This window comes from Mesorhizobium tamadayense (assembly GCF_003863365.1).
Taxonomy (GTDB): domain Bacteria; phylum Pseudomonadota; class Alphaproteobacteria; order Rhizobiales; family Rhizobiaceae; genus Mesorhizobium; species Mesorhizobium tamadayense.
In genome coordinates this window covers 1-57,184 of record NZ_RQXT01000016.1, presented here as the reverse complement: position 1 = coordinate 57,184, position 57,184 = coordinate 1, and the positions used below count along the sequence as shown (strand labels likewise).

The 57,184-nt window shown below is 64.6% G+C and carries 51 protein-coding genes (1 of these 51 cut by a window edge); 27 read left to right on the top strand and 24 right to left on the bottom strand.

The window, feature by feature from the left end; translation table 11 throughout:
• Positions 1–594, bottom strand: partial view of a DNA mismatch repair endonuclease MutL gene (mutL, locus tag EH240_RS15115; RefSeq protein ID WP_124999479.1) — the start only. Its footprint begins 1,293 nt before the window's first position; only the first 594 of its 1,887 coding nucleotides appear in the window; its start codon is at positions 592–594; its stop codon lies beyond the left edge, outside the window.
• Between the two features lie 45 nt (positions 595–639).
• Positions 640–1,542 (bottom strand): LysR substrate-binding domain-containing protein, encoded by a 903-nt coding sequence (locus EH240_RS15110; protein WP_124999477.1) that lies wholly within the window; start codon positions 1,540–1,542, stop codon positions 640–642.
• Between the two features lie 90 nt (positions 1,543–1,632).
• On the opposite strand from EH240_RS15110, the gene EH240_RS15105 reads away from it, so the two are divergent.
• From EH240_RS15105 to EH240_RS15090, 4 genes are all read left to right on the top strand, one after another.
• A complete protein-coding gene (locus tag EH240_RS15105) occupies positions 1,633–3,183 on the top strand; it encodes a trimethylamine methyltransferase family protein (RefSeq protein ID WP_124999475.1) in 1,551 nt (516 codons plus the stop codon).
• A 42-nt stretch (positions 3,184–3,225) separates the two neighbouring features.
• Positions 3,226–4,875: an ABC transporter substrate-binding protein gene (locus EH240_RS15100; RefSeq protein ID WP_124999472.1), complete on the top strand. Its 1,650-nt coding sequence runs from the start codon at positions 3,226–3,228 to the stop codon at positions 4,873–4,875.
• A 244-nt stretch (positions 4,876–5,119) separates the two neighbouring features.
• On the top strand, positions 5,120–5,566 hold the full coding sequence (locus EH240_RS15095; protein ID WP_124999470.1) for a DUF3828 domain-containing protein: 447 nt from the start codon (positions 5,120–5,122) through the stop codon (positions 5,564–5,566).
• Between the two features lie 4 nt (positions 5,567–5,570).
• Positions 5,571–6,182 carry a YqhG/Tai3 family protein gene (locus EH240_RS15090; RefSeq protein WP_124999468.1) on the top strand — a complete coding sequence of 204 codons (612 nt, stop codon included), beginning with the start codon at positions 5,571–5,573 and terminating at the stop codon, positions 6,180–6,182.
• Between the two features lie 11 nt (positions 6,183–6,193).
• On the opposite strand, the gene queF is transcribed toward EH240_RS15090, so the two are convergent.
• Together queF and EH240_RS15080 are read right to left on the bottom strand one after the other, a co-directional pair.
• Complete coding sequence (gene queF / locus EH240_RS15085) at positions 6,194–6,655, bottom strand: preQ(1) synthase (RefSeq protein WP_124999466.1); 462 nt, start codon at positions 6,653–6,655, stop codon at positions 6,194–6,196.
• Between the two features lie 463 nt (positions 6,656–7,118).
• Positions 7,119–7,526: a hypothetical protein gene (locus EH240_RS15080; RefSeq protein WP_124999464.1), complete on the bottom strand. Its 408-nt coding sequence runs from the start codon at positions 7,524–7,526 to the stop codon at positions 7,119–7,121.
• Between the two features lie 148 nt (positions 7,527–7,674).
• Between EH240_RS15080 and EH240_RS15075 the strand changes: the two genes are divergently transcribed.
• The 3 genes from EH240_RS15075 to EH240_RS15065 all read left to right on the top strand — a co-directional run bounded on the left by EH240_RS15075 (position 7,675) and on the right by EH240_RS15065 (position 8,895).
• Positions 7,675–8,106, top strand: coding sequence for a MarR family winged helix-turn-helix transcriptional regulator (locus tag EH240_RS15075; RefSeq protein ID WP_124999462.1), 432 nt, complete (start codon positions 7,675–7,677; stop codon positions 8,104–8,106).
• 69 nt (positions 8,107–8,175) lie between these two features.
• Positions 8,176–8,418, top strand: a complete 243-nt coding sequence (locus EH240_RS15070) for a type II toxin-antitoxin system Phd/YefM family antitoxin (RefSeq protein ID WP_124999460.1) — start codon at positions 8,176–8,178, stop codon at positions 8,416–8,418.
• 12 nt (positions 8,419–8,430) lie between these two features.
• Complete coding sequence (locus EH240_RS15065; RefSeq protein WP_124999458.1) at positions 8,431–8,895, top strand: type II toxin-antitoxin system VapC family toxin; 465 nt, start codon at positions 8,431–8,433, stop codon at positions 8,893–8,895.
• Between the two features lie 111 nt (positions 8,896–9,006).
• On the opposite strand, the gene EH240_RS15060 is transcribed toward EH240_RS15065, so the two are convergent.
• Positions 9,007–11,076, bottom strand: a complete 2,070-nt coding sequence (locus EH240_RS15060; RefSeq protein ID WP_124999456.1) for a putative bifunctional diguanylate cyclase/phosphodiesterase — start codon at positions 11,074–11,076, stop codon at positions 9,007–9,009.
• A gap of 128 nt (positions 11,077–11,204) precedes the next feature.
• Here EH240_RS15060 and EH240_RS37945 point away from each other — a divergent pair, with 128 nt between their 5' ends.
• The 3 genes from EH240_RS37945 to tdh are packed head-to-tail and all read left to right on the top strand — an operon-like array spanning position 11,205 to position 13,642.
• A complete protein-coding gene (locus EH240_RS37945) occupies positions 11,205–11,345 on the top strand; it encodes a hypothetical protein (protein ID WP_167484028.1) in 141 nt (46 codons plus the stop codon).
• An 18-nt stretch (positions 11,346–11,363) separates the two neighbouring features.
• Positions 11,364–12,551, top strand: a complete 1,188-nt coding sequence (locus EH240_RS15055; RefSeq protein WP_124999454.1) for a glycine C-acetyltransferase — start codon at positions 11,364–11,366, stop codon at positions 12,549–12,551.
• 56 nt (positions 12,552–12,607) lie between these two features.
• A complete protein-coding gene (gene tdh, locus EH240_RS15050; protein WP_124999452.1) occupies positions 12,608–13,642 on the top strand; it encodes an L-threonine 3-dehydrogenase in 1,035 nt (344 codons plus the stop codon).
• On the opposite strand, the gene EH240_RS15045 is transcribed toward tdh, so the two are convergent.
• Positions 13,643–14,149, bottom strand: a complete 507-nt coding sequence (locus EH240_RS15045) for a DUF2380 domain-containing protein (protein WP_124999450.1) — start codon at positions 14,147–14,149, stop codon at positions 13,643–13,645.
• Positions 14,150–14,261: 112 nt separating this feature from the next.
• Entirely contained in the window at positions 14,262–14,744 is a 483-nt protein-coding gene (locus tag EH240_RS15040; protein WP_167484027.1) for a MarR family winged helix-turn-helix transcriptional regulator, read from the bottom strand.
• Between the two features lie 159 nt (positions 14,745–14,903).
• Between EH240_RS15040 and hmgA the strand changes: the two genes are divergently transcribed.
• The 5 genes from hmgA to EH240_RS15015 all read left to right on the top strand — a co-directional run bounded on the left by hmgA (position 14,904) and on the right by EH240_RS15015 (position 18,529).
• A complete protein-coding gene (gene hmgA / locus EH240_RS15035; RefSeq protein ID WP_124999446.1) occupies positions 14,904–16,217 on the top strand; it encodes a homogentisate 1,2-dioxygenase in 1,314 nt (437 codons plus the stop codon).
• A 104-nt stretch (positions 16,218–16,321) separates the two neighbouring features.
• Positions 16,322–17,335 (top strand): fumarylacetoacetate hydrolase family protein, encoded by a 1,014-nt coding sequence (locus EH240_RS15030; protein ID WP_124999444.1) that lies wholly within the window; start codon positions 16,322–16,324, stop codon positions 17,333–17,335.
• Between the two features lie 16 nt (positions 17,336–17,351).
• On the top strand, positions 17,352–17,888 hold the full coding sequence (locus EH240_RS15025; protein WP_124999442.1) for a DinB family protein: 537 nt from the start codon (positions 17,352–17,354) through the stop codon (positions 17,886–17,888).
• Between the two features lie 75 nt (positions 17,889–17,963).
• Positions 17,964–18,209, top strand: coding sequence for a BrnT family toxin (locus EH240_RS15020; RefSeq protein WP_124999440.1), 246 nt, complete (start codon positions 17,964–17,966; stop codon positions 18,207–18,209).
• The gene (locus EH240_RS15015) at positions 18,206–18,529 is read left to right on the top strand and encodes a BrnA antitoxin family protein (RefSeq protein WP_124999438.1); all 324 of its coding nucleotides are present in this window, start codon (positions 18,206–18,208) and stop codon (positions 18,527–18,529) included. Before EH240_RS15020 ends, EH240_RS15015 begins: the two co-directional genes overlap by 4 nt.
• A gap of 151 nt (positions 18,530–18,680) precedes the next feature.
• On the opposite strand, the gene hppD is transcribed toward EH240_RS15015, so the two are convergent.
• Positions 18,681–19,796: a 4-hydroxyphenylpyruvate dioxygenase gene (gene hppD, locus EH240_RS15005; protein WP_124999436.1), complete on the bottom strand. Its 1,116-nt coding sequence runs from the start codon at positions 19,794–19,796 to the stop codon at positions 18,681–18,683.
• A 138-nt stretch (positions 19,797–19,934) separates the two neighbouring features.
• Here hppD and EH240_RS15000 point away from each other — a divergent pair, with 138 nt between their 5' ends.
• Positions 19,935–20,402: an Lrp/AsnC family transcriptional regulator gene (locus EH240_RS15000; protein ID WP_124999435.1), complete on the top strand. Its 468-nt coding sequence runs from the start codon at positions 19,935–19,937 to the stop codon at positions 20,400–20,402.
• A gap of 224 nt (positions 20,403–20,626) precedes the next feature.
• Here EH240_RS15000 and EH240_RS14995 read toward each other — a convergent pair whose 3' ends face one another.
• From EH240_RS14995 to aztA, 4 genes are all read right to left on the bottom strand, one after another.
• The gene (locus EH240_RS14995) at positions 20,627–20,965 is read right to left on the bottom strand and encodes a protein tyrosine phosphatase family protein (protein ID WP_124999433.1); all 339 of its coding nucleotides are present in this window, start codon (positions 20,963–20,965) and stop codon (positions 20,627–20,629) included.
• A 148-nt stretch (positions 20,966–21,113) separates the two neighbouring features.
• Positions 21,114–22,052 carry a zinc ABC transporter substrate-binding protein AztC gene (aztC, locus tag EH240_RS14990; protein WP_124999431.1) on the bottom strand — a complete coding sequence of 313 codons (939 nt, stop codon included), beginning with the start codon at positions 22,050–22,052 and terminating at the stop codon, positions 21,114–21,116.
• Positions 22,053–22,082: 30 nt separating this feature from the next.
• Positions 22,083–22,958 (bottom strand): zinc ABC transporter permease AztB, encoded by an 876-nt coding sequence (gene aztB / locus EH240_RS14985; protein WP_124999429.1) that lies wholly within the window; start codon positions 22,956–22,958, stop codon positions 22,083–22,085.
• Positions 22,958–23,788: a zinc ABC transporter ATP-binding protein AztA gene (gene aztA, locus EH240_RS14980; protein ID WP_124999427.1), complete on the bottom strand. Its 831-nt coding sequence runs from the start codon at positions 23,786–23,788 to the stop codon at positions 22,958–22,960. The genes aztB and aztA overlap by 1 nt, the downstream gene beginning before the upstream one ends.
• Before the next feature lie 228 nt (positions 23,789–24,016).
• On the opposite strand from aztA, the gene EH240_RS14975 reads away from it, so the two are divergent.
• Entirely contained in the window at positions 24,017–24,361 is a 345-nt protein-coding gene (locus tag EH240_RS14975) for a RidA family protein (protein ID WP_124999425.1), read from the top strand.
• Between the two features lie 147 nt (positions 24,362–24,508).
• Here the strand turns inward: EH240_RS14975 and hutC are convergent, their stop codons facing one another.
• Both hutC and EH240_RS14965 read right to left on the bottom strand, forming a co-directional pair.
• Complete coding sequence (gene hutC / locus EH240_RS14970; protein WP_124999423.1) at positions 24,509–25,255, bottom strand: histidine utilization transcriptional repressor HutC; 747 nt, start codon at positions 25,253–25,255, stop codon at positions 24,509–24,511.
• A gap of 15 nt (positions 25,256–25,270) precedes the next feature.
• Complete coding sequence (locus tag EH240_RS14965; protein WP_124999421.1) at positions 25,271–26,626, bottom strand: formimidoylglutamate deiminase; 1,356 nt, start codon at positions 26,624–26,626, stop codon at positions 25,271–25,273.
• A 99-nt stretch (positions 26,627–26,725) separates the two neighbouring features.
• On the opposite strand from EH240_RS14965, the gene hutI reads away from it, so the two are divergent.
• The 8 genes from hutI (at position 26,726) to EH240_RS14925 (ending at position 44,581) form a co-directional block, all read left to right on the top strand.
• The gene (hutI, locus tag EH240_RS14960) at positions 26,726–27,955 is read left to right on the top strand and encodes an imidazolonepropionase (RefSeq protein WP_124999419.1); all 1,230 of its coding nucleotides are present in this window, start codon (positions 26,726–26,728) and stop codon (positions 27,953–27,955) included.
• Entirely contained in the window at positions 27,952–29,493 is a 1,542-nt protein-coding gene (gene hutH, locus EH240_RS14955; protein WP_124999417.1) for a histidine ammonia-lyase, read from the top strand. The genes hutI and hutH overlap by 4 nt, the downstream gene beginning before the upstream one ends.
• Positions 29,493–30,311, top strand: coding sequence for an N-formylglutamate deformylase (gene hutG, locus EH240_RS14950; protein WP_124999415.1), 819 nt, complete (start codon positions 29,493–29,495; stop codon positions 30,309–30,311). The genes hutH and hutG overlap by 1 nt, the downstream gene beginning before the upstream one ends.
• Before the next feature lie 37 nt (positions 30,312–30,348).
• The gene (gene hutU, locus EH240_RS14945) at positions 30,349–32,019 is read left to right on the top strand and encodes a urocanate hydratase (RefSeq protein ID WP_124999413.1); all 1,671 of its coding nucleotides are present in this window, start codon (positions 30,349–30,351) and stop codon (positions 32,017–32,019) included.
• Between the two features lie 4 nt (positions 32,020–32,023).
• Positions 32,024–32,611: a HutD/Ves family protein gene (locus tag EH240_RS14940; RefSeq protein ID WP_124999411.1), complete on the top strand. Its 588-nt coding sequence runs from the start codon at positions 32,024–32,026 to the stop codon at positions 32,609–32,611.
• Between the two features lie 267 nt (positions 32,612–32,878).
• Positions 32,879–41,458: a glycoside hydrolase family 94 protein gene (locus tag EH240_RS14935; protein ID WP_124999409.1), complete on the top strand. Its 8,580-nt coding sequence runs from the start codon at positions 32,879–32,881 to the stop codon at positions 41,456–41,458.
• A 372-nt stretch (positions 41,459–41,830) separates the two neighbouring features.
• Positions 41,831–43,600, top strand: coding sequence for a glucan ABC transporter ATP-binding protein/ permease (locus tag EH240_RS14930; RefSeq protein ID WP_124999407.1), 1,770 nt, complete (start codon positions 41,831–41,833; stop codon positions 43,598–43,600).
• A gap of 222 nt (positions 43,601–43,822) precedes the next feature.
• Positions 43,823–44,581 (top strand): heme ABC transporter permease, encoded by a 759-nt coding sequence (locus EH240_RS14925; protein WP_124999405.1) that lies wholly within the window; start codon positions 43,823–43,825, stop codon positions 44,579–44,581.
• A gap of 3 nt (positions 44,582–44,584) precedes the next feature.
• Here EH240_RS14925 and EH240_RS14920 read toward each other — a convergent pair whose 3' ends face one another.
• On the bottom strand, positions 44,585–45,643 hold the full coding sequence (locus EH240_RS14920) for a D-TA family PLP-dependent enzyme (RefSeq protein ID WP_124999403.1): 1,059 nt from the start codon (positions 45,641–45,643) through the stop codon (positions 44,585–44,587).
• 207 nt (positions 45,644–45,850) lie between these two features.
• Here EH240_RS14920 and EH240_RS14915 point away from each other — a divergent pair, with 207 nt between their 5' ends.
• Positions 45,851–46,537 carry a D-lyxose/D-mannose family sugar isomerase gene (locus EH240_RS14915; RefSeq protein WP_124999401.1) on the top strand — a complete coding sequence of 229 codons (687 nt, stop codon included), beginning with the start codon at positions 45,851–45,853 and terminating at the stop codon, positions 46,535–46,537.
• 254 nt (positions 46,538–46,791) lie between these two features.
• Here EH240_RS14915 and EH240_RS14905 read toward each other — a convergent pair whose 3' ends face one another.
• From EH240_RS14905 to EH240_RS14880, 6 genes are read right to left on the bottom strand one after another with little or no spacing between them, the layout of a single operon-like run.
• Positions 46,792–47,649 (bottom strand): RDD family protein, encoded by an 858-nt coding sequence (locus EH240_RS14905; RefSeq protein WP_124999399.1) that lies wholly within the window; start codon positions 47,647–47,649, stop codon positions 46,792–46,794.
• Entirely contained in the window at positions 47,636–48,655 is a 1,020-nt protein-coding gene (locus EH240_RS14900; protein WP_124999397.1) for a stage II sporulation protein M, read from the bottom strand. Before EH240_RS14900 ends, EH240_RS14905 begins: the two co-directional genes overlap by 14 nt.
• On the bottom strand, positions 48,652–49,956 hold the full coding sequence (locus tag EH240_RS14895; RefSeq protein ID WP_124999395.1) for a DUF58 domain-containing protein: 1,305 nt from the start codon (positions 49,954–49,956) through the stop codon (positions 48,652–48,654). Before EH240_RS14895 ends, EH240_RS14900 begins: the two co-directional genes overlap by 4 nt.
• Positions 49,953–50,909 (bottom strand): AAA family ATPase, encoded by a 957-nt coding sequence (locus EH240_RS14890; protein ID WP_124999393.1) that lies wholly within the window; start codon positions 50,907–50,909, stop codon positions 49,953–49,955. Before EH240_RS14890 ends, EH240_RS14895 begins: the two co-directional genes overlap by 4 nt.
• Positions 50,896–52,110 carry a DUF4350 domain-containing protein gene (locus tag EH240_RS14885; RefSeq protein WP_124999392.1) on the bottom strand — a complete coding sequence of 405 codons (1,215 nt, stop codon included), beginning with the start codon at positions 52,108–52,110 and terminating at the stop codon, positions 50,896–50,898. The genes EH240_RS14890 and EH240_RS14885 overlap by 14 nt, the downstream gene beginning before the upstream one ends.
• Positions 52,107–52,733, bottom strand: coding sequence for a DUF4129 domain-containing protein (locus EH240_RS14880; protein ID WP_245436066.1), 627 nt, complete (start codon positions 52,731–52,733; stop codon positions 52,107–52,109). The genes EH240_RS14885 and EH240_RS14880 overlap by 4 nt, the downstream gene beginning before the upstream one ends.
• Positions 52,734–52,880: 147 nt before the next feature.
• Between EH240_RS14880 and EH240_RS14875 the strand changes: the two genes are divergently transcribed.
• Positions 52,881–53,672 carry a DUF7847 domain-containing protein gene (locus tag EH240_RS14875; protein ID WP_124999390.1) on the top strand — a complete coding sequence of 264 codons (792 nt, stop codon included), beginning with the start codon at positions 52,881–52,883 and terminating at the stop codon, positions 53,670–53,672.
• Between the two features lie 341 nt (positions 53,673–54,013).
• On the opposite strand, the gene EH240_RS14865 is transcribed toward EH240_RS14875, so the two are convergent.
• From EH240_RS14865 to EH240_RS14855, 3 genes are all read right to left on the bottom strand, one after another.
• The gene (locus EH240_RS14865) at positions 54,014–55,138 is read right to left on the bottom strand and encodes an NAD(P)/FAD-dependent oxidoreductase (protein WP_124999388.1); all 1,125 of its coding nucleotides are present in this window, start codon (positions 55,136–55,138) and stop codon (positions 54,014–54,016) included.
• Positions 55,139–55,207: 69 nt separating this feature from the next.
• Positions 55,208–56,719, bottom strand: coding sequence for an amino acid ABC transporter permease/ATP-binding protein (locus EH240_RS39650; RefSeq protein ID WP_124999386.1), 1,512 nt, complete (start codon positions 56,717–56,719; stop codon positions 55,208–55,210).
• Between the two features lie 97 nt (positions 56,720–56,816).
• Positions 56,817–57,184 (bottom strand): transporter substrate-binding domain-containing protein (locus EH240_RS14855; RefSeq protein WP_124999385.1); only part of this gene is annotated, 368 nt, incomplete at its 5' end.

The following is a 57,184-nucleotide window of genomic DNA, read 5'->3' as shown; positions in this document are numbered from 1 at the left end:
CGCCGGCAGTTCGAGAGTCGAGCGGTCGGAGCCGGCAAGCGTGAAGCGCACGGATGGGAAGGCGATGGCGATGCGCTTAACCACATCGCCGGTCGCCGAGCTTTCGGCCCGCTCGCCCTTCATGAATTTGAGCCTTGCCGGCGTGGCGAAGAAGAGGTCGCGCACCTCGACCGTCGTGCCGCGATTGGCCGCAGCCGGCTTGACGGGCAAGACGCGGCCGCCCTCGATGCCGATCTCGGCCGCGCTGTCGCCGGCGGCCGTGCGCGAACGGATCGTAAGCCTGGCCACCGAGCCGATCGAAGGCAGCGCCTCGCCGCGGAAGCCCAGCGAGCGGATGTCGTGGATGTCGTCGGAGAGCTTCGAGGTGCAGTGGCGGGCGACAGCCAGCGCCAGTTCCCGCTCGGGAATGCCGGAACCGTCGTCGGTGACGCGGATAAGCGAAAGCCCGCCGCCCGCGGTGACGATCTCCACTCTGCTTGCGCCGGCGTCGAGCGCGTTCTCGACCAGTTCCTTCACCACGCTCGCCGGACGCTCGATCACCTCGCCGGCGGCGATCTGGTTGATCATCGTTTCTGAAAGCTGGCGAATGGGCATGCGGCGATTATAGGCGGATTCGAGTGCCGCGGGGGAGAGGCTACTTCACGCCTGCGCCACCAGCCAGTCCCTGACCTTGCGCGCGTTGTCGCTGAGATCGCGGTTCTTCGGCCAAATCACATAGAACACAATGCCGGTTCTCATCACATGGTCGGTCACCGGCACCAGCAGGCCCGATGCCACGAGCCGCTCGACCAGATGGCGCCAGCCGAGCGCGATGCCTTGGCCCTCCATCACCGCCTGGATGACCAGGGCATAATCGTTGATGCGCAGCCCGCGCTCGGCGTTGCGCAGACTGGTTCCGGCGGACGCGAACCACTCGTCCCAGTTGGCGGCCTCGCGATAGGGCTCCTCGAGATGGATGAGCCGGTGCGTGGCCAGTTCCGCGACGGTTTGCGGCCGGCCGAATTTGGCGAGATAGCTGGGACCCGCGACCGGAAAGATCTCCTCGTCGGAGAGCGGCAGCGAATGATAGTCCGGCCATTGTCCGGGAACGCCGCCGCGCACGCCGAGCGGGATGCCTTCGGCGATGATGTCGAGGTCGCGGTCGGCGGTCTGGATGCGCAGGTCGATGCCCGGCAGCGCGTCGCGGAACTGCTGCAGGCGCGGCATCATCCAGAAAGAGCCGAAGGCGGTCGAGGCGGCAAGCGTCACATGGCCGCCTGTCGCCTGCAGGCGAAGGTCCTCGGCCGACTTGCGGATATGCGACAAGCCCAGCGAGACATCGGCATGAAAGCGCTCGCCGGCCTCCGTCAGGAGCACCTGGCGGTGGCGGCGCTGGAAGAGCTTGGCGCCCAGCTGTTCCTCCAGCCCGCGCACGGCGTAGGAGACGGCCGCCTGCGTCATGCCGAGCTCGCGCCCGGCGGCGGTGAAGCTCGACAGCCGGCCTGCCGCCTCGAAGACGATCAGGCTGCCGGCCGAGGGCAGGAGGTGGCGCAGGCTTCGCATAAGGACAACTTATACAAGAGATCAGGATTTTCCAGCGTCACAGTCATATTTTGTCTCGCTAACTTGCCCTGGCGGGAAGAAGGAGGCTCCATGAACGCAACGGCCGCTGAATTGACTGAACCGACCCACCGTCGCGGCGGCGGCCGCCTTGGGCGCAAGGCGCTGAGAAGCGCGCCGGTTGCGTCGTTTCCGACGCTCGTTCGCCAGATTCCGGTCTACGAGATCGTTCCCGACGAGGCGGTGGAACTGATCCACCAGGAGTCGCTCAAGATCCTGGAGGAGGTGGGCTGCGAATTCCGCGACGACGAGGCGATCGAGCTCTGGAAGGCGGCCGGCGCCGATGTGACCGAGACGCGCGTCCGTATCGACCGCGCATTGCTGATGGAGCTCGTCTCGAAGGTCCCGCCGGAATTTACCCTCAACGCGCGCAATCCCGAGCGCACCGTCCGCGTCGGCGGCAAGAACTCGATCTTCGTGCCGATGTATGGCGCCCCCTATGTGCGCGACCTCGACAACAAGCGGCGCTACGGCTCGCTGGCCGACCTCAACAATTTCCATAAGCTCGCCTATATGGCGCCGGCGCTGCACTCCTCGAGTTCGATCATCTGCGAGCCGATGGAAATCCCGGTACCGAAGCGGCACCTCCACATCATCCATTCGGCGCTCAAGCACTCCGACAAACCGTTCATGGGCATCGTGACGTCGAAGGAACGCGCCGAGGACACGATGGCGATGGCGGGCATCGTCTTCGGCGAGGAGTTCGTGCGCGACAATCCGGTGCTGGTGGCGATCACCAATTGCAATTCGCCGCTGGTGTGGGACGCCACCATGCTCGACGCGATGAGGGTCTATGCGCGCCACAACCAGCCGCTGATCCTGGCGCCCTTCGCGCTGTGCGGCGCTTCGACCTCGGCGTCGGCCGTCGGCGCGGTCGCGCAGGTCAATGCCGAGGCGCTCGCGGGCGTCGCCTTCACCCAGCTCATCCGTCCCGGCTCGCCGCAGATCTACGGCCAGTTCATGGTCACGGTCGACATGAAGACCGGTGCCCCGATGGGTGGCACGCCGGAGGCCGCGCAGATGATGTATCTGATGGGCGCGCTGGCCAGGAAGTACAAGCTGCCGTGGCGCACCTCCGGCTTCCATGTCGGCTCCAAGCTCAACGACGCCCAGGCCGGCTACGAGGCGAACATGCTGATGCATGCCGCGATCCTCGCCGGCGCCAACTACATCTGGCACTCCGCCGGCTGGCTCGAGGCCGGGCTTACCTGCGGCTACTCGAAATTCGCCACCGACTGCGAGCAACTCGTCGGCTGGTACAAATATGCCGGCGGCGTTTCCTTCCACGATTTCAAGGAGGCGATGGCGGCGATCCGCGAGGTTGGGCCGCAGGGCCATTTCCTCGGCACCCAGCACACACTCGAACATTTCGAGCGCGCTTTCTTCATGCCCAGCATCATGGACTTCAATTCATATGAGCAGTGGAATGCCGAAGGCGCGAAAGACCACGACACGCGCGGCCGCGAGAAGGCGCGCAACATGCTGGCCGACTATGAGGAGCCGAAGCTCGACGAGGGCGTCGCCGAAGGTCTCAAGGATTTGATCGCGCGGCGTGAGGAAAAACTGCCGGACAGCGTTAGTTGATGGAACAGGCAAAGACCTGACAAGGCCAATGGGAGAAGAAAAATGACAATCTTCAAAAGCAACGGTGATCGAGTTCCCACCGCCATCGAGGCGATGGCGGAAGAAGCGCGCGCGGGCCGCATGGACCGGCGCGAATTCCTGGCGCTGGCAAGCGCTTTCGGCGCATCGACGGCTTTCGCCTATGGCATGATCGGCCTCGCCGCGCCGACCAAAGCCCTGGCCGACGAGCCGAAGAAGGGCGGAACGCTGCATGTCTCGATGTCGGTGAAGGCGCAGAAGGACCCGCGCACCTATGACTGGGTGGAGATGGCAAACATCACCCGCACCTGGCTGGAGCCGCTTGTCCGCTACACCAAGCAGTTCACCTTCGAGCCGGTGCTGCTCGAAAGCTGGGATGTCAACGACGACGCCACCGAATACACGCTGCATCTGCGCAAGGGCGTGACCTGGAACAATGGCGATGCCTTCAACGCCGACGACGTCGTCTTCAATCTGACGCGCTGGTGCGAGAAGGGCGCCTCGGGCAATTCGATGGCCGCGCGCGTCGGCGCGCTGATCGACGCCAAGACAGGCAAGGCCAGGGACGGCGCCATCACCAAGGTCGACGACAACACCGTCAAGCTGAAGCTCAACGAACCCGACATCTCGCTCATCCCGAACTTCACCGACTATCCGGCGCTCGTCGTCCACCGCAATTTCGACGCCGATGGCGCCGATCCCATCAAGAAGCCGATCGGGACCGGACCGTTCGAGCTGGTGTCTTATGCAGTCGGCCAGAAAGCGGTGGTCAAGCGCCGCGAGAACGGCAAGTGGTGGGGCGGCGAAGCGCCGCTCGACGGCGTCGAATTCATCGACTACGGCACCGATTTCAACGCCACGGTGAACGCCTTCGATTCCGGCGAGATCGACATCAATTTCGAGACGCCGTCCGACTTCATCGACATCCTCGACAAGATGGACCTGGTGAAATCGGAGGTCGCGACCGCCACCACGCTTGTTGCCCGCACCAACATCACCCACAAGCCCTATGACGACCAGCGCGTGCGCAACGCGCTGCAGATGGCGGTCGACAACAACCAGGTGCTGCAGCTCGGCTATAGCGGCCTCGGCACGGTTGGCGAGAACCACCATGTCAGCCCGATCCATCCCGAATATTATCCGCTGCCCAAGAAGACGCGGGACGCGGCCGGCGCCAAGAAACTGATGGCCGATGCCGGACAGGCCGACTTCGAGCACGAGCTGATCACCGTCGAGGACGAATGGCAGAAGAACACCGGCGACGCGATCGCCGGCCAGTTGCGCGACGCCGGCATCAAGGTGAAGCGCACAGTGCTGCCCGGCTCTACCTTCTGGAACGACTGGACGAAATATCCCTATTCCATGACCATCTGGTACATGCGCCCGCTCGGCGTGCAGGTGCTGGCGCTGGGCTATCGCACCGGCGAGGCCTGGAATGAGACGGCCTACTCCAACCCGGATTTCGACGCCAAGCTCAAGCAGGCGCTGTCGCTGGTCGACGTCGACAAGCGCAAGCAGGTGATGAAGGACGTCGAGCAGATCCTGCAGGACTCCGGCGTCATCATCCAGCCGTTCTGGCAGAAGCTCTACAGCCACACCAGCAAGAAGGTGAAGAACTACGGCGTTCACCAGACCTTCGAGATGGACCTCTACAACGTCTGGCTGGAAACTTAAGACGCGCAGCGCCAGGACTTCATGCGCCTCGAAAAAGCCGATATGCATGCAGGACGCGTGGTGGTGATCCGCCACCACGCCGCCGAACATCCGGAGATCCTGCATGACACCGACAGAGCATTTTGCAGCTAAGTGGGAAGCCAAGTGGGATCAGTTGGCGTCGCAGAAATGCGATCAAAACAATGAACCAGAGCGGGATGCCCGCTTAACCAAACTGCATCCCGCTCTGGTGCTGGCCGCTGCCATGTCGATTGCCTTGCCCGCCGCGGCACTTGCCGGGCCGGCTTCCAACGCCGTGAAGTTCTTCTATGTCCCTGAAGTGAAGTTCGAGGCGGACGCGAAATACCGCGACCGCTTCACCGAGCCGGTCACCAAGCTCTTCGAGGCCAACGACAAGGCGCGGAAGGAAAAGCCCGACGAGGTATCCTGCATCGACTTCGACCCTGGCCTCGACGCCCAGGATTTCGACCAGAAGACCGTGTCCAAGACGCTGAAGCTCACTGAGGCCGTCAACGGCGACACCGCCGAGGTGACGGCGAGCTTCAATCTTTTCCCGGAAGGCGATGATTCCAAGCGCGAAATGGTGTGGTCGCTGAAGAAATTGGACGGCAAGTGGAAGATCGCGGATATCACCTCCAAGACTAGCGACTGGACGCTGAGCTCGCTGGAATGCGGCTCCTCGGCGGAGTGATCTCGTGCATCGCCGTCTCGTCGTTGCGCTGTCGATACTGTCGATGCTAGCCGCGGGGCTGAACGACGGCGCCTCGGCGCAAGGCCTGTTCGGCTCGCCGCCAAAAGCCTCTTCCGGCGACAACGCGCCGGCGGACGACAAGTCGCCGCCTGCGGTCGACACCTCGCCGCCAGCCACAATGCCGGCGCCGGAAAGCAAGCCGGCCGAACCGGCGCCTGCCGCACCCGTCCTGCCTGGTTCGCCGACGGCGGTGGTGAAGCCCTTCTACGAGCATCTCGGGCTGGAATTGGACCCGGCCCAGCGCAAGAATTTCATCGACCCGGCGAAGAGCGTGCTCGACAAGAGCGACGCGCTGAGGGCCTCGGGGCAGGGCGAATGCCTCGACCCCAACATGGCGCTCGACAATGCCGACTACGACAAGCTCGCCATCGACAAGAGCCTGCGCATCATCGAGGCGGTCCATGGCGACGAGGCCAAGGTAGTCGTTGCCTTTGTCGTCGAAGGCCACCAGCACCGGCTCGAATGGAAGCTGAAGAAGGTCGGCGGCGACTGGAAGGTCTCCGACCTTCTGTCGGTGACCGGCGAATGGGCGCTCAGCCAATACCAGTGCGAATGATGCTGGTCCGCTCAGCCTCTTCCGCGATAGGGCGCTACGCCGGTGTCGGGCAGCCAGGCGTCCTTCGGCGGCGCGCCGGTCTGCCAAAAGACGTCGATCGGGATGCCGCCGCGCGGGAACCAGTAGCCGCCGACGCGCAGCCAGAGCGGCTTGGTCGCCTCCACGATGCGGCGGCCGATCATGACCGTGCATTCTTCATGGAAGGCGCCGTGATTGCGGAACGAGGTCATGAACAGCTTCAGCGACTTCGATTCCACCAGCCTCTTGTCGGGCGCGTAGTCGATGACGATGTGGGCGAAGTCGGGCTGGCCGGTGACCGGGCAGAGCGAGGTGAATTCCGGGCAGGTGAAGCGCACGATCGCCGGCGGGCCGTCGCCGCGCTGGAAAGGTACGGTCTCCAGGACTGCCTGTTCGGGGCTCTGTGGCGTCTCGACGTGCTTGCCGAGCTGGGTGAGGTTCTTTGCATCAGTCATGGCAGGCTCCTTGCTCCCAGCCGCTGCAAGTGCAAGTTCCATGGCGGCGGGCGCGAAACGAAGGTTGAAAGAAGTGCGTTGCATTCCTTCAGGTGCAGCGTGTTTGGCCGCTCATTAGCATTGGACGAGAGAGTCCGCAGCGGTTTTTGGGTGTATCCGATGCGTGAAATGGAAGCGGGAGCAGCTCCCGCACAATTTGAAATGGCAGGAAGACGACCGGCAACGAGCCGCTTCTCCAACCCTACCAGCTCAAGCACCTGACGCTGAAGAACCGGGTGATGTCGACCAGCCATGAGCCGGGCCTATTCGGAGGACGGCATGCCGAAGAAGCGCTACCGGCTCTACCATGCCGAGGAGGCCAAGGGGTGGCGCGCAACCGGCCTCCGCAAGGAGAGCCACCTGCCGCTTCGGTCGGTTGCGCGCCGCGCATGGCGCCGGTCTGGTGCCGGCGCCGTGCGATATCTCAAAACATCCTGGCGGTGGCCATGCAGAGCACGGTGATGACCAGCAGCCCGCCGGCGATGCGTTCGCCTCTGGTCATTTTCGCGCGCAATACGGTTTGCGTCGCCGCGTCGGCGCCGGCCAGTTGCCTGCTGGAAGAGGCCACAAGGGCGCCCTGCACGCCGGCAGCGATCAATGCCGTCGCAATGCCCAGCGCGAGCACCATCTCCATCGAGCCGAAAGCACCCTCATGGAAGAAATACCAGAGCAGTAGACCGGTCAGAAACACCACGCCGGAGGCGCCGAGTTGCGGCCGGATGAAGCGCTCCGCCTTGATTTCCGGATCGCGGGCAACCGCGATGGTCGTGCCGGCCCAGAAGACGCCGGCCATGACGTGCAGGCCGATCACGACGATGTAGACATACTGCATGACCACACTCCTCTCTGCTCGCCCGCCGCGCCGCGCGTCGCAACCATAACGCGACGCCATCAATAAGACAAAGTTAGATATCTAACGGTTAGATGTCAATGCATGAAGCCGAGTTTCACCATCGCATTGCTTGTTCTACTGTCGACCCATGACACCGTTTGACCGCCCGCCCATCGGCATGAATCTCGCCCGCACCGCCAAGGTGGTGGCGCAAGCCTTCGACGCTGCCCTGGTGGAGGCCGGTGGCACGCTGCCTGTCTGGGTGACCTTGCTGTCCGTTAAGTCGAAGGAGCTGGCCAACCAGCGCGAGCTTGCCGGCATGATCGGCATTCAGGGCGCGACGCTGACGCATCACCTCAACGCCATGGAGAGGCAAGGGTTGCTGACGCGCCGCCGCGATCCGGAAAACCGCAGGGTCCATCAGGTGGCGCTGACGGAGGCCGGCGAAGCGCTGTTCGAAAGGTTGCGCAAGGCCGCGATCGCCTTCGACAAGCGGCTTCGGACCGGAATTACCGACGAGAGGCTGGCGGAATTCGCGCAGATGCTAGCCGCGCTGCGAGCGAATGTGGGTAGCATCTAACTGGTCGTATTGTTCCCGCAGCGTTGCAATGCTATATATGACCATAATGGTCATATTCGGAGGTCGGTTATGCGAGAGATTCAGTTGAAGGATGCCAAGGCAACGCTCTCGGCAGTGGTCGATCAGGCTGTTGCGGGAGAACCTGCTGTCATCACACGGCACGGTCGCAAGCAAGCTGTTATCCTGTCTTTCAAGGACTATGAGCGGCTGTCGCGGGTGCCTAGTTTCGGGCGATTGCTGGCAGCGTTTCCCGGCACCAAATCTGACATTCTGCCTCGTTCCCGCAAGCCCGCCCGCGAGGTTGATCTATAACGCAGGCGTCTGATGTTCCTGCTGGACACCAACATCATTTCGGCGATGGCACCCTCCAAAACGGTTGGGCGGGCAGCGTTGGCGGATTGGCTCGATCAAGCCAGCGACCATTTGTTCCTCTCCGTGATTACGGCGTCCGAAATCACCTCGGGAATAGCGAAGGCCGAGCGCGAAGGGGCTACGAAAAAAACGGCTCTACTTCGCGAATGGTGGCAGGCAGTCGAATATCTTTATAACGAAAGGATACTTCCTTTCGATCTGCGCACGGCGCATGCAGCCGGAACTATCTTGGATCGGGCCAGGGCGCACCAGCCAGGGTTCGAAGACATAGCGATCGCCGCGATGGCGGAAGTTCATGGTTTAACGATATTGACGGATAACGAGCGTCATTTCGCCCCTCTCGGGGTGCCAATGCTCAATCCTCTAAAGACCTTGCCATCTTTGCCGGCAGTGGAAGGAGCGCCTCACCTGGCATAACCCGGGATCGCGCCAAAAGCGTAGAGACCCAGGCCGTGTCGAGTACGGGGCGCACTAAAAGTATACGAGCATCGGAAGCGCAGGCCGGCATCACCTGAATATCAATGCGCCCTACGCCAGGCTGCCCTGCAGCACCTTCAGCTTCGCCTTTTTCGGGCTGCGCGCGATCAGCCATTCCCGCGCCTTGTCCTGCGGCATCGGGAAGGCGATCGAATAGCCCTGCACCTGGTCGCAGCCGATCGCCATCAGCGAGTCGAGCTCGGCCTCGGTCTCCGCGCCCTCGGCGACGATCGAGATGCCGAGACCGCGGGCAAGCTCGGTGATGGCGCGCACGATCTTGGAGTTGTCGCCGTTCTCGTTGATGTTCTGGACGAAGCGGCGGTCGATCTTCAGCCGGTCGATCTCGTTCGGGTTGACGTGGCGCAGCGAAGCATAGCCGGTGCCGAAATCGTCAAGCTCGAGATGCACGCCCGCGGCGCGGATGTGCCTGAGCTTGGCGGCGATGCCGGTCTTCTCGTCGTCGAGGATGACGGATTCGACGATTTCCAGCGACAGCTTCTGCGGCGCGAGCCCGGCCCGCTCCAGTGCTCCGAACAGGAACTTGTCGAAATCCGGCTCGCGCAGCTCGGTGCCCGAGACATTGACGGCGAGGCGCCCAAAATCGATGCCGGCGCGGTCCCATTCGGCGGCTTCGTTGATAGCCTTGGTGATGACGATGCGGCCGATCTCCGGCATGAAGCCGCATTTCTCCGCCACTGGGATGAACTCGCCGGGCGAGATCATGCCGCGGGCGGCATGCTTCCAGCGCACCAGCGCCTCGATGCCGCTGATCTTGCCGCTGGTGAGCGACACCTGCGGCTGGAAATAGACGTCGAAGGTCTTTTCGGCGATCGCGGTGCGGATGTCCTGCTCGAGCTGCTTGCGGTAGTCGAGCTCGCGCCGAAGCTCCTCGGAGAAGAAGGAGAAGCTGCCGCCGCCGAGCTTCTTGGCCGAATAGAGCGCGAGATCGGCATGGACGAGCAGGTCCTGCGCACTGTCGGCGTCGACCGGATAGACGGCGATGCCGGCGCTGGCGCCAGGCATGATGGTCGCGCCCTGGAAGGTGATAGGCTCGTTGATCTCGTCCAGGATGCGCTTGGCCAGCGCATGGATGTCCTCGGTGGTGCCTGCGCCGTTGAGGATCATGACGAACTCGTCGCCGCCGAGCCGGGCGCAAAGATCCGATGCGCGGCAGGAATCGCGCATGCGCTGTGCAGTGACGACAAGCACATAGTCGCCCGCGGCGTGGCCCAGCGTGTCGTTGATCTGCTTGAAGCGGTCGAGGTCGAGCTGGATCGCCGCCAGCCGCTCGCGGCGGCGATGCGCCGCCTTGATCAGCGTCTCGAAATGATCGGTGAGGAAGGTGCGGTTGTGCAGGCCGGTCAAGCCGTCATGCACGGCGATGAAGGCCATCGAGTTGCGTGCGTCGACCAGCTCATGCGTCTTGCGCAGGATGGCGTTGGACATCGGCCGGAAGATGAACAGCGCCACCAGCACGATGATGCCGATGGTGGCGAAGAACAGCGTGCGGTGCATATCGAGCAACTCGCCCGACCGTTCATCGGCGAAGGCGCTGATGCGCTGGCCGAGCGCGGCATAGCCGGACAAAGTCGCATTGGCGACGGAGGCGTCGAGACCGGCGCGCTCGGTGCCACCCTTGTAGCCGTCGCTTTGCATGCCGAGCTGGGATCCGAAGGAGGAGGCCAGCCGCTCGCCGTTGGCCACAAGGCCGACCGAGAAATAGTCGAGATGGAACGGCTTGCTGAACAGCACGTATTCGATCGACTTCGGATCGTTGCGCGCCGGCGACAACGGGTCTGCGCCCGTCTGCTTGAGCAGCCGGTCGTAGTTGGTCTCGAACTCGGCCGTCGCCTGCTTGAGCGCCGTGACCAGCGCGGGCTGCTTGTCGCGCGAGGCCGCACCGGTGGCGCCCGCCAGGAAGACGATGCGCTGCGACAGCGCCTTCTGCATGGAGACGATGTCGAGCAGCGCATCATTGTGCTGCTGCTGCGCCATCAACTGCTGCAGCAGGATGAAGGATGCCATCACCATGGCGGCGATGATCAGCAAGGCCAGCCAGTAGCCACTCTTGATCAGCAGGATCAGCTTGCGCGAAACGCTATGCACTGGCTGCTGCGACATAACTGGGTGACCCCTCCGGTCGACGGATTCCTGCCGTGGATTCGGCGAGAAAACCCTTGGCGTGAAAGGGTTAACAGGTCGGCAAGCAGGCCTGGCGCTCATCCCGGCGGCGTGACAAAGCTGACAAGATGGTTATCGCGTCCTTTCAGGCGTTGTCGGCATTTGAGCTCATCGTCGTCCCGCTGTGGCCGGAAAGCTTTCACAGCGCCACCGAAGCGGTCGTTTTTGCGATGGATTTTTCGCATCAGCGGCGCGACAGTCCGCCTTGAACCGAACAGGGCCAGACCATGATCGCAGCGTTTCTCTCGCACATCGACAACGAGCTTCAGGGGCTGAAATCGGCCGGGCTCTACAAGTCCGAGCGGGTGATTACCTCGATGCAGTCTGCCGAGATCGAGGTGGGCGGCGACAAGGTGCTGAATTTCTGCGCCAACAACTATCTCGGCCTCGCCGACAGCCCCGAGTTGTGTGAGGCCGCCAAGCAGGCGCTCGACCGCTACGGCTACGGCATGGCGTCCGTGCGCTTCATCTGCGGCACGCAGGAGGAGCACAAGGCGCTGGAAGCCACCATCTCGTCCTTCCTGGGCATGGACGACACCATCCTCTACGGCTCCTGCTTCGACGCCAATGGCGGCCTGTTCGAGACGCTGCTCGGCGAGGAGGACGCGGTCATCTCGGACGCGCTGAACCACGCCTCGATCATCGACGGGGTCAGGCTCTCCAAGGCAAAGCGCTTCCGCTACGCCAACAACGACATGGCCGATCTGGAAGCCCGGCTGAAGGAAGCGAAGGACTGTCGCTTCCGGCTGATCGCCACCGATGGCGTGTTCTCGATGGACGGCATCATCGCCAACCTGCGAGGGGTGTGCGATCTCGCCGAGAAATACGACGCGATGGTGATGGTCGACGACAGCCATGCGGTCGGCATCGTAGGTGCGAACGGCCGTGGTTCGGCCGAGCATTGTGGCGTCGAGGGCAGGGTGGACATCATCACCGGCACGCTCGGCAAGGCGCTGGGCGGCGCGTCCGGCGGCTACACCTCGGGCAAGAAACAAGTGGTCGACTGGCTGCGCCAGCGCTCGCGCCCCTATCTCTTCTCCAACACGTTGATGCCGGCGATCGCCGGCGCCTCGCTGAAAGTGTTCGAGCTGATCTGCAATGGTGGCGCCTTGCGCGAGCGCCTGTATGCCAATGCGGAACGCTTCCGGTCTCAAATGGGCAAGCTCGGCTTCACGCTTGCCGGTGCCGACCACCCGATCATCCCGGTGATGCTGGGCGACGCCACCCTTGCGCAGGAAATGGCACGGCGCATGCTGAAGCGCGGCATCTATGTCATCGGCTTTTCCTTCCCGGTGGTGCCGAAGGGCCAGGCGCGCATCCGCACGCAGATGTCGGCCGCGCACTCCAGCGCCGACATCGACCGCGCGGTGGAGGCGTTTGGCGAAGTTGGGCGCGAACTCGGCGTTATTCGATAATTGCAGATGCCTCTACTCTACAAGAACGCAAGCCTCCACAGCGCTAGGAGATCCTGATGTCCAACATGATGAAGGCGCTGGTTAAGGCCAAGGCCGAGCCGGGCATCTGGATGGAGGAGGTGCCGGTGCCGGAGATCGGCCCCAACGACGTGTTGATCAAGGTCAGGAAGACCGCCATCTGCGGCACGGACGTCCACATCTACAATTGGGACCAGTGGGCGCAGAAGACGGTGCCGGTGCCGATGGTGACGGGCCACGAATTCGTCGGCACCGTCGCCGATTTCGGCGCCGCGGTCACCGAATACAAAGTCGGCCAGCGGGTCTCCGGCGAGGGCCACATCGTCTGCGGACACTGCCGCAACTGCCGCGCCGGGCGAGGCCATCTTTGCCGCAACACGCTCGGCGTCGGCGTCAACCGTCCAGGCGCCTTCGGCGAATACCTGGCGATCCCGCAGCATAATGTCGTGCCGATCCCCGACGACGTGCCGGACGAGATCGCCGCCATTTTCGATCCATTAGGCAATGCCGTTCACACCGCCTTGTCCTTCGATCTCGTCGGCGAGGACGTGCTGGTCACCGGCGCCGGGCCGATCGGCATCATGGGCGCGCTGGTGGCGCAATGCGTCGGCGCGCGGAAAGTCGTCATCACCGATATCAATCCAGTCCGGCTGGAGCTGGCGCGCAAGCTCGGCGTCCAGCATGTCGTCGACGCCTCGAAGGAGAAGCTGTGCGACGTGATGCCTTCGATCGGCATGACCGAGGGTTTTGACGTCGGGCTAGAGATGTCGGGCGCAGCACCCGCCTTCCGCGACATGATCGACACCATGAACAATGGCGGCAAGATCGCCATTCTGGGCATCGCGCCGACCGGCTTCGAGATCGACTGGAACAAGGTCATCTTCAAGATGCTGCACCTGAAGGGCATCTACGGCCGCGAGATGTTCGAGACCTGGTACAAGATGATCGCGCTCGTGCAGGGCCCGCTCGATGTTTCGGGCCTGATCACCCACCGCATCGGCATCGACGATTTCCAGATTGGTTTCGATGCGATGCGGAGCGGCAGTTCCGGCAAGGTGATGATGGATTGGTAGTCAGCGCAGAATTCTGTTTGTCATCAGCCATTTCGCCGAGCGGGGCCAAGCGTAGTTCGCACCCATGCGAAGATCGGAAAAGCCTTGCGAAACAGGTTTTCCGGTCTCGGCGTCGAGGATGCGAATGAACATGGTATGCTCTGTTCGGTTGACGCGCGTTACGACGCCAAGCAGGGCAAGAGACGCGCCGTGTTGCCTCGCAATCTTACCTTCGCAGCCCCCGCAGTTGCGCAGTCCATGCGGCGCAGCCGACTGCACATTCCCGGCTGGCTCATCAATTACCGCAAAACGACCGGATTGGGAGAGCATGTCCTTCGCGACTTGTGCCGACTCGGACAGATAGCGCCTGTCGTGCTCATCCGGAGGAATTATCCCCGCCCCGGCGCTCTTGTCTTCCAATTCGAAAGGGAACACCTCGATTGACGTCGGCTTTACCTGCTGGGCGTTTGCGGACACGCAGGTGACTGCAAGCAGCGTCGTCAGGAGAGTCAATGTGCGAATGCGCATGATAGTCCTCCCGTCGATGTAGTCCTCCCGCCGACGCGGCAATAACTATAGACCGGTCGACCACCAAAATCACGACCGAGGAAATTCCGAGCTTAGACTGGGCACGGAGCCATCACACAACCCCAATCGTTCGGAGCGACTGGCCTTGACCCTTGCTTGAAGCCAGACTGGCCTCGAGTGCGGCCAATACTTCCGCGATCGCCGCCCGCTCCGCCGCGCCAAGCTTCGCCAGCAACCCGCTCTCGAAAGCCTTCGCCAACGGCACCATCTCGCGATAGGCGGCTAGCCCTGCCTTGGTCAGCGTCAGATGCTCGACCCGGCGGTCGTTTTCGTCGGGCGTGCGAGTCAGCCAGCGCCGGCGCTCCAGCTCGGCCACAGCGCGCGACACCTTGGTCTTGTGCATGGCCGACTGCTCGCCGAGCTCGGTGGCGGTCATCGTGCCGCGCTGGCCCAATCCGGAAAGCGTGCGCCATTCCGGTCGCGTCAGGCCGTGACGCTCCTTGTAGATTTTCGAGAACTCGCGGCTGACGGCATCGGCGAGACGGTAGAGCCGGTACGGCAAGAAGTTTTCGAGCTCCAGGACTTCCGGTTCCATGGTTTTCGCCCCGGCCATCAGCGGTTGATAGTTACATTTTCAATGGTTACAAATGAAACCAGTTTGGTCAATTCCCAAAGCGCCGCGTGTTCTCGTGGGCGCGCAGTGGACGCTTCGGGACGAAAAGAGCGCCGCTCGTCTTGGCGCCAGGAGGAAACGATGGCCTTTTCCTACATGCCGGGTTTCGGCAACGACTTCGAGACCGAGACGCTGCCCGGCTCGCTGCCGCAGGGGCGCAACTCGCCGCAGCGGCCGGCCTACGGCCTCTATGCCGAGCAGCTTTCGGGCTCGCCCTTCACCGCGCCGCGCGGCACCAATGAGCGCTCCTGGCTCTACCGCATCCGCCCGAGCGTCAGGCATACCGGGCGCTTCAAGGCGGTGAGCTATCCCACGTGGAAGACGGCGCCGAACCTCGGCGACCATGAGCTGGCGCTCGGTCAGTATCGCTGGAGCCCGGTGCCGATGCCCAGCGAGCCGACCGATTTCATCTCCGGCATGCGCACCATGACCACGGCCGGCGACGCGCTCGGCCAGTCCGGCATGGCGGCGCATGTCTATGTCGCCAACCGCTCGATGGTGGACGACCACTTCTTCAATGCCGACGGCGAGCTGATGATCGTGCCGCAGGTCGGCGCGTTGCGCTTCGTCACCGAGATGGGCGTGATCGAGCTGAGGCCCGGCGAGATCGCCGTGCTGCCGCGCGGCCTTGTGTTCAAGGTCGAGCTCGCCGACAAGGAAGCGCGCGGCTATGTCTGCGAGAACTATGGCGCCAAGTTCACCATGCCGGATCGCGGCCCGATCGGCGCCAACTGCCTGGCCAACCCGCGCGACTTCAAGACGCCCTGTGCCTGGTTCGAGGACAAGGAAACGCCGTGCCGGCTGATCGTCAAATGGTGCGGCACTTTCCATGCCACCGAACTCGGCCATTCGCCGCTCGACGTGGTCGCCTGGCACGGCAATTACGCGCCCTACAAGTATGATCTGGCTACGTTTTCGCCGGTCGGCGCAATCCTGTTCGACCATCCCGATCCGTCGATCTTCACGGTGCTGACGGCGCCGAGCGGCGAGGAGGGCACGGCCAATGTCGACTTCGTCATCTTCCCGCCGCGCTGGCTGGTGGCGGAGAACACGTTCCGTCCGCCCTGGTACCACCGCAACATCATGAGTGAGTTCATGGGCCTGATCCACGGCCAGTACGACGCCAAGGAGGAAGGCTTTGTTCCGGGCGGCATCAGCCTGCACAACCAGATGCTGGCGCATGGACCGGACGCTTCCGGCTTCGAGAAGGCGACGCGCGCCGATCTGAAGCCGGTCAAGCTCGACAACACCATGGCCTTCATGTTCGAGACGCGCTTTCCGCAGATGCTGACGCGCTACGCCGCCGAACTCGACACTTTGCAGGAGAACTACATCGACTGCTGGGCCGACCTGAAGAAGCGTTTTAACGGCACGCCGGAAGGCGACTGGTCCTGATTGCCCGTTTACGGTCAGGAAAACCGAGCGGGTGACTTGACGTTCGCCTGCCGGGGCCTTGTTGTGGACCAGCGGCACAAGACCGCGTGAGGAGAGGAAACCGCATGAAGCTTGCCACATTGAAGAACGGGACGCGCGACGGAAAGCTGGTCGTGGTTTCGCGCGATCTGACGCGGTTCACCGACGCCTCCTTCCTGGTGCCGACGCTGCAGGCGGCGCTCGACGACTGGCGGCGGATCGCGCCGCATCTCGCAACAATAGCGGAATCGCTGGAGACCAACGCCGTGCCTTCGGCGCGCTTTCATGAACACGACGCCCATTCGCCTTTGCCGCGCGCCTATCAATGGGCGGACGGCTCGGCCTATGTGAACCATGTCGAGCTGGTGCGGAAGGCGCGCGGCGCCGAGATGCCGGCAAGCTTCTGGACCGATCCGCTGATCTACCAGGGCGGCTCGGATTCCTTCATTCCGCCGCGCGAACCGATCCGTATGGCGGACGAAGCCTTCGGCATCGACATGGAGGCCGAGGTTGCCGTCATCGTCGACGACGTGCCGATGGGCGCCGGGCTGGACAAGGCGAGAGAGGCGATCCGCCTCGTCATGCTAGTCAACGACGTGACGTTGCGCGCCATCACCGGGCCGGAACTAGCGAAAGGCTTCGGCTTCTTCCAGTCGAAGCCGTCTTCCGCCTTCTCGCCGGTCGCGGTGACGCCCGACGAGTTGGGTGAGGCCTGGGACGGCGGCAAGGTCAACCTCGCGCTGCTGGTCGACCTCAACGGCAAGCCGTTCGGCCGCGCCGATGCCGGCATCGACATGACCTTCGATTTCCCGGCGTTGATCGTGCATGCCGCCAAGACCAGGCCGCTTGCAGCCGGCACCATCATCGGCTCGGGCACCGTCTCCAACAAGCTGGGCGGCGGACCAGGCAAGCCGGTGGCGGCCGGCGGCGCCGGCTATTCCTGCATCGCCGAGCTGCGCATGATCGAGACCATCGAGGCCGGCGAGCCGAAGACGCCCTTCCTGCATTTCGGCGATACGGTGCGCATTGAGATGAAGGACAAGACCGGCCATTCGATCTTCGGCGCCATCGAGCAGAAGGTCGAGAAATACGAGGGGTGAGGGAAGAGCCCGAACGGTGACCCTGCTCGAGCATCTGCGCCGCATGGCGCGCAACAGTCTTTGGTCGAACGATCGGCTCTATCGTGCTGTGCTGGCACTTCAGCCCGGCGAGTTCGAGGCCGAGCGAACCAGCTTCTTTCCCTCGATCAGGGAAACGCTCAACCACATTCTCGCGGTCGACCATCTCTATCTCGATTTCCTGACGGAGGGGGGCGTCGGCGCCGCCGCCTACGACGACTTCGTGCCGTTCGACGATGCGGCAAGCCTGGCAGCGGCGCAGGCCGACTTTGACCGCAAGCTGATCGCCTTCTGCGATAGCCTGACAGACGCCGATCTCAACCGCCGCGTCATCACCGACCGGCGCGGGGACGGCCTAATCCCGGAAAGGATCGGCGATCTCCTCGCCCACGTCTTCCTGCACGACATCCATCACCGAGGCCAGGTGCACGCGATGCTCTCCGGCACTTCCGCTCCGCCGCCGCAGTTGGATGAGTTTTTGCTCGACTACGACAGCAAGCTGAGGAAGGACGAGGTCGAGCGGCTGGGGCTGTGAATGAGCGAGAATGCCTCAGGAATTATCGTAGTTACGAAAATTATTGACTTAATTATTGTAGGTACATAAATTCCGATGAAGATCGTTTGGGAAGAGATCAAGCGGCAGGCGAACGTCTCGAAACACGGAACGGACTTTGTAGATCTCGAAATGGATTTCTTCTATGTCGCCACCATCTTGCCGGCGCGTGGCAAGCGCTTCATGGCGATCGGCAACATTGGCGGCGTTGCGGTTAGGGTGGTCTTCTCCCGCCTCGGAAACGAGGCCATTTCCATTATTTCCATGCGGCGTGCTAGCGGGAAAGAAAGGAATATCCGATGACAGCGAAGAAACTCAACATCACCAAGCCCGATAAGGAGTTCACGCCAGGCAAGGGCTTCACCAGAGCGGACTGGGATGCTGTCGACAGCCCGGAGGCCACCGATGAGCAGATTGCCCAAGCCCGACCCTTCACCGAGGTCTTCCCTGACCTTGCCGAGAGCATCCGCCGCTCGCGCGGCCGCCCGGCGCTCGAAAATCCGAAGCAGCAGGTGACGCTGCGTCTCGATAGTGACGTGATCGCTCGCTTCCGCGCCGGCGGACCCGGCTGGCAGAGCCGCATCAACGACGTTCTGCGCAAGGCCGCCGGCCTCCAAAAATAGCTCGATCGCATGGCTGTCAGGCCAACGCGACCTCGTATCGGGCAAAATGCGGATCTGATGTCAGGATAGTCAGGCCGACCGTCATTTCACGTACTCGTCCCATTCAGGGCCGAGTTCATCAAAGTCGTCCGCAATCCACTTGCCCTTGGCGCTACGCCGCCTTGCCGCCAACCTTCAGCACGCCGCGCTTGATCTGGTCCTGCTCGATCGACTCGAACAGGGCGCGGAAATTGCCCTCGCCAAAGCCTTCGTCGCCCTTCCTCTGGATGAACTCGAAGAAGATCGGCCCGATCACGGTTTTGGAGAAGATCTGCAGCAGGATCTTGGTCGTTCCGCCGTCGACGACGCCTTCGCCGTCGATCAGGATGCCGTGCTTCTTCATCCGCTCGATCGGCTCGTCATGGCCGTGTACGCGCTCGCGCGACATCTCGTAGTAGGTGTCGGGCGGGCCGGGCATGAATTTCAGCCCGTTGGCTGCGAGCTTGTCGGTGGCGTCGTAGATCGCGTCGGTGCCGACTGCGATGTGCTGGATGCCTTCGCCATTGTATTTCTTCAGATACTCGGCGATCTGGCTGGTCTCGTCCTTGGACTCGTTGAGCGGAATGCGGATCTTGCCGCAGGGCGAGGTAATCGCCCGGCTGACCAGCCCGGTGATCCTGCCGTCGATGTCGAAGAAATGGATCTGCTTGAAGCCGAACAGGTCGCGATAGAAATCCCACCATTTGTCCATATTGCCGCGATAGACATTGTGCGTGAGGTGGTCGAGGTAATAGAAGCCGACGCCTTCAGGCTTGGGATCGCGCTCGCCCAGCCATTCGAACTCGGCGTCATAGGCCGAGCCGTTCTCGCCATAGGCCTCGATGAAATAGAGCAGCGAGCCGCCGATGCCGACGATGGCCGACACGTCGAGCGCCTTGTCCTTGCCTTCATAAGGCGTGGCGCCTTTCGACACGGCATGGTCGAAAGCGTGCTTGGCATCGACCACGCGCCAGGCCATTGAGGCGGCGCAAGGGCCGTGCTTTTCGACGAACTTCATCGCATGCGAACCGGGCTCGGCATTGACGACATAGTTGATATCGCCTTGGCGCCAGACGGTGATGTCCTTTGTGCGGTGCTTGGCCACCGCCACATAGCCCATGCGGGTGAAGAGCTCGGCGAGCTTTGCCGGCTCCGAATGCGCGAACTCGACGAACTCGAAACCATCGGTGCCGGCGGGGTTCGCCTTGCTGATCTTGGCGGGCGGGGCGTCGTGCGGGAAGGGGCCCATGGCAATCCTCCGAAAGCTGTTGCGGCCGGACTTGGCCAACTTCACAGATGATAGCGCGAAGCGGCCGCACGGTGCTTGCATTTAAACGCTTGAAATGCTCTTCATATGCGTGGATTGTGCATGATTGGAGGAAAATCCATGGATGATGCGCGCCTCGATCAATTTGACCGCAAGATACTGGCTCTGTTGCAGGGCGATGCGCGGCTCACCAACAACGATCTTTCGGAGCGGGTGAACCTGTCGGGCTCGCAATGCTCGCGCCGCCGCCAGCGGCTGGAGGAAGACGGCTACATCAAGGGCTATCGCGCTGTGCTCGACCGCGATCGGCTGGGCTTCTCGCTGGTCAACGTCATCTCGGTGACTTTAGCCACGCATAACCGCGACAACGCCCGCCGCTTCGGCGAGCTGGTGGCCCGCCTGCCCGAGGTGCAGGAGGCGCATGCGCTGACCGGCGAGATGGATTACATCCTGAAGGTGGTGACGCCCGATCTCAAATCATTGTCGGAATTCGTCAACGGCGTGCTCCTGCCGCATGAATCCGTGCAGCATGTGAAGACCGCGATTGTGCTGGAGACGCTGAAGGAAACCGGGGCGCTGCCGATTTAGCTCATTCAACTGAGTGGATTTTACTGGATATGTCGGAGGGACAGCACCCCCTCTGGCCTACCGGCCATCTCCCCCGCAAGGGGGAGATTTGCAGCTTCACCGACGGCGGCGAAAGCGGCCGCGACATCCGATCTCCCCCCTTGCGGGGGAGATGGCCGGTAGGCCAGAGGGGGTGTGAAGGATCGCCAGCATTCGCGATTGACGGCCTTCAACCCAAAAAACTGTTAGCCCCTCTGCTGCTGGATCAACCCATAAAGATTGGTGCAGCGCGCGCCGGAGCGGCAATAGGCGAAAACCGGCCCCTGGAGCTCGTCCAGCGCCTCGGCCTGATCCTCGACATTGTCCATGGTGATCTGGCCACTGATCACCGGGATGTAGCGGAACGCGAGCCCAGCGGCTTCGGCCGCCGCCTTGACGCTGTCGGCCGAGGGCTGGCCCGGCTGCTCGTTGTCCGGCCTGTTGCAGATCACGCTTGTGAAGCCGGCGTCCCTGATGGCGGCGATGTCCTCGGGCTGGATCTGGCCGGAGACCGAATAGTCCTCGCTGATCTGGCGGTATTCCATGGCGGTGTCCTCGCAATCTGGTTTGGCGGCAGTCTTGCCACTCCAAGGCAGGGGCGGCAATGCGTGCTGGAAGATTTCTCTGCCAAATAGCGATGCCCGACCGGAAAATCCAACCGGGCCGAATTGACCCGGTTGGGGAGGACCCTGCTCAACTGCCGAGGATCGCGCCTTTGATCTGCGTGATGTTGTTGTGCATCATGTCGATATAGGTCGCGGCCGGGCCGTCGGGCTGCGACAGCGCATCCGAATAGAGCGTGCCGCCGACCTTGATGCCGGTCTCACCGGCGATCTGCTCGATCAGCCGCGGATTGGTGATGTTCTCGACGAAGATCGCCGCCGCCTTGTCCTGCTTGACCTGCTCGACCAGCTTGGCGACGTCGGCGGCCGAAGGCTCGGATTCCGTCGAGATGCCCTGCGGCGCCAGGAAGGTGAGGCCGTATGCGTGCTCGAAATAGCCGAAGGCGTCATGCGAGGTGATGACGACGCGCTTCTCCGGAGGAATCGACTCGATCGCCGCCTTCACTTCGCCTTCCAGCGCATCGAGCTTCGTGGTGTAGGCGGCGGCGTTGGCCTTGTAGCTGTCGCAGCCCTCGCTGTCCGCCGTGCAGAAGGCATCGGCAATGTTCTTCACATAGATCTTGGCATTGGCGATCGATTGGAAGGCGTGCGGATCGGTGACGGTCTTGCCGCCGGTGTCGGCGCCTTCGGCCGCATCGGCATCGGCGAATTCCGGCTTGAAGTCGATCGGGGTGACGCCCTTGGTCAGCGTGACGATCGAGGCCTTGGTGGCGCTGGCGTCGACCAGGCGCTGGAGAAAACCTTCGAAATGCAGGCCGTTGACCAGCACCACGTCGGCGCCCGCCATCGCCACCGCGTCTGCCGGACTCGGCTCATAGACATGCGCGTCGCCGTCCGGGCCGACGATGGTGGTGATGTCGACGCGGTCGCCGCCGACATTTTTTGCGAAATCGGCAACGATCGTGAAGCTCGCCACCACCTTGATCGGCGCAGCAAAGGCCGACGAGGTCGCAAAAGCGCTTAATGTTATAACGCTCATCGCGAGGGCGGCACGGAAGGATTTCAGCATTGGGGAGGTCTCCTTGCTTGGGGATTGAGGTCAGGCGGTCCGGTGGCGGTGATGCACGATGCGGGCGCGCAACGCGCCGCGCGAGCCGAACAGGATCGAGCAGAAATAGACGACGCCGGCCGACAGGATGATTGCCGGGCCGGATGGCAGCGAGGCGTGATAGGACAGAAGCAGCCCGGCGATGCAGGAGGCAAAGCCGATCAGCACCGCCAGCACGCACATCGGCTCGACGCGCACCGTCCAGAAGCGGGCGGCGGCCGCCGGCAGCATCATCAGTCCGACCGACAGCAAGGTGCCCAGCGCCTGGAAGCCGCCGACTAGGTTGAGCACGACGAGGCCGAGGAAGATGAAATGCACCGGGCTGCCCATGCAGCTCACCGAGCGCAGGAACAGCGGGTCGAGGCATTCGGCGACCAGCGCGCGCCAGAAGATGGCAAGGCTTACAAGCGTGACCACCACGATGCCGCCGATCAATATCAGCGCCTCGTTGTTGAGCGCCAGCACGGTACCGAACAGAACATGCATGAGATCGACGCTGGAACCGCGGATCGACACCATCAGCACGCCGACGGCGAGCGAGATGAGATAGAAGGCCGCCATGGAGGCGTCCTCGCGCTGGATGGTGAAGCGCGAGACCGCACCGGCGCCGAGCGCGACGATGATGCCGGCGATCAGCCCGCCGACCGTCATCGGCAGGATTTCCAGGCCATAGAGCAGAAAGCCGGCGGCGGCGCCCGGCAGGATCGCATGCGCCATCGCGTCGCCCGACAGGCTCATGCGCCGCAGCATCAGGAAGACGCCGACCGGGCAGGCGCCGAGCGACAGCATCAGCGAGCCGAACAGTGCTCGCTGCATGAAGGCGAAATCGGCGAAGGGTGCGATGAACAGGCCGTAGAGGAATTCCATCACGCAACCCTCGGTCCGGAGCCGTGGTCGTGATGAAGATCATGCGTGTGCGCGTGATGGTCGTGATCATGCCCACGGTCATGGCTGTGATCGTGCTCGCTCGGCTCGCACCAGGGCGCGTTCTCTTCCCAGGCCTCGTGGAAGCGGCGCGCCTTGAGCAGGTTTTCCGGCTGCAGCGTCTCCCTCGTATCGCCCCAGGCAACTGGCTGGCGGGCGAGCAACAGCGTTTCCGGGAAATTCTGCCGCACAAGGTCGAGGTCGTGGACGACGACCATGATCGTGCGCTCCTCGCCTTGCCAGCGTTTTATGAGCTGGATGAGGTCGCCGACCGTCTTGGCGTCGACCGCGTTGAACGGCTCGTCGAGCAGGATGAGGTCGGCGTCCTGCAAAAGCACGCGGGCAAACAGCGTGCGCTGCAACTGGCCGCCGGAGAGCGTGTCGAGAGGGCGCGCTTCGAAGCCGCCGAGCCCGACCGCCATCAGTGCCTTGCTGACCGACTCGCGATCCTCCTTGGTGTAGCGGCCGAGCATGCCGCGCTTCGGCCACAGGCCGAGCGATACCAGGTCGACGACGCGCGCCGGGAAGCTGCGGTCGAGCTCCGACTGCTGCGGCAGATAGGCGGTGCGCACGCCGGGCGCGCGAACAACCGTGCCCTCCATCGGCTTCAGCACGCCGACGATGCCCTTCATCAGCGTCGACTTGCCCGAGCCGTTGGCGCCGACCACGGCGGTCAGCGAGCCCTTCCTGACGATGCCGTTGAGGTGATGGATGGCCGGATGGCTATTGTAGCCGAGAGTCAGGTCGCGGAAGGTCAGGCAGGCATTTGTCATCAGACGTTCCGGGCGGTCCGCTAGATCGAGTGCATCGTCGATATGTGATGTTATTACATTAGTCAACACGACAGACCGGCGGAATTGTGTCTCGGCCGGTCAACTCGGCGTGTATGTGACGATGCTGGGCCAGACAATTGGCTCAATTGGTTTCGCCTCCGGCGGCCTTGCCCGGGGCCGGTACGGACTCTAAAGAGGCACGACTCCCAAAACGAAGGAACCCTCGCAATGAGCATTCGTCGCATCGATGTCGGCCCGCGCATGAGCCAGATCGTCATCCACGGCAACACCGTCTATCTGGCCGGCCAAGTCGGCGAGCCGGGCGGCAACGTCGCCTCGCAGACCCGCGACATCCTCAAGACCATCGACGAATTGCTGGCCAAGGCCGGCACCGACAAGACCAAGATCGTCCAGGCGATCATCTGGTTGGCCGACATGGGCACCTTCGCCGAGATGAATTCCGAATGGGACAAGTGGGTGCCGAAAGGCCACACGCCGGCCCGCGCCACCGGCGAAGCCAAGCTCGCCGGCCCGGAATATCTGGTCGAGATCATTATCACGGCGGCGCTGTAAGCTGTCACTCTCCCCCTCATCCGGCCGCTGCGCGGCCACCTTCTCCCCGCTGGGGAGAAGAGGTTTGCGCTGGCGCTGACAGGCTCCTCTCCCCTCGGGGAGAGAAGCCGAGCGAAGCGGAGGCTGGGTGAGGGGGACTCTGTCCCGCTACCCCTGCGAGGGCGTGAACCGCGCCACCAGCGTATGGCTTTCCGCCGGATAGACGAACCGCACATGGGTGACCGGGTGCTCCGCGCTCCAGGTGCGGCGCTCGACCACCAGGCAGGGCGCGCCCGGGTCGATGTCGAGCGCGTCGGCGATGCTCTCGTCAGCCGCCACGGCACGGATACGATGCTCGGCCTCGCTCCACGGCACGCGGCCGATCAGCCAGGGGCCGGGAGCGATTTCGAAGAACTCTTCCTCGGCGGCCCCGGCCACGGCTGAAAGATTGATCAGCCGCTGCTCCAGCGCGAACGGCCGCTCACCGGCAAAATGCAGGCCCTCAAGCCAGAGCACCGGCCCTGGCGCGGGCAGTCCGAGCCGCGACCGGTCCTCGGCGCTGCTGCGCCGCTTCATGCGCTTCAGTCGCTCATAGCGATAGGGCAGGCCGAGCGCCTCGACCTCGATCCTGATGTCGTGGAGCTCCAGCACCGCCGCCTGCGACTGCGGCTGGCGCACGAAACTGCCCGAGCGGCGGCGGCGCTCGATCAGCCCCGCCTTGGCCAGCTGCGACAGCGCCTTGTTCACCGTCATGCGCGAGCATTTATATTCGGCCGTCAGCTCGTGCTCGAACGGGATGCGATGGCCGGGCGCCCAGGCGCCTGAGAGGATTTTCTCCCGAATGTCCGACAAGATGCGCTGATGCAGCGAAATGCTCTCGCCACTCTCCACGTCATCCGTTTCAACCAGGCTCATCGGGGTTTTTCCTGCTCAGCCTTGTGAAAGCGCCGTCATTACTTCGCGAAACCGCTTGGCAACCGCCTCGCGCTTGGCATGCCTGCCGCCGCTGACCTGCTTCTTGCCGTGCACCCAGACGCAGTCGACCCTGCTGCCATTGGCGAAGATCCAGGCGTCGAGGGTCGCATCGCCCGCCTTGCCGGCGAGCGAGGGATGGCCGCCGTCGAGCGAAACCAGATCAGCGCGGCTCCCGATAGCAATAGCTGATGGCCCGGCACCGAGCGCGACACTGCCGCCGTCGAGCGCGGCGTCGAACAGCGCGCGCCCGGTCGAGCCGCCGGAACGCGCCAGCACGTTGCGGGCGCGATGGGCAAGGCGCTGCGAATATTCCAGCTGCCGAAGCTCGTCCGGCAGGCCGATCAGCACATTGGAGTCGGAGCCGACGCCGAAGCGGCCGCCCTGTTCGATGAACAACGGTGCGGCAAACGTGCCGTCGCCGAGATTGGCCTCGGTGACCGGGCAGAGTCCGGCGATCGCGCCGCTCTGCGCCATGGCGATCGTCTCGGCCTCGGTCATATGCGTGGCGTGGATCAGGCACCAGCGCTTATCCACTGATGCCTGGCCAAGCAGGAACTCGACCGGCCGCGCTCCAGACCAGGCGATGCAGTCCTCCACTTCCTTCACCTGCTCGGCGACATGGATGTGGATCGGGCCGTCCGGTGCCATTGCCGCGACCGTGTTGAGCTCGTCCGGCGTCGCCGCACGCAGGCTGTGCGGCGCGACGCCGATAACCGCCTGCTCCAGCCGCGACACGCCTTCGCGGCTTTTCTCAAGCAAGCGCCCGAACCGCTCGACATCATTGATGAATCGCCGCTGGCCTTCGTTGGGCGTCGCGCCGCCGAAGGCGGAATGAGCATAAAAGACTGGCAGGAGCGTCAGCCCGATGCCGGTCTCTGACGCCGCCGCCGCGATGCGCTCCGCCATCTCGGCAATGTTGGCATAGGGGTTTCCGTCGCTGTCGTGATGCAGATAGTGGAACTCGCCGACGCGCGAGAAACCGGCCTCAAGCATCTCGACATAAAGCTGCGCCGCCACCGCCTCGACCTGGTCCGGCGTCATCGACAGCGCAAAGCGGTACATCACCTCGCGCCAGCTCCAGAAACTGTCGGCCGAGGGGCCGCGCAATTCGGCCAACCCCGCCATGCCGCGCTGGAAGGCGTGGCTGTGCAGATTGGGCATGCCGGCCAACAGAATGGCATGGCGCTCGTCACCGGCCTGCGGGGCGGCGCCGGCTTCGACCGTCGCGATGCGGCCGCCGTCGAAGGCGATCCTCACATTGCCTTGCCAGCCCTCGGGCAGCAGCGCCTGTTCCGCAAAGATCGCCGTCACGTCCAAACTCCCGAATCTGAATGCCAGAGCGACATTACCACTTGCGTCGCGTCCCGATATGTATATACATAATCGTCATCCTTTCAAATGGAAAAGATGATGGGTGGAGAGAATAGACAGGGCGGCCTTCGTCTCTGGCGCAATGCGCGTCTGGTGACCATGGTTGAGGGCGCGGCGGGGCTCGGCATCGTCGAAAAGGGCGCTGTCGCAGCGCGTGACGGGCTTATCGTCTATGCCGGCGCGGAAGCCGACATGCCGGCCCCATTCGGGCAGGGCGCCGAAACAATCGATTGCGAGGGCCGCTGGATCACGCCCGGCCTGATCGACTGCCACACGCACCTTGTCTATGCCGGCAACCGCGCCAACGAATTCGAGATGCGGCTGGCCGGCGCCACCTATGAAGAAGTGGCGCGGGCAGGGGGTGGCATCGTCTCTTCGGTCAAGTCGCTGCGCGCCGCCAGCGAGGACGAGCTCGTCGCCCAGACGCTGCCGCGCCTCGACGCGCTGATCGCCGAGGGCGTCACGACTGTCGAAGTGAAGTCCGGCTATGGTCTCGACCTCGACAATGAGAAGAAATCGCTGCGCGCCGCCCGTCGGCTTGACGGCGAACGACAGGTGATGATCCGCACGACCTGTCTCGCAGCCCACGCGCTGCCGCCGGAAGCCAAGGGCGACAAGGACGCTTTCGTCGACCTCGTCAATGAAACGATCCTGCCGGCGGTTGCCGCCGAAAAGCTCGCCGACGCCGTCGACGGTTTCTGTGAGGGCATCGCCTTCTCGCCGGAACAGGTCGCGCGCGTTTTCGACAAGGCCAAGGCGCTCGGCCTGCCGGTGAAGCTTCATGCCGACCAGCTCTCCAACCTGCATGGCGCAGCCCTTGCCGCCCGCTACGGCGCGCTGTCTGCCGACCACCTCGAATACACGGATGAGGAGGGCGCCGCGGCGATGGCCAAGGCCGGCACCGTCGCGACCATCCTGCCCGGCGCCTATTACTTCATCCGCGAGACGAAGAAGCCGCCGGTCGATCTCTTCCGCCGGCACGGCGTGAAGATGGCGGTTGCCACCGACAGCAATCCAGGCACTTCGCCGCTCACTTCGCTGCTGCTCACCATGAACATGGGCGCGACGCTCTTTGGCCTGACCGTCGACGAATGCCTTGCCGGCATCACCCGCGAGGCCGCGCGTGCGCTTGGGATGCTCGACAGAACCGGCACGCTGGAGGCCGGCAAATCGGCGGATCTTGCCATCTGGGACATCGAGCGCCCGGCCGAACTCGTCTACCGCATGGGCTTCAACCCGCTCCATGCCCGTATCTGGAGAGGACAATGACCGAACTGATCCTGAAGCCCGGCAGCGCGACGCTTGCCGACTGGCGCGCCATCTATCGCGGCGCGATGCCGAAGCTCGACGACGCCTGCCGGCCGAAGATCAAGGCCAGCGCCGAGGCGGTTGCCCGCATCGTCGCCAAGGGCGAGCCGGTCTATGGCATCAACACCGGTTTCGGCAAGCTGGCCAGCGTCCGCATCCCGGCCGACGATCTCGAAACGCTCCAGCGCAACATCGTGCTGTCGCATGCCGCCGGCGTCGGCGAGCCGATGCCGGTCGCTGTGGTTCGGCTGATGATGGCGCTGAAGCTCGCCAGCCTCGCCCAGGGCGCCTCCGGCGTGCGCGCCGAGACCATCGACCTGCTTCAGGGGATGCTCGCCAACGACGTCATTCCGGTGGTGCCGGCGCAAGGCTCGGTCGGCGCCTCGGGCGACCTCGCGCCGCTCTCGCATTTGACGGCCGTCATGATCGGCGTCGGCGAATGTTTCACACCGCACGGTCGCTTCCCGGCAAAGGTCGCCTTCGTCTCGCATGGGCTGGAGCCGGTGACGCTCGGCGCCAAGGAGGGCCTGGCGCTGCTCAACGGCACGCAGTTCTCGACGGCTTATGCGCTCGCCGGCCTGTTCGAGGCCGAGACGCTCTACCAGTCGGCGCTGGTCGCCGGAGCGCTGTCGACCGATGCCGCGCGCGGCTCCGATGCGCCCTTCGACCCGCGCATCCATCTGTTGAGAAAGCACCGCGCCCAGATCGAGACGGCGGATGCGCTGCGCAATCTGATGGCCGGCAGCGCCATCCGTGAATCGCACCGCGTCGGCGACGAGCGTGTGCAGGATCCCTACTGCCTGCGCTGCCAGCCGCAGGTTATGGGTGCGGCCCTCGACGTGCTGCGCAAGGCCGCCGACACGCTCGAGACCGAGGCCAACGGCGTCACCGACAATCCGCTGATCTTCGCCGAGGACGACACCGCGCTTTCGGGCGGCAATTTCCATGCCGAGCCGGTCGCCTTCGCCGCCGACATGATCGCGCTTGCCGTCTGCGAGATCGGCTCGCTGTCGGAGCGGCGCATCGCCATGCTGGTCGATCCGGCGCTCTCCGGCATGCCCGCTTTCCTTACGCCGAAGCCGGGGCTGAATTCCGGCTTCATGATCCCGCAGGTGACGGCTGCAGCGCTCGTTTCGGAAAACAAGCAGAAGGCCTATCCGGCGAGCGTCGATTCCATCCCGACCTCGGCCAACCAGGAAGACCATGTCTCGATGGCCGCGCATGGCGCGCGCCGGCTGCTCGGTATGATCGAGAATGCGACCGCCGTCATCGGCATCGAGCTCCTAGCCGCCGCGCAAGGCTGCGATTTCCACGCGCCGCTGGCATCGAGTGAAGCGCTGGAAGCCGTGCGCAAGCTGGTTCGCTCGGAAGTGCCGCATCTCGACAACGACCGGCATTTCCATCCCGACATGGAAAAGGCGATCGCCCTGGTGCGCAGCGGCGCCGCGGTGAAGGCGGCGAGCGCCGTGACGCTGCCGTCGATTGCTGGAGCGGCATGATGACCACGCCTCCCTGGCTCACAGTCACGCGCGGCACCGCGCCACTCCTGGTCTCCATCCCCCACACCGGCATCGATCTCGCCGGCCTCGACAGGCGGCTGGTCTCGACCTGGCTTGGCCGCCGCGACTGCGACTGGTGGATCGACAAGCTCTATGACTTCGCCGCCGATCTCGGCGCGACGGTCGTGCACACGGCGATCTCGCGCACCGTCGTCGACGTCAACCGCGATCCCTCCGGCGTCTCGCTCTATCCTGGACAGGCGACCACCGGGCTCTGCCCGACGGACACATTCGACGGCGATCCGCTCTATCGTCCGGGCGAGGAGCCGACGCCGGCGGAGATCGACGAGCGCCGCGAGACCTACTTCGTGCCATACCATGCCACCCTGCAGGCCGAGATCGACCGGCTGCGCGGCATGCACGAAAAGATCGTGCTCTATGACTGCCATTCGATCCGCTCGGTGCTGCCGCGCCTGTTCGAAGGTACGCTGCCGGTCTTCAACCTCGGCACCAATGACGGCAAGAGCACCGATCCGGCATTGCAGGCCAAGGTCGCCGACATCGTCGCCGCGACCGGTGAGACCTGGGTGGTCAACGGCCGCTTCAAGGGCGGCTGGATCACGCGCCATTTCGGCCAGCCGCAGAACGGCGTGCACGCGCTGCAGATGGAGCTCTCCAACCGCGGCTATATGCGCGAGCCTGCGGAGAAGGGCGCGCCGGACAACTGGCCGGTGCCTTATGATGCGGCTTATGCCGCGCCGATCCGCGCCACGCTGAAAACCATTCTCGAAACCGCGATCGCCTGGGCTGCGCGCTGACGCGCCCGCTGCAGCTCATCAAAAGGGAACTGACGACATGACCGATCCCCGCCACAACATCCGCGAAGTGCGCAGCCCCCGCGGCGACAAGTTGAACGCCCGCTATTGGACGACCGAGGCGCCGCTGCGCATGCTGATGAACAACCTCGACCCGGAGGTCGCCGAGAACCCGAACGAGCTGGTCGTCTATGGCGGCATCGGCCGTGCGGCGCGCACCTGGAATGATTTCGACCGCATCGTCGCTGCGTTGAAGACGCTGGGCGAGGATGAGACGTTGCTGGTGCAGTCCGGCAAGCCGGTCGGCGTCTTCCGCACGCATAAGGATGCGCCGCGCGTGCTGATCGCCAACTCCAACATCGTGCCGCATTGGGCGAACTGGGAGAAGTTCAACGAGCTCGATAGGAAAGGCCTGATGATGTACGGCCAGATGACGGCCGGCTCCTGGATCTATATCGGCACCCAAGGCATCGTTCAGGGCACCTACGAGACCTTCGTCGAGGCCGGCCGCCAGCATTATGACGGCAATCTGAAGGGCAAGTGGATCCTGACCGCCGGCCTCGGCGGCATGGGCGGGGCCCAGCCTCTGGCCGCCGTCATGGCCGGCGCCTCTTGCCTCGCCATCGAATGCAATCCGGACTCGATCGATTTCCGCCTGCGCACCCGGTACCTCGACGAGAAAGCGGAGACGCTCGACGAGGCGATGGAAATGATCTCGCGCTGGACCAAGGCCGGCGAGGCGAAATCGGTCGGCCTGCTCGGCAACGCCGCCGAGATCGTGCCGGAGATGTTCAGGCGCGGCATCCGCCCCGATATCCTCACCGACCAGACATCGGCGCACGATCCGATCAACGGCTACCTGCCCAAGGGCTGGACCATGGCCGAATGGCGCGAGAAGCGCACCTCCGATCCGAAGGCGGTGGAGAAGGCGGCCCGCGCGTCGATGCGCGAGCATGTCGAGGCGATGGTGGCGTTCTGGAATGCCGGCGTGCCGACGCTCGACTATGGCAACAACATCCGCCAGGTCGCCAAGGACGAAGGTTTCGAGAACGCCTTCGCCTTCCCGGGCTTCGTGCCGGCCTATATCCGTCCGCTGTTTTGCCGCGGCATCGGTCCGTTCCGCTGGGCGGCGCTGTCGGGCGATCCGGAGGACATCTACAGGACCGACGCCAAAGTGCGCGAGCTCACTCCCGGCAACACCCATCTGCACAACTGGCTCGACATGGCGCGCAAGCGCATCTCCTTTCAAGGGTTGCCGGCGCGCATCTGCTGGGTCGGCCTCGGCGACCGCCATCGTCTCGGCCTTGCCTTCAACGAGATGGTGGCCAGGGGCGAGCTCAAGGCGCCCGTCGTCATCGGCCGCGATCATCTCGATTCGGGCTCGGTCGCTTCGCCGAACCGCGAGACCGAAGCCATGAAGGACGGCTCCGACGCCGTCTCCGATTGGCCGCTGCTCAACGCGCTGCTCAACACCGCGTCCGGCGCCACCTGGGTGTCGCTGCACCATGGCGGCGGCGTCGGCATGGGGTTTTCGCAGCACGCCGGCATGGTCATCGTCGCCGACGGCACGCCGGATGCGGCCAAGCGGCTCGAACGGGTGTTGTGGAACGACCCGGCGACCGGCGTCATGCGCCATGCCGATGCCGGCTACGAGATCGCTATCGAATGCGCCAGGGAACACCAGCTGAACCTGCCGGGCATACTGGGCTGAAGCGATGCGCATCCTTCGGGCCGCCGGCTACCGCGTCATGCCTTGGAAGAATGGCGGCGGCACGACGACAGAGATCGCCGTTTCGCCTCACGGCGCCGGTCTCGACGATTTCGACTGGCGCATCTCGATGGCCCGCGTCGAAACGAGCGGGCCTTTCTCCGGCTTTGCCGGCATCGACCGCACGCTGTCGGTGCTGGAAGGCGAGGGCATCGTGCTCGACATCGCCGGCCGGCCTCCGACGCGGCTGACGGCGGCCTCGGCGCCGTTGTCCTTTCCGGGTGACGTGCCGACCGGCGCCACCCTGATCGGCGGCCCGATCACCGATCTCAACGTCATGACCCGCCGGGGTCGCATGACCCACACGGTCGAGCGTCTGTCGCTCTGGGGCGAAGTGCGGATTGAGCGGAGTGCCGGCACCACGCTCATTCTCCCGGTCGGTGGCGGTGTGAAAGTCTTCGCCGACAATGTCTCGCGCCTCGGCCCGTTCGACACGCTTCTGTGCGACCGGACCGGCCCGAAATTGCGACTGCAGGCTGAAGGGCAGGGGCTGCTTTTTGTGATCCGTCTGCACGCAGTCGCCGCCAACGATTAACGGCTGTTGCCAAACATGATCGCGGCGCGGGCGAAATATCGCCCGGCCCCTTGCATGTATCACGAAAAAGCCTGAATCCTTTCCCTGATCGAACCCGGGGCGGGAAGCAGGGGCGTTCGCCCTTGAGTTGTCGAAAGGGTACGCCCCTGTCATGGAGCGAATAAACTTTCGGCCAAACCCGCAATGCAACCAATTGCATTTGAACCGGTTTTAGGGCCATTGCCGTGGCGGTGACGCCGCATTGCGCCCCGCTTTACGGAATTCTCAATGAACATTCAGACGAACCTCACTAAGATCGAACAGACGAGCGCCAGCTTCCCGAATGTCACGGAAGCTCCGATACGTTCCAATTTTCTGCCCGAAGAGCGGCTGCGCACGCTGGGTGCCGCGCTTGCCGAGGGCGACGTCAGGGAACTGTTCGGCCTGGCGCCGTTCGAGTTCCAGGCCCGCATCCGCGACAGCGCCAAGAAGATTCTCGAAGTCTACCGTTCGACCAATGCCGCGCAGGCCAGGGGCGAGACGATCACGCCCGCCGCGCAATGGCTGCTCGACAACAACTATCTGGTCGAGGAGACCATCTTCCAGGTCAAGCGCGACCTGCCGCGCCGTTTCTACCGCCAGTTGCCGACGCTCAAGCTTGCAGACGGCAACGTGTTGCCGCGCGCCTTCGTCGTTGCCTGGAGCTATGTCGAGCATTCCGACAGTGCGGTCTCGGCGACCATGTTCAAGGCGATCGTCGAGGGCTTCCAGTCGGTCGAGCCGCTGAAGATCGGCGAGCTTTGGGCGCTGCCGTCGCTGCTGCGCTTTGTGCTGATCGAAAACCTTCGCCGCATCGCGGTGCGCGTCAACCGCACCAGGCAGATGCGCCAGATCGCCAACGAGGTCGCCGATCGCGTGCTCGCGACCGATGACAACGCCGATCGAACCAGGATCCTGTCGACCTACGCCGCGCATGCGCAGGACACGACTTTCGCCACCCAGCTCCTCTATCGCCTGCGCGACGGCTCGCAGAACGCAGGCCGGGCGCTGGAATGGCTGGAGGGCGAGCTCGAGAAGACCGGCTCCGACGCCGAGGAGATCATCATCTCCGAGCATCAGACGCTGTCCAGCGGCAATGTCACTACCGGCAACATCATCCGCGGCCTGCGCCTCATCAACGACGTCGACTGGACGGTCTGGTTCGAGGGCGTCAGCCGTATCGACACGCTGCTGCGCGAGAAGACCGATTTCGCCGCGCTCGATTTCTTCTCGCGCGACCAGTACCGCACCGCGATCGAGCAGCTCGCGCGCCGCTCCGAGCTTTCCGAATTCCGCGTCGCCGAAAAAGCGATCGAGCTTGCCGGCCATGTTCCGGGCGTCACCGACGCATCTGGCGTGCCGGAAACGGCCGACCCTGACGTGCATACCGATGTCGGCTTCTTCCTGGTCGGGCCACGCCGGCCGGAGCTGGAACAGGCGATCGGCTACCGGGCTCCCTTCTATGTGACATCCAAGCGCGCCTTTGCCGCTACCGGCTGGCTGGGTATCGTCGTGCCGGTCTTCCTGCTGACGGTGCTCCTGCTTGTGCTGTCCGGCAATGCGCTTGCCAATCTCGGCCTTTCGACGGAGTCGATCACGCTGATGCTGGCTCTGTTCGCGGTGCCGGCGAGCGAAGGCGCATTGGCGTTCTTCAACACCGTCATGGCGCTCTTCCTCAAGCCGACACGCCTCGTCGGCTACGACTACAAGCACGGCATCCCCGCCGAAGCGCGCACGCTGGTCGTGGTGCCCTCGCTGATCGGGTCGCGCGACGATGTCGAGGAAAATATCCGCAACATCGAGGTGCATCATCTCGCCAACACCGCAGAAGAGATCCATTTCGGGCTGCTGTCGGACTGGCCGGATTCCACGACCGAGATCGATGCTGCCGACATCGAGATCCTGCAATATGCCCGCGACGAGATCGCCAGATTGAACGTCCGCTATCCGTCAGAAGGCGCACCGCGCTTCTATCTCCTGCACCGGCGACGGCTCTACAATCAGGCGCAGGGCTGCTGGATGGGATGGGAGCGCAAGCGCGGCAAGCTGCACGAGCTCAATCTCCTGCTACGCGGCGACAGCGACACCACCTTCCTGCCGCTCGATGTGCCGCTGCCGGAAAAAGTCACCTATGTGATGACGCTCGACGCCGACACGCGCACCACGCGCGACGCCGTATCGAGCCTGGTCGGCAAGCTCGCGCATCCGCTGAACCGCCCGCATTTCGATCAGCCGAAGCGCGTCGTGACCGCCGGCTACACCATCCTGCAGCCGCGCATCACCGCATCGCTCACCAGCGGCGACGATGCCTCGTTCTTCCAGCGCGTCTTCTCGGCCAATCGCGGCCTCGACCCGTACGTCTTCGCCGTCTCCGACGTCTATCAGGATGTCTTCGGCGATGGCTCATTCACCGGCAAGGGCCTCTATCATGTCGATGCCTTCGAGGCGGCGCTGAAGAACCGCATCGAGGAAAACACCATCCTCAGCCACGATTTGCTCGAAGGCGCCTTGGCGCGCGCAGCACTTGTCACCGATGTCGAGCTGGTCGAGGACTATCCGACCCGCTACTCGGTCGATGCCTCGCGCCATCACCGCTGGGCGCGCGGCGACTGGCAATTGCTTGGCTTTATGTTCGATCCGCGCTCGGGCGTTCCGGCGTTGTCGCGCTGGAAGATGGTCGACAACCTGCGACGCTCGCTGACTCCGATCTTCTGGGTGATGGCCTGTATCGCCGGCTGGACGCTGCTGCCCTTCACGCAGGCCGCGCAGTGGCAGGCACTGTTGATCCTCAGCCTGTTCATGGCGCCGACCTTCGACATCGTCAACGGCATCCTGCCGAAGAGCGGCGACCAGACGCCGCGCGGCCATTTCTCGGCGCTTGCGCGCGACACCGTGTTTGGCACCGCGCTGGTGGCGCTGAAGGTGCTGCTGATGGCGCATCTCGCCTGGATGATGGGCGATGCCATCATCCGCACGCTTTACCGGCTTTTTGTCAGCCGCCAGAACCTTCTCGAGTGGCGCACCGCCTCGCAGGCGCACAAGAGCGGCGGCAGCGATCTCGGCGCCTATTACAGCATGATGTATGGCGCCGTGATCATCGGCGTCGTCGGCCTCGCCGTTCCGGTGCTCGCCGATTCCACCGGCGCCTTCGTCGCCTTCTTCTTCGCGATTTTCTGGATCGGCTCGCCGGCGGTCGCCTGCTGGATCAGCCGTTCGGCCGAGACCGAGGACAGGCTGCGCATCTCCGCCGCCGACATCCATGCGCTGCGTACCGTGGCGCGGCGCACCTGGCACTATTTCGAAACCTTCGTGACGGCCGAGCATCACCATCTGCCGCCCGACAATTTCCAGGAAAGCCCGGCGCCGGTGGTGGCGCCGCGCACCTCGCCGACCAACATCGGCGTCTATCTGCTCTCGGTGGTGTCGGCGCGCGACTTCGGCTGGATCAGCCTGTCGGACGCCATCACCCGCCTCGACGCCACGATGACGACCATCGAGAACATGCCGCGCGACCGCGGTCATCTCTACAACTGGTACGACACGACGACGCTGAAGCCGCTCTACCCGCTCTATATCTCGGCGGTCGACAGCGGCAATCTCGCCGGCCATCTGGTCGCGGTGGCCGCGGCCTGCTCCGAGTGGGCCGAGGCGCCTTCCGTCCACCTGCAGGGTGATTTCGAAGGCATCCTCGACACCGTCACCATCCTCGACGAGAGCCTGGAGGAACTGCCAGACGACCGCCGGCAATTGCGGCCGCTGCGCCAGCGTCTCGCCGACCGCCTTGACGGCATGCGCCGCGCGGTGATGACCATTAAGGCACAGCCCGAGATGGCCTCGATCCGTACCATCAACCTCGCGGTGCTCGCCGGTGAGATCCGCAAGCTCGCCACTGCCATTCACGTCGAGGCGGCGTCGCCGAAGAGCGACGTCATCGCCGACTGGGCGGCTAGGCTGGAGGCGACCTGCGAGGCGCATGTGCACGATTCGCACAATGACGAAAGCGCCGTCACTGCGCTCCGCACCAAGCTGCTCGCGCTGCGCGGGCGCTGCCGCCGCTATGCCTTCGAGATGGATTTCTCCTTCCTGATGCGGCAGGAGCGCAAACTTCTGTCGATCGGCTACCGTGTCGAGGAGCACCAGCTCGACGAGAGCTGCTACGACCTGCTCGCTTCCGAGGCGCGGCTGACCAGCCTGTTCGCCATCGCCAAGGGCGACCTGCCGACGGAGCACTGGTTCCGGCTTGGTCGGCCGATCGTCGAGATCGGCTTCAAGGGCTCGCTGATGTCCTGGTCGGGCTCGATGTTCGAGTACCTGATGCCGCCGCTGGTGATGAAGGAGCCGCAGGGCTCCATCCTCAACCAGACCAGCAAGCTTATCATCAAGCGCCAGATCCAGTACGCGCGCTCCAAGAACGTGCCCTGGGGCATCTCGGAAGCGGCCTATAATGCCCGCGACCGCGAGCTCACCTACCAATACACCAATTTCGGCGTGCCCGGTCTCGGCCTGAAGCGCGGCCTTGGCCAGAACACCGTGATCGCGCCTTACGCGACGATCCTTGCGGCACAGTTCAACCCGCGCGAAGCGGTGCAGAACCTGATGCGGCTGCGCTCGATCGGCGCGCTCGGCCGCCACGGCTTCTACGACGCCGTCGATTTCACGCCGCAGCGCGTGCCGGAGGGCACAGATCACGCCGTCGTCCAGAACTACATGGCGCACCATTCCGGCATGTCGATCGCCGCCGTGGCGGACGCCATCTTCGAGGGCCGGCTGCGCGAGCGCTTCCACAGCGATCCGGTGATCGAGTCGGCGGAACTCCTGCTGCAAGAGAAGGCGCCGCGCGACATTCCGACCGCTACCGTCAGGACCGAGGCCGACGAGCGCTCCAAGGACGAGACCGAGACCGAGAGCCCTGACACCCGCATCATACTCGATCCGATCAGGGGGCTGCGCGCGACCAATGTCATGTCGAATGGCCGTTACTCGGTCATGGTCACCGCTACCGGCTCCGGCTACAGCCGCTTCGGCGAGCTCGCCGTCACCCGTTGGCAGCCGGACCCGAGCGAGGACCGCCTGGGCTCCTACATCTTCCTGCGCGACACCGCGACCGGCGACTGGTGGTCGGCGACCGGCGAGCCGAAGCGGGCCGAGAACGAGCGCGTGCAGACGCTGTTTTCCGACGACAAGGCGAGCTTCACCAAGTCGGTCGGCTCGCTGCGTTCGGAAGTCGAGTGCATCGTGATTTCGGAAGGCAATGGCGAGGGCCGCCGCATCACGCTCTACAATGACGGCGCCACCGACCGGCATATCGAGGTGACCTCCTTCGCCGAGCTGGTGCTGGGCAACGAGGCCTCGGACAATGCGCACCCGGCCTTCTCGAAGATGTTCGTCGAGACCGAGATCGCTGCCAACAACGGCGCCATCTTCGCCACCAGACGCAAGCGCGACAAGAACGAGCCCGACCTCACCATGGTGCATTTCGTCACCGATCCGTCGGGTCCGTCGCGTGACGCGGAGGCCGAGACCGACCGGCGCGCCTTCATCGGTCGCGGCCGCACCATTGCGGATGCCGTAGCCTTCGATCCCGGTGTCAGGCTCGGCGGCGGCCACGGCTTCACGCTCGACCCTGTGGCGGCGCTCCGCCGCCAGGTGCGCGTGCCGGCGAACAAGAAGATCTCGCTGACCTTCTGGACCGTCGTCGGCGCCAATCGCGGCGAGCTCGACGACGCGATGGCCCGCCTCGACCATCAGGAGAGCTTCGCCCGTCAGGCGATGCTCGCCTGGACGCGCAGCCAGGTTCAGACCCGCCATCTCGGCCTCAGCCTGACCGATGCCGCCAACGTGCAGAAGCTGGCGCGCTACCTGATCTATCCCGATCCGTTCCTGCGCCTGCCGGCCGAATCAATCGCCTCCGGCCTCGGCCGCCAGTCCAGCCTGTGGCCGACCAGCATCTCCGGCGATTTCCCGATCTTCCTGGTGCGCATCGGCGACGTCGCCGACCTCGAGATAGTCGCCCAGGCGCTGCGCTTCCAGGAATACATGCGCGCCCGCGGTATGATGATCGACTTCGTCGTCGTCAACGAGCAGGCGTCCTCCTACGTGCAGGACCTGCAACGCGCGGTGGAGACGTTGTGCGAGAACAGCCGCCTGCGCGGGCGCGAGCTAGGACCCCGCCAGCACATCTTCGCCGTGCGCCGCGACCTGATGGACGAGCCGACCTACAAGACCTTGCTGTCGGTCGCGCGCGTTGCGCTCCACACCCGCAATGGCACCATCTTCGATCAGCTCGAGCGGGCCGAGACGGCGGCATTGCAGGCCCGTGACGCCTTGCAGCAGGCGGAGGGCATTCCGACCCGCCAGCCATTGCCGCCATTGCCTGAGCCGACGCCGGCAAGCCGGGGAGGAGCCGATATCGCCGCCGACGGCACCGGCCTCAACCTCTGGAACGGCTTTGGCGGCTTCGACGGCGACGGCCGCCACTATGTGACGCGGCTGACCGGGCGTCGCACGACGCCGCAGCCCTGGATCAACGTGATCTCCAACGCCTCCTTCGGCTTCCACGTCTCGTCGGAGGGCGCGGGCTTCACCTGGAGCCGCAACAGCCGCGACTACCAGTTGACGCCGTGGTCGAACGACCCGGTGTCGAACCGGCCTGGCGAGGGCTTCTATATCTACGATCAGTTGAGCGGCAAGGCGTTCTCGCCGATGGCGGCGGTGGTGCGCGACCCCTCGATGATTTACGAGACCTGGCACGGGCAGGGTTTTTCCACCTTCCGCTCGAAGCGCGGGCCGCTGTCGATGGACCTGACGCAGGTGGTCGACCCGGTGGATCCGGTCAAGATCACCCGGCTGCGCATCCAGAACACCGGCTCGGCGCCGGCGAGGCTGCGCGTCTACGCCTATGCCGAGTGGGTGCTCGGCGGCCATCGCTCGAGGACAGCGGCGACCATTGTGCCGTCTCGCGACGCAGCGACGGGCGCCATGCTGGCGCAGAACCCTTATGGGCTCGATTTCGGCGAGCGGGTGGCCTTCCTCGCCGCGACGGCGCCTGTGCATTCGGTGACCGCCGACCGCAGCGAGTTCATCGGCAGGCACGGGACCACGGAATATCCGCAGGCCGTGCTCGGCGGGGTTGGCTTGTCCGGCCGCGTCGAGGCAGGTGACGATCCGTGCACGGTGATCGCCAGCGACATCGACATCCCGGCCGGCGGCGACGTGACGCTGATCTGGCTGCTCGGCGACGCCGCCACGGCCACCGAGGCGAGCGCCCTGGTGCAAATCCATCGCGGCAAGGATTTCGACCAGCGTCTGGCCGACAACGAGCGCGTCTGGCGCGGCTTCCTCGACACCATCCAGGTCGAGACGCCGGACACGGCGCTCAACGCCATGGTCAACCACTGGCTGCCCTACCAGAGCCTCGCCTGCCGCATCCGCGCGCGCTCGGCCTTCTACCAGGCGAGCGGCGCCTTCGGCTTCCGCGATCAGTTGCAGGACACGCTGGCCCTGCTGGCGCACGATCCGAAGCTGGCGCGCGACCAGATCCTCAATGCCGCCCGCCGGCAGTTCCCAGAGGGCGACGTTCAGCACTGGTGGCTGCCGCGCACCGATGCCGGCGTGCGCACCATCATCTCGGACGACGTAGTCTGGCTGGCGCATGCGACGGCCCGCTACATCGAGGTGACGGGCGATACCGCGATCCTCAAGGAGCAGATCCCCTTCATCGACGGGCAGGAGCTCGGCGAGGGCGAGCACGACGCCTTCTTCACGCCCGAGATCACCAAGACCACCGCCTCGCTCTACGACCACTGCGCGCGGGCGCTCGATCTAGCCATCAAGCGCAGCAGCCCGGCCGGCCTGCCGCTGATCCTGGGCGGCGACTGGAACGACGGCATGAACCGTGTCGGCGAGGGCGGCAAGGGCGAGAGCGTCTGGCTGGGCTGGTTCCTGCTGAAGACGCTGGGCGACTTCGCTCCCGTCGCCAAGGGACAGGGCGACAGCAAGCGGGCGCAGGCCTGGACCAAGCACGCTGACGTGCTGAAGCGGGCGCTGGAGAGCACGGCCTGGGACGGCCAGTGGTACCGGCGCGGCAGCTTCGACGACGGCGCGCCGCTCGGCTCGAAGAGTTCCGATGAGTGCAAGATCGACTCCATCGCCCAGTCCTGGAGCGTGCTCTCGGGCGAGGGGGATCCCGCGCGCTCGACCACGGCCATGGAGCAGGCGACCAGGATGCTGGTCGACGACGAGCTCAAGATCGTCAAGCTGTTCACGCCGCCCTTCTCCCACAGCCAGAAAGATCCCGGCTACATCAAGAGCTACCCGCCGGGCGTGCGCGAGAATGGCGGCCAGTACACGCATGCCGCCACATGGTTCGTCATCGCGCTGGCAGAGATGGGACGCGTCGACGAGGCCTATCGCTGCTTCTCGATGCTGAACCCGGTCAACCACGCCTCGGACGAGAAGGCGGCCGAGCATTACCGCGTCGAGCCTTACGTGGTGGCGGCCGACATCTACGCCGGCGAAGGAAAAGGCGGCCGCGGCGGCTGGACTTGGTACACCGGTTCCGCCGGCTGGCTATATCGAGCTGCGGTCGAGGGAATTCTTGGCATCGAGCGGCGCGGCAAGCAGATCACGTTTAGGCCAAAGCTGCCCGGTCACTGGGACGGCTACGCCGCCACGCTCAAGATGTTCGACGGCGAGATCAAGGTTCGCGTCATCCGCGACAAAAAGGCCAAGTCGATCGCGCTCGAAGTCAATGGCTCGAAGACAAAATCGGGGTCTTTCGAGCCGAAGGCCGGTGAGAAAACCGAGGTCGTCGTCAAGATACCTGCGTGAAATCAAAGGCTTGGCTTACAGGCTCGCGTCCTCCGGGATGCGCGGCCAAGCTTGGCGTTTTACTTGGCAATGATGCCGGGCAACGCCTCTAAGCTCCTTTAGCTCCGACTAAGCAAGCGCCTTGTGATTAAAAATGTGGCAGCGCAAAGCAGCTGCCATTATTTTGCCGCAAGGCTGACATTTCACCTTTTATCTCAAATCGTTAGGTGATCACGTCAGATTTCGCACCGTCGTCATCTTTTGTTCGCGAAGTGGGAACGTAAGCGATAGACGGGCATTGTTTTGCGACGCGTTAACCGGTACGTGTCAAAGAATGCTGCGGTGCACAATTCCGGAATTGAGCACGAACAAGAGTTTGGCGGAGTAGCTGAAGTGTCACTTCTGCAAATCTACTGGCGAGCACTGGGTTATCTGGCGGCTGACAAGAAGCGCGTTGCGCTGATCTGCGGCGCCAACGTCGCGCTCGCCATGGTCGCAATACTCGAGCCGATCCTCTTCGGCCGGGTGATCGATGCCATCTCGAACCACGGTTCGGTTTTCGGCACGCTCGCTGTCTGGGCTGCGCTTGGCGTCTTCAACATCACCGCCTTTGTGCTGGTAGCGCGTGGCGCCGACCGCTTCGCGCATGCCCGCCGCTCGGAAGTGCTCTGCGAATCCTTCGAGCGCGTCATCACCATGCCGCTTGCCTGGCATCACCAGCGCGGCACTTCCAATTCGCTGCACACGCTGCTGCGCGCCGTCGAGACGCTGTTCAGCCTTTGGCTCGAATTCATGCGCCAGCATTTATCGACGGTCGTCGCGCTGGTGCTGCTGATCCCGACCGCGCTCTCCATGGACATCCGCATGTCGATGGTGCTGCTCGGCCTCGGCGCGCTTTATCTCGGCATCGGCCGGCTGGTCATGCGCCGCACCAAGGCGGGGCAGGCGGCTGTCGAGCGCCACTACCATACCGTGTTCGCCCATGTGACCGACTCCGTCAGCAACGTCGCCGTGCTGCAGAGCTACAACCGCATCGGCCATGAGACCGCGACGCTGAAGCGCTACGTCAAGAACCTGCTCGACGCGCAGAACCCCGTGCTCGACTGGTGGGCGCTCGCTAATGCGCTGCATCGGCTGTCCTCGACCATCTCGATGATGATCGTGCTCCTGATCGGCGCCTATCTCGTCACCAACGGCCAGCTGCGCGTCGGCGACGTGATCGCCTTCACCGGCTTCGCCACGCTGCTGATCGCCCGCCTCGACCAGATGTCGAATTTCGCCAACCAGATCTCCGAGGCGCGCGCCAAGCTTGAGGACTTCTATCGTCTTGAGGATTCGGCCGCCGATGCCGCCGAGCCCGATGGCCTGCGCGAGCTCACCAACGTCACCGGCCATGTCCGCTTCGAGAATGTCAGCTTCGAGTTCGCCAACTCCGGCCACGGCATCGACGACGTGTCGTTCGAAGTGCCGGCCGGCAAGACGGTCGCCATCGTCGGCCCGACCGGCGCCGGCAAGACGACGCTCATCAACTTGCTTCAGCGCGTCTTCACGCCGGCCAGCGGCCGTATCCTGATCGACGGCATCGACACCCGCATGGTGACCCGCAAGTCCCTGCGGCACGCGATCGCCACCGTCTTCCAGGACGCCGGCCTGCTCAACCGTTCGATCGAGGACAACATCCGTGTCGGCCGCGCCGATGCGAGCAATGACGAGATCCACGCCGCCGCCAATGCCGCCGCCGCGCAGGATTTCATCCTCGCCAAGAGCGGCGGCTACGACACCGTCGTCGGCGAGCGCGGCGGCCAGCTTTCGGGCGGCGAGCGCCAGCGCATCGCCATTGCCCGCGCCGTGCTGAAGGATGCGCCAATCCTGGTGCTCGACGAGGCGACCAGCGCGCTCGACGTCGAGACCGAGGACCGGGTCAAGGAGGCGATCGACGAGCTGCGCCGCGACCGCACCACCTTCATCATCGCCCACCGTCTCACCACCGTCCGCGACGCCGACCTGGTCGTGTTCATGGACAAGGGCAAGGTGGTCGAATTCGGCGGCTTCACCGAGCTGTCGCTGCGCAACGGCCGCTTCGCATCCCTGTTGCGCGCCGGCGGCCTGCTCAATGACGAGGAGGTTCGCCGCCTCAGCCGCACGGTGAACGAAGCGGCGTAAGCTCCTCCTCTGCCTTCTCCCCCTGTGGGAGAAGGTGGCCGCGAAGCGGCCGGATGATGGGTGTTCCAGCTTGGCAACATGTTTTAAATCGCCGCCGCCTCATTCCTTCCAACACCCCTCATCCGTCTCGGCGCTGCGCGCCGATCCACCCACCAGGGAGAAGGGAGAGGTGCGACAACCACTCGATTGCCCCCGACACATTGCCGGTCTATTTAGGTCGGCATGAGCGACACCACCTCACGCCTCGCCGGCTTGACCGATCTCGCCAATCCAACGCGCTTTGTCGGGCTGGCGGACAAGGTCATTCCATGGCTGGCGGCGATCGCGGCGACCCTGCTTGCCGCCGGCCTCTATATGAGCTTCACCGCGCCGGAGGATTTCCAGCAGGGCATCACGGTGCGCATCATGTATATCCACGTGCCTTTCGCCTGGCTCGCCATGATGTGCTACACGATCATGGCGATCGCAGCACTCGGCACGCTGGTCTGGCGCCATCCGCTGGCCGACGTGGCGCTGAAATCGGCCGCGCCGATCGGCGCCACCTTCACGGCGCTTGCGCTGATAACCGGTTCCATCTGGGGCAAGCCGATGTGGGGCACCTGGTGGGTGTGGGACGCGCGGCTGACCTCGGTCTTCGTGCTCTTCCTGATGTATCTCGGCATCATCGCGCTGACGCGCGCGCTGGATGATGCCGGCAGGGCCGCCTGGGCCGCCGCCATCATCACCCTGGTCGGCTTCATCAACATCCCGATCATCAAATTCTCGGTCGACTGGTGGAACACGTTGCACCAGCCGGCGTCGGTGTTCCGGCTCGGCGGCCCGACCATCGACCCCTCGATGCTGTGGCCGCTCGCGGTTATGGCGCTCGGCTTCACGGTGCTGTTCTTCGCGCTGCACCTGATGTCGATGCGCACGGAGATCTTCCGCCGCCGTGTGACCGCGATGCGCAGGGTTGCGGCGCGGCAGGCGGAGCGGCAGTAGGCGTCACCCCATCCGCCCGCGCGCCGCCACAGGCAGCGTTTCCAGCACATTGTCGCCGTCGATCAGATGCACCTGGTCGAACAGGTTCGTCACCACGCAGCAATGGTCGGGAACGACGCGCACGCGCTCGCCGATGCGAAGCTTGGCACCGTCTGAAAGCGTGACGTTGCCGTGCTCTTCGCTGAGGCTCGTCACCCGGGCGCCGGGCACACCCAGCAATTCGCCGAAATCGGGAAGCCCGAGCGTGTCGGAGGACAGCGCCTTGCTGCCGCTGTCGAGGATGGCGCGGGTCGGCGTCGGGTGGCTCACCACGGTGGCGAGCACGGTCAGCGCGCAATCGTCGAGCGTGCCGACGCCTTTGGCGACCTGGTAGCGGTCGAAATAGATGTAGGTGCCGGGCCGGTATTCGGTGACGACGCTGTCCTCGCCCGAACGCCACATGTCCGGCGTGCCGCCGCTGGAGATGCGCTCGCATTCAAGCCCTTCAACTGCAAGCGCGTTGCGCGCAGTCCTCAGCCATGCCTCCGCGTCGGCGGCATGCCCCGCGGCCGGATAGGTCATCAGCCCGCCGAAGTTGAGGCCCTTGGCCCGGTTGATCGCCTTCGCCAGCGCAATCGCCTCGGCCGGGCTCTGCACGCCGCAGCGGCCCATGCCAGTGTCGCATTCGACCAGCACCGGCAGCGGATGGCCGGCATCGGTGAAGGTCGCTGCAAGCCCTTGCAGCGTCTCATGGCTGTCCGCCGTCACCGAGAGCGTGACGCGCCCATGCAGCGCCTTCAGCCGCTCCAGCTTGGCGCGGCCAAGGATGTTGTAAGGGAGAAAAATGTCGGCCAGCCCGGCATCGGCCATGACCTCGGCCTCGCCGATCTTCTGGCAGGTGATGCCTACGGCGCCGGCCGCGACCTGCTTCTTCGCCCAGTAGGGCAGCTTGTGAGTCTTGATATGCGGCCTGAGCATCAGCCCATGCGCGTCGGCATGCGCCTGCGCGCGTTTGATGTTCGCTTCGGCGCGGGCCGCATCGATCAGGATCGCCGGCGTGTCGAGGTCGTCTATGCTTGGCATGAAAATCACCGTTCTAAGGCATGTCTCCCGAAAGCGGGAACCGGTTGCGGAACAAAGACATGCGTAAAATCAAAACCGGGTGGTTTATGGGCCCGATCCGGCTGGATGTCACGGGCCAGAGCCGTCAGTTTGCGTCGACAGCGGACCGGCATTGGGCTATTCGGATGGGCAGATGTCAGCAGGCAGCGGCCGGAAGGAAGAACACCCATGAAGCGCTCTAAAATCAACGAAATCATCCGCGAAGCCGACGCCTTCATCCGCTCGTTCGGCTACATCATGCCGCCCTTCGCCTACTGGTCGCCGGAAGAGATGAAGGCGCACAAGGCGGACTCGGAGGCCATTTTCACCTCGCGCCTCGGCTGGGACATCACCGACTACGGCCAGGAGAAGTTCGATGAGCTCGGCCTCTTCCTGTTCACCGTCCGCAACGGCCGCTACGAGGACATGAAGCTCGGCATGGGCATGCTCTATGCCGAGAAGATCATGATCTCGCGCAAGGACCAGCTGTCGCCGATGCACCGCCACAACATCAAAGCCGAGGACATCATCAACCGCGGCGGCGGCAAGCTGGTGCTGGAACTGTTCATGCACGATCGCGACGGCGGCATCGATGCGAAGGCCGAGGTGTCGGTGCCGGTCGACGGCACCATCCACAGATTGCCGGCCGGCGGGCTGTTGAAGCTCGATCCAGGCCAGAGCGTCACGCTGCTGCCCGGCGTCTGGCACGCCTTCTGGGCCGAGGGCAAGGACGTGCTGATCGGCGAGGTCTCGACCGTCAATGACGACCTCACCGACAACGTCTTCCGCGACCCGATCGGCCGATTCTCGAATGTCGAGGAGGATGTGGCGCCGCTGCACCTCTTGGTGTCCGATTACGAGAAGTGGGTGGGGTAGGCGAAGGGTCTTAAGAAAATCGACCCAAATCCAAGTATCGTAAGCCGGCGCTGCCCCTTGCCCTGCCGGGCATTTCTCCCCGTACAGTGACGGGGAGAAAGACGCCGTCGCACGCGATTTTGCCAACCGCCAGCGCCGCAGAACTGGCGCCGGCGCTGCGGCCAGCCCACCTTCTCCCCGTTCACGGGGAGAAGGTGCCGGCAGGCGGATGAGGGGCAGCGCTGACGTTTCCAGGAAATCGCCAGGGTCTTGGCTCAACGCGCGTATTTATCCGCTTTCCGATTCCCGAGCAGCAGCTTGCGTTCGAGATGCGCCCTGAGCTCGCCGTAATAGGCGGTAAGGAAGGCCTTTGAATCGACCGGCTCGACCTTTGCGCCGATCTTGCGGCCGATCGTTTCCGCCACCGCTTTCATCGCGAAATAGTCGTCGCGGCGCAGCACCTCCTCCAGCTTGTGCAGCTCGGCAATGCCATAGGCGTCGAGCTGCGCAGCGCTGAAGCGGGCCGCGACCCGGTCCTTGCGTAGCGAAAGGTCCTCGACCAGCGCCACTTTCGGCGCCTCGACCACCCAGGTTCCCGCAAGCAGGTCGCCGATCCGCAGCCGGTCGCGGTTGAACAGCGGAAACACCGAGAACAGCAGCGCCCATACTAGGCCGAAAATCGTCGACAGCGTGTCGGCGACGCCCGCGCCGCCGCGCGCGGCGAGGATCGACAGCGGCAGGAAGACCTCGATCTCGCGCATCAGATTGCGCGCGATGACCTGATCAAGGGTGAGCCCCGCGCCGCTGCGCGAAGCAACGAGGATGCCAACCATGCGCTTGCCGGGTGTCGCGGCCCGCCGCCCCGCCTCGAAGGCGATGAAATAGACGTTGCGCAGCAGGAAGATGAAGATGATCCAGACGATGAACAGCGGTTCCGCTTCCTGCACGCCAAGCCCGCCCAGCCCGAAGATCGCGACGAGGCTGACAACGACCGCGGCGACGATGATGATCACCACGTCGAGCAGGAAACCGGAAGCCCGCGTGCCGGCATCCGCCAGCTTCACGCGCAGGTCCACGCCCTCCGGCGTGACCAGCGGGCGTACGAGCGCGGCCGGGTTCCTAGCCGTTGCCATGCCGCACCATCCGGAACAGGTAGAAGTAACAGATCCAGAGCGTCAGCATGCCGCCGCCGATCGAATAGCGGGCGACGTCGCCGGTGATGGTCTGCCGGCCGATGCCTTCGAGCAGGCCCGCAAACAACAGCATCACCGCGACGCCGACCATGGCGGTTGCCGCCACGCGCCCGGCTTGGGCTGCCGCCGCCATGCGCGTCAGCTCGCCGGGAAAGGCGATGCTGGTGCCGATGCGCATGCCGGCAGCACCCGCGATGGCGATCGCGAACAGTTCCGTCGTGCCGTGGATCGACAGCCAGCCGCCGAGCTCGAAGCCGAGCCCCTTGGCGGCATAGATCTGGAAGATGGCGCCAAGCATGCAGCCATTCATCAGGATGATCAGCACGCTGGGCACCGCGAAGGCGAAGCCGAGCGCGAAGGCCAGGATCGAGACTTGAGTGTTGTGCGTGAAGAGATAGGCGGCGAAGCCCGAGAGAAAATGGCCGCCGCCATCGCCGTAAAGCACGCTGCGCAGCGTCTCGGCCGACGAATCCGGATTGCGCCCGCCGGCAAGGCTCGGCGCGATGATGGCGTCGTACCAGTGCTTGTCGGAGGCGACCAGCCAGTAGCCGGCAATGGCGCCGACAACCGTCAAGCCGACCGACACCCACACCTCGCGCCACAGGTCGCGGATCGCCGCCGGCCAGTCGCGCAGGAAGAAATCGCCGACGCGGGTTCTCAAGCTCCGCCGCGCACCATAGAGGTAAAAATAACCGCGCAGGCAGAGCGCTTCGAGATAGGCGATCAGCGCGCTGTCGAGCGAGGTCGCGCGCGCCACCGAAAGCGAGGACAGCGCCGAGCGGTAGAGGAGCGGCAGCGACAGCAGCTCGTCTTCCGACAGCGCGCGCGGCGCGCGTTTTTCGACGCGGGCAAGCAGCGCTTCGAACGCCTTCCAGTCGGCCTCGCGCTCCTGGCGGAAGCTTGCCAGCGACTGGCGGACGGCATCGGTGCCGGCGGGCAGCGTCATAAGAGGTTCTCCTCCTTGAGCTGGATATAGCGCTCGACCAGCGCCGGGCCGAGACGCTGGTGGTCGGCCTCGATCACATGCGCGCCGAGCAGCCTCAGCCTGCCGATCACCACTTGCCGCTGCCTGAGCAGGTCGCCGGCGGTGACGGCGCGGGCGACGTCCTCCGGCGTCGCCGGCGCCATGTCGGCCAGCGTTTCCAGCTCGACGTCCTTCATCAGCATGAACAGGACGAGATGCCGATCGGTCAGCCGGCCGACGGTCCGCAACATCAATTCGGCGCTGATCGGGTCGACGAAATCGGTGAAGACGATGACCAGCGAGCGCCGGTCGAGCTTTGCCGCCAGCGTGGTCAGCGCCAGCGTGAAATTGGTCTCCTCGGTCGAATAGTCGATCTCTGCCGCGCGCTTCTGGATCATGGTGAAGCTCGGCGAGCCGCCCACCGCGCCGCTGGAGACGCGCGGACTGGCGTCGAAGGAGAACAGGCTGACGAGGTCGCCGCCTTTCAGCGCGATGAAGGCCGAAAGAAGCGCCGCCGTCACCGCACGGTCGACCTTCGGCACGCCGTCGACCGGCTCGCACATCAGGCGGCCGCAGTCGATGGCCAGCACGATGTTGTTGTTCTCCTCGATCCGGAACTCGCGCGCCAGCAACTTGCCGTGGCGGGCGCTGCGCTTCCAGTCGATCATGCGCCGGCCCATGCCGGGCTGGTAGTCCTTCAGCGCCTCGAACTCGCGGCCTTGGCCGGCGCGCTTTTGTGCATGGCCGTCGGCAAGCGCGGAGCGCTGCAGCAGGGTGATCGCCTCGTCGCGTGCGCGGCTGACATCGGGCAGCACCGCTATCCTGCGGTCCACCGGCAGCACGGCCTGGTTCCAGACCAGCCCGAACGGTCCCTGCCAGCGCAGCCACAGCCGATCGAAGCTGGCGATGCCGCGCCTGATCGCGTCGAATTCCAAATCGAGCGTGCCGCCATTCGCGGGCAGGGCGCCGCCCGTGCCGTTGACCGGCGCCAGCCGCTGGTCGTGCCCGACGCGCGCCTGCAGCCGGCGCGGCCGTGCGCCGAGACCGGCCGCGATGTGCAATGTGAACCGCCCGCCGACGCCGACCTGCGGCGGCGCGGTCAGCGTGGCGCTGAGCGAGGCGCGCCCGCGCCCGGCCGCCGCGTCGACCGCCAGGAAGGCAAGCAGCGCGCAGATCCACAACAGCCCGAGATACCAGACATGCGGCAGCGCGAGCGCGATCAGGAAGGCGGGGATTGCCCCCGCCGCCGCTGCCCACACCGCTCGGCCGCTCGGATAGATCAACGCGGCGCTTCCGTCTGGTCGACGAGGTCGGAGACGATCTGCTCGACCAGCCGTCCGTCGATCTGCGCCGCCGGCGAGAGGATGACGCGGTGGCGCAGCGCCGGCACGGCGAGCGCCTTGACGTCGTCGGGGATAACATAGCTGCGGCCGTCGAGCGCGGCCCGCGCTCGCGCCGCTCGCGCCAGCATGGCGCCGGCGCGCGGGCTGGCGCCGACCTCCAGGTCCGGGCTTTCGCGCGTGCCGCGCACAAGTGCTGCGATATAGCCGACGACGTCGTCGACCAGGGTGACCTCGCCGACGGTGGCCAGCGCCGCTTCGAGCGTCTTGCGGTCGGTCCGCGCCTTGATGCCGTATTGCTCGATATTGTGCGAGGCCGAGCCGCCGCCATGGTGGACGATGATGGCGCGTTCCTCCTGGACGTCCGGATAGCTCACCCGGTGCTTGAACAGGAAACGGTCGAGTTGTGCCTCGGGCAGCGGGTACACACCCTGATGCTCGATCGGGTTTTGCGTCGCCACCACCATGAAGTTCTTGCCGAGCGCATGGGTGGTGCCGTCGAAGGTGACGGCGTGTTCCTGCATGGCTTCCAGAAGGGCGGCCTGCGTCTTGGGCGGCGTGCGATTGATCTCGTCGGCAAGCAGCACGTCGCAGAAGATCGGGCCGCGCGTCAGCGTGAATTGCCCGCTCTGGAAATTGTAGATATTGGAGCCGACGATATCGCCGGGCATCAGGTCGGGCGTGAACTGGATGCGCCCATAGGCGACGCCCAGCGCCTGTGCGAAGCAGCGCGCGGTCATCGTCTTGGCGGTGCCGGGCGGTCCTTCGAGCAGGATATGCCCGCCGGCGAACAGCGCCGTCAGCATCAGATCGACCGTGTCGCGCTGCCCGGTGATCGCTTTCGCCACTTCTTCCCTGATCGCGCTCGCCAGGGCCTTCACTTCATCGACGTTCACCAAGCCTCCTTGCCGTCCAGTCATGCAGCTTTTCCGCTGCCTCATGCATTGCGGCCAAACTGTTGGAATCGTTTGCTGCCTTGAAACGCGCGGTGAAGCCCTGCGCTTCGCCCTTGTCGCGGGAATCCAGCCAGCGGTCGAGCGCTTCGCCCTGCAGCCCGTGCGGCGCGCCAAGCAAAGCGGCGGCGCGCTGGCGCATGAGCGCTGCATAGCGGTCGCCAAGGCCCTCGAGCCGCCCGGCGCGCTTCAGGAGCATCGCCGTGGTGTCGACCAGCGCCCGCTTGCCGAAGGCGATGGCGCGTCCTTCGGTTCGCGGCGGTCCGAACCGGCCGAGGCCATGCAGGAAGGCAAGGGCCGCCGCCGCCAGCACCGACAGCGTCAGCGCCAGGAAGGGCGGTTCGACGAGAAGCTTGGCGAGATCGTAATTCTGGCCGATGCCGTGCAGCGTCAGGTCGAACATGACAGCACCCTTGGCGGGCTCCAGCATGGCGATCATGTCGAGCGCAGCGGCCGCCTTTTGCGGATCTTTCAGTGCCGCGTTGTTGATGAGATCGGGATCGGTCAGGATGTAGAACGGCTCGTTGTCGAGTTCGGTGAGAACGGCTCTGCCGTCGCCCACGGCGATCAGCGGATGATCGTCGGCCACCCACTGCAGTTCGTCGGGCACGCCGATCTTGCGGCCTTCGACATCGATGTGATCGACCGTTGGCTTGCCCTCGCCGAGCTTGGCCTTGGCAAGGCGGCCGAGCCAGTCGTTGACGACGGTGCTTGGCAGTCGCTCGACCTTCGTCTCCCAGCCGTCATGACCCGCCTGCGGAAAGGTCACCCATTTGGGCAGCACGAACAGCGTGTCCTTGCCCGAGCGGAGCTTGGCAATGCGCTGGAGCGCCGTCGGGTCGCTGCCTGGCGCGATGGTGACGATCAGCAGGAAGGTCGATGCCAAAGGCGATTCCAGGTCCTTCTCGCCTCGCGCCATGGGCGGCGCCTGCCCGTTGGTGAGCTTCAGCCATTCGACAAGCCCGGCATAGCCGGTGCCGCCCTTGGAGAGCGGCGTGGCGCCGCCCTCCGGCTGACGAAAGTCCGGTGCATAGGTGGACAAGAGAAAGAACCCGGCCGCCGCCAGCAGGCTAGCAAAGATGCCCCAGAACAGCGTCCTGCGGCTGAACGGCGCCTCGGCTGTCTCGGTCGTCTCCGCGCTCATGCCCAGGCATCCCGGAAGGCGAAGCGCTCATAGGCGCCGCGCGCCTGCCGCCAGCCCTCGGCGCCGACCGGCCGGCGGGCAAACAGCGCCGCCTCGACGATGCGCGCGATCTCGCTGAAGGCAGCGCGGGGGCGCGATGGGATAGAATCCGCGGCGGCGATGTCGCGCGCCGTCAGCGAGGGACGCAGGAAGTCGGGCAGGCGGGTGGCGATGTCGGCGACGCTGCGGCGCAAGAGAAGATGCACCGCCTCCTCATAGTCGCCGCGCGCGGCAAGCGCGTCGGCTTCGGAGAGCAGGATTTGCGCCGCACCGGCGTCCGGGCGCCATTCTTCCTTCGTCTCGTCCTCCTTGCGCGCGCGCCGCCACGGCAGCCGCCAGGCGACGCCCTTCGCCTCAAGGATTAGCAGGACCACGATGATCGCGACGCCGATGATCACCGCGCCCCAGAACAGATAGATCATGTAAGGACCGATCTTGGCCAGGGCTTCCAGAAAGGGCTTCAGCCATTCCGGCGGTTCCGGACGCACCAGCGCCGGCAGGTCAAACTGGATCGAATCGTCCGCTAGTAGTTGCTTGTGCATCCTGGCCAGCCATTCGGCGTCGGCCGTGCCCGGTTCTGTCACCCGCGCGTTCCCCCTGCAACCTGCGGTTCGGCCTTGACACTGGCAATATACCCTAACAATTGCAAGTGCACTGGACGCGGCCCGTCAATCTTGGCAAATTTACTTTGAAGTTGCCGAATTGGATGCGACGGCTCGGGGGAAACTATCATGACCATTGCGACATTGGGACGATCCGGCAGATTCGAGATCGGCAGGGTATTCAACAGCACTTTCGGGGTGATCACGCGCAACATCGGGCTTTGCGTCGGGCTTGCGCTTTTGTTCTCGGGGCTGCCCACATTTCTCTTTCAGCTTTGGAACGAAGCCAGGATGGGCAAGCTGGCAGGCGTCGATTCCTCCAATATCGCGCTGGCCGACCCAAATGTGGTGATCCGGGATTCGCTCTTTACCCTAGCCTTTGTCCTTGTCTATTTCATTCTGTCGCTGCTGCTGCAGTCGGCTCTGGTCAGGGCGACAATCGAAGACTTGAACGGCAAGAAGCCCGGCTTCGGAGACAGCGTTCAGATCGCGATCCGGTGCCTGCTGCCGACGGTGGGGATAGGAATTCTGGTCGCGCTCGGCGCAGGCATCGCTTCGTTGGCGCTGCTGGTGCCCGGCATCATCTTGTGGCTCGGCTGGTCGGTATCGGTACCTGTTCTGGTGCAGGAGCGGCTCGGCGTTCTCGGCTCGATGTCGCGCAGCCGCGCCCTGACCAAAGGCAACCGCTGGTCGCTTTTCGGCCTTTTCGTCATCCTTTTCATACTGGCCATGGTCGTCCAGGCGCTGCTCGGCACCTTCGTCCTTCTCTTTGGCACTGGCATTGTCGGCGCGGTGATTGGCGCAGTGGTTTCCGCCGTAATGTCGACGGTCATGTCCACCGCCACGGCGGTCAGTTATGTCGAACTGCGCCAGGCGAAGGAAGGCACCAGCGTCGACGAGCTGGCGAAGATATTCTCTTAGGAACGCCGAGGCGCCGTGCTCAATCGAGGCAGGCGACCGCCTGCCTCAATGACAGCAGCAGTGGTCTGTTTGCACGCTTGTTCGGCAGAGGCACGACGAGGTGATCGGCACATCCGTATTGGCCAGCGCCGCGGTCAATTTCGCCTCCAGCCCTGCAGTTCGTCGCTCTCGCCGCGTCGCTTCAAGCATTCGACCAGCCCGTGCAGCGTCCAGACATTGTCCGGGTGCTGCGCGCAGCGCTGCACCGCGCCGCTGAGGCCAAAGTCGTCGCGATAGGCCCCCGCTGCGTGGCCCTGGTCGAGGACAAGTACGGCCAGCGCGTGGCGGGGCGCAAACGCTTCTCAGCCGTCGAACCGCGAGGGACGAAACGGCGCAAGCAACGGGCTGGGCGCGCCTTTGACGATCTCGCCGGCCAGCAATTCTCCCATGACAAGGCCAAGTGTCGCGCCGCTGTGGCTGAAGACGACATGATAGCCGGGAATACCCGTCAACTGGCCGACCACCGGGTCGCCGTCCGCCGGAATTGGCTTCGGCCCCATGTGATGGCTCTGCAAAACAAGCGACGGGTTGCCCTCCAACACATGCGAGGCTTCCTCAAGCAGCCCCGCGATCGTTGACGGCCTGGCCTCATATTTGCCGTCGTCGCGCGTGATGACTTCATCCTCCGACCAGGCCGAGTCGAGCGCGAAGGCGCCGTTCGGCGTCGGCCGGATGGCAATGCGCGGCGTGTTCAATACGGCGCGGAGCGGATGCGCAACCGGCTTGCTGAAGAGGAGCAGCGCGCGCGTCGTGCCGTCGCCGATGCGCCTGCCGACCTTCGCCGCCATGTCCGGCACCGCCGGGCCCGTCGCAACCACGACGGCATCGGCATCGAACGCCTGGCCGGAAGTGGTCTTCACGCCGCTGGCGCGGCCATTGGTTAGCGTGACGTCGGCGGAGCCGGCGTCGGTGAGAATGCGGCCGCCACGCTCGCGGAACTCGCTGAGCAGCAGGCCGATGAGCGATGGCAGGTCGACCCAGCCTTCACCGGCATTGAAGATGGCGCCCTGGGGCGAAACGGCCTTTGCGTCGACGCCCGGCGTGACGGTGGCGATATCGCCCGGCGCAAGCAGCCGCGTCTCATAGCCGATCGACCGTTCGTGGCGAAAGATTTCCTTGATCTGGTTGGCGGCATCGTCGGCGTCCCAGGTGAGCCCGCCGTCGAGGCGCAGCCAGGCGCCGCAATTGTGCTTCGCAGCAAATGCCCTGTAGCGCTCGAGGCCCTGCATGCGGAGCCGGTGATAGGCCGCCGAGCGCTTGCGCGCCGAGTTGAGCCAGGCGAGCGAACGCGACGATGCGCCATTGGCGACCGGGCCATCCGTAACGATGGTCGTTTCAGCGCCGAGGCGCGCAAGATGGACGGCCGTGGAGACGCCGAAGATGCCGCCGCCGATGACGGCGACCTTAAGGGCGGATTTATCGGTCATGGATGCAGCTCTCGATGATCAGATGGTTGGTTCTTCGGGGATGCGCCGAGCCCGGCCGGCGCGGATCGTTCACAGCACCTCGGCGAGGAATTGCTTGAGCCGCGGGCTCTTCGGCCTGTCGAAGATTTCCGCCGGCGGACCGACCTCGACGATGCGGCCCTCGTCCATGAAGGCGACCTGATCGGCCACCTTGCGGGCAAAGCCCATCTCATGGGTGACGACGATCATCGTCATGCCGCGCCGGCCGAGATCGGCCATCAGGTTGAGAACGCCCTTGACGAGTTCGGGGTCGAGCGCGCTCGTCACCTCGTCGAAGAGGATGACTTCGGGGTCCATCGCCAGGGCGCGTGCGATCGCCACGCGCTGCTGCTGGCCGCCCGAAAGGCGGCTGGGCCGATAGTCCGAGCGCGCGGCAAGGCCCACTTCCGCGAGGCGCGCTTCGGCAATGCGCCGGGCCTGGCTGCCCGCCATGCCCTTGATCCTGGTCAGCGCCAGCATGACGTTCTCGATCGCCGTATGGTTGGGGAACAGGTTGAAATGCTGGAAGACCATGCCGACGCGCCGACGCAGCGTCTCCGGTTTGATCGCCAGGATGCTTTCGCCGTCGAGCAGCACGTCGCCGGCCTTGGGCTCGACCAGCCGGTTGAGGCAGCGCAGCAGCGTCGATTTCCCGGAGCCCGACGGGCCGATGACGCAGGTGACGGTGCCGGGTTCGACCTTGAGCCGGATTTGCTTCAGCACCTGCAACTCGCCATAGGCCATGTCGAGATCGCGCACTTCGAGGCTGCCGGCCTTGATGGCGGGCACCGTGGCCTTGCCCGTCGTATCCTTCAATTCGCCGACCTCGACGAGGCCGCTGACGACACCGCCTGGCTTCTGCTTGCCGAGACGCAGGCGGTTGTCGATGTGGTTGACCACATGGGTCAGCGGCACGGTGATGATGAGGTAGAACACGCCGGCCAAGAGCAGCGGCGACAGGTTGCCGGTGACCACCGCCTGGTCCTGACCGATGCGGAAAATCTCGCGCTCCGAGGCCAGCAGGCCGAGGAAGTAGACGAGGCTGGAATCCTTGACGTTGCCGATGAACTGGTTGACCAGGGCAGGGAGCACGCGGCGCACGCCCTGCGGGATCACGATCAGCCGCATGCCCTGGCCGTAACTCATGCTGAGCGCGCGGCAGGCTTCCATCTGGCCGCTCTCGACGCTCTGGATGCCCGAGCGAAAAATCTCGCCGATATAGGCGCCGGCAATCAGGCTGAGCGCCACGATCCCGAGCGGATAGGGCGATGGTCCGAATATCTCGCGGCCGATGCGGGCGAAGCCTTGTCCGATCAGAAGAATGGTGAGGATCGCCGGCAGGCCGCGAAAAATGTCGGTGTAGATGCGTGCGGGGATGCGCAGCCAGGCGGAGCGCGAGATGCCCATGACGGCGAGCACCATGCCGGTGAGGATGCCGAGCACCGTCGATGCCGCGGCGAGTATCAGGGTATTCTTCAACCCGACGGCAAGCAGCGCAGGCAGCACCGATGCCATCGCGTCCCAGTCGAAGAAGCTTCGCCGAATGTTTTCTGACCAATCCATCCGCCAACCTGCCTTGCCCGGCGGCGCAACCGCCGCCCGCGCGATCTCTCACGGCTGCCTGGGGCCGCCGGCATTCGCGCCGGCGGCACTACGCAGGTCAGTTCTTCTTGGGGAGATATTGCTCCGGCATCGGCGATCCCGGGAACCATTTTTGGTAGAGGTTGCGCCAGGTGCCGTCCTGCATGGCTTCGTGAATGCCCTTGTTGAGCGCCTCGCGGAAGGCGTCGTTGCCCTTGCGCACGACAAAGCCCGCGGGAGCGTCGAAGGAGGGGATGTTGACCGCGATCTTCAGGGCCGAATAGCGCTCGCCATATTGCTTCGCCGCCTCATAGTCGAGGAAGTGACCGTCGACCGTGCCGTTGTTGAGCGCGGCTATTGCCGAATTGTTGTCCGGGAACTTCACCAGGTCGGTGTTCTTGAAGTTCTTGGCGGCGTAGATTTCCTGCAGCGTGCCCTGGACCACGC

What these genes read in the sequence shown, in the direction of transcription:
- EH240_RS15110 (WP_124999477.1), bottom strand. Translation starts at nt 1,542, where the DNA reads ATGCGAAGCCTGCGCCACCTCCTGCCCTCGGCCGGCAGCCTGATCGTC.
- EH240_RS15105 (WP_124999475.1), top strand. Translation starts at nt 1,633, where the DNA reads ATGAACGCAACGGCCGCTGAATTGACTGAACCGACCCACCGTCGCGGC.
- EH240_RS15100 (WP_124999472.1), top strand. Translation starts at nt 3,226, where the DNA reads ATGACAATCTTCAAAAGCAACGGTGATCGAGTTCCCACCGCCATCGAG.
- EH240_RS15095 (WP_124999470.1), top strand. Translation starts at nt 5,120, where the DNA reads ATGTCGATTGCCTTGCCCGCCGCGGCACTTGCCGGGCCGGCTTCCAAC.
- queF (WP_124999466.1), bottom strand. Translation starts at nt 6,655, where the DNA reads ATGACTGATGCAAAGAACCTCACCCAGCTCGGCAAGCACGTCGAGACG.
- EH240_RS15080 (WP_124999464.1), bottom strand. Translation starts at nt 7,526, where the DNA reads ATGCAGTATGTCTACATCGTCGTGATCGGCCTGCACGTCATGGCCGGC.
- EH240_RS15075 (WP_124999462.1), top strand. Translation starts at nt 7,675, where the DNA reads ATGACACCGTTTGACCGCCCGCCCATCGGCATGAATCTCGCCCGCACC.
- EH240_RS15070 (WP_124999460.1), top strand. Translation starts at nt 8,176, where the DNA reads ATGCGAGAGATTCAGTTGAAGGATGCCAAGGCAACGCTCTCGGCAGTG.
- EH240_RS15065 (WP_124999458.1), top strand. Translation starts at nt 8,431, where the DNA reads ATGTTCCTGCTGGACACCAACATCATTTCGGCGATGGCACCCTCCAAA.
- EH240_RS15060 (WP_124999456.1), bottom strand. Translation starts at nt 11,076, where the DNA reads ATGTCGCAGCAGCCAGTGCATAGCGTTTCGCGCAAGCTGATCCTGCTG.
- EH240_RS37945 (WP_167484028.1), top strand. Translation starts at nt 11,205, where the DNA reads ATGGTTATCGCGTCCTTTCAGGCGTTGTCGGCATTTGAGCTCATCGTC.
- EH240_RS15055 (WP_124999454.1), top strand. Translation starts at nt 11,364, where the DNA reads ATGATCGCAGCGTTTCTCTCGCACATCGACAACGAGCTTCAGGGGCTG.
- tdh (WP_124999452.1), top strand. Translation starts at nt 12,608, where the DNA reads ATGTCCAACATGATGAAGGCGCTGGTTAAGGCCAAGGCCGAGCCGGGC.
- EH240_RS15045 (WP_124999450.1), bottom strand. Translation starts at nt 14,149, where the DNA reads ATGCGCATTCGCACATTGACTCTCCTGACGACGCTGCTTGCAGTCACC.
- EH240_RS15040 (WP_167484027.1), bottom strand. Translation starts at nt 14,744, where the DNA reads ATGGAACCGGAAGTCCTGGAGCTCGAAAACTTCTTGCCGTACCGGCTC.
- hmgA (WP_124999446.1), top strand. Translation starts at nt 14,904, where the DNA reads ATGGCCTTTTCCTACATGCCGGGTTTCGGCAACGACTTCGAGACCGAG.
- EH240_RS15030 (WP_124999444.1), top strand. Translation starts at nt 16,322, where the DNA reads ATGAAGCTTGCCACATTGAAGAACGGGACGCGCGACGGAAAGCTGGTC.
- EH240_RS15020 (WP_124999440.1), top strand. Translation starts at nt 17,964, where the DNA reads ATGAAGATCGTTTGGGAAGAGATCAAGCGGCAGGCGAACGTCTCGAAA.
- EH240_RS15015 (WP_124999438.1), top strand. Translation starts at nt 18,206, where the DNA reads ATGACAGCGAAGAAACTCAACATCACCAAGCCCGATAAGGAGTTCACG.
- hppD (WP_124999436.1), bottom strand. Translation starts at nt 19,796, where the DNA reads ATGGGCCCCTTCCCGCACGACGCCCCGCCCGCCAAGATCAGCAAGGCG.
- EH240_RS15000 (WP_124999435.1), top strand. Translation starts at nt 19,935, where the DNA reads ATGGATGATGCGCGCCTCGATCAATTTGACCGCAAGATACTGGCTCTG.
- EH240_RS14995 (WP_124999433.1), bottom strand. Translation starts at nt 20,965, where the DNA reads ATGGAATACCGCCAGATCAGCGAGGACTATTCGGTCTCCGGCCAGATC.
- aztC (WP_124999431.1), bottom strand. Translation starts at nt 22,052, where the DNA reads ATGCTGAAATCCTTCCGTGCCGCCCTCGCGATGAGCGTTATAACATTA.
- aztB (WP_124999429.1), bottom strand. Translation starts at nt 22,958, where the DNA reads ATGGAATTCCTCTACGGCCTGTTCATCGCACCCTTCGCCGATTTCGCC.
- aztA (WP_124999427.1), bottom strand. Translation starts at nt 23,788, where the DNA reads ATGACAAATGCCTGCCTGACCTTCCGCGACCTGACTCTCGGCTACAAT.
- EH240_RS14975 (WP_124999425.1), top strand. Translation starts at nt 24,017, where the DNA reads ATGAGCATTCGTCGCATCGATGTCGGCCCGCGCATGAGCCAGATCGTC.
- hutC (WP_124999423.1), bottom strand. Translation starts at nt 25,255, where the DNA reads ATGAGCCTGGTTGAAACGGATGACGTGGAGAGTGGCGAGAGCATTTCG.
- hutI (WP_124999419.1), top strand. Translation starts at nt 26,726, where the DNA reads ATGGGTGGAGAGAATAGACAGGGCGGCCTTCGTCTCTGGCGCAATGCG.
- hutH (WP_124999417.1), top strand. Translation starts at nt 27,952, where the DNA reads ATGACCGAACTGATCCTGAAGCCCGGCAGCGCGACGCTTGCCGACTGG.
- hutG (WP_124999415.1), top strand. Translation starts at nt 29,493, where the DNA reads ATGACCACGCCTCCCTGGCTCACAGTCACGCGCGGCACCGCGCCACTC.
- hutU (WP_124999413.1), top strand. Translation starts at nt 30,349, where the DNA reads ATGACCGATCCCCGCCACAACATCCGCGAAGTGCGCAGCCCCCGCGGC.
- EH240_RS14940 (WP_124999411.1), top strand. Translation starts at nt 32,024, where the DNA reads ATGCGCATCCTTCGGGCCGCCGGCTACCGCGTCATGCCTTGGAAGAAT.
- EH240_RS14935 (WP_124999409.1), top strand. Translation starts at nt 32,879, where the DNA reads ATGAACATTCAGACGAACCTCACTAAGATCGAACAGACGAGCGCCAGC.
- EH240_RS14925 (WP_124999405.1), top strand. Translation starts at nt 43,823, where the DNA reads ATGAGCGACACCACCTCACGCCTCGCCGGCTTGACCGATCTCGCCAAT.
- EH240_RS14920 (WP_124999403.1), bottom strand. Translation starts at nt 45,643, where the DNA reads ATGCCAAGCATAGACGACCTCGACACGCCGGCGATCCTGATCGATGCG.
- EH240_RS14915 (WP_124999401.1), top strand. Translation starts at nt 45,851, where the DNA reads ATGAAGCGCTCTAAAATCAACGAAATCATCCGCGAAGCCGACGCCTTC.
- EH240_RS14905 (WP_124999399.1), bottom strand. Translation starts at nt 47,649, where the DNA reads ATGGCAACGGCTAGGAACCCGGCCGCGCTCGTACGCCCGCTGGTCACG.
- EH240_RS14900 (WP_124999397.1), bottom strand. Translation starts at nt 48,655, where the DNA reads ATGACGCTGCCCGCCGGCACCGATGCCGTCCGCCAGTCGCTGGCAAGC.
- EH240_RS14885 (WP_124999392.1), bottom strand. Translation starts at nt 52,110, where the DNA reads ATGAGCGCGGAGACGACCGAGACAGCCGAGGCGCCGTTCAGCCGCAGG.
- EH240_RS14875 (WP_124999390.1), top strand. Translation starts at nt 52,881, where the DNA reads ATGACCATTGCGACATTGGGACGATCCGGCAGATTCGAGATCGGCAGG.
- EH240_RS14865 (WP_124999388.1), bottom strand. Translation starts at nt 55,138, where the DNA reads ATGACCGATAAATCCGCCCTTAAGGTCGCCGTCATCGGCGGCGGCATC.
- EH240_RS39650 (WP_124999386.1), bottom strand. Translation starts at nt 56,719, where the DNA reads ATGGATTGGTCAGAAAACATTCGGCGAAGCTTCTTCGACTGGGACGCG.